Annotated in this window: 49 protein-coding genes (2 of these 49 cut by a window edge); 25 read left to right on the top strand and 24 right to left on the bottom strand. The window is 45.5% G+C overall.

Annotation, left to right across the window (positions count from 1 at the left end; all coding sequences use genetic code 11):
• On the top strand, positions 1 to 456 hold the final stretch of the coding sequence (locus tag V202x_RS18195) for a right-handed parallel beta-helix repeat-containing protein (protein ID WP_197992948.1). The gene continues 750 nt to the left of window position 1, outside the view; only the last 456 of its 1,206 coding nucleotides appear in the window; its start codon lies beyond the left edge, outside the window; its stop codon occupies positions 454 to 456.
• Between the two features lie 271 nt (positions 457 to 727).
• The gene (locus V202x_RS18190) at positions 728 to 1,291 is read left to right on the top strand and encodes a 2OG-Fe(II) oxygenase (RefSeq protein ID WP_145177973.1); all 564 of its coding nucleotides are present in this window, start codon (positions 728 to 730) and stop codon (positions 1,289 to 1,291) included.
• A gap of 97 nt (positions 1,292 to 1,388) precedes the next feature.
• Here V202x_RS18190 and V202x_RS18185 read toward each other — a convergent pair whose 3' ends face one another.
• Positions 1,389 to 1,883, bottom strand: coding sequence for a VOC family protein (locus V202x_RS18185; RefSeq protein ID WP_145177971.1), 495 nt, complete (start codon positions 1,881 to 1,883; stop codon positions 1,389 to 1,391).
• Between the two features lie 97 nt (positions 1,884 to 1,980).
• Entirely contained in the window at positions 1,981 to 2,802 is an 822-nt protein-coding gene (locus V202x_RS18180; protein WP_145177969.1) for a helix-turn-helix domain-containing protein, read from the bottom strand.
• A gap of 487 nt (positions 2,803 to 3,289) precedes the next feature.
• Between V202x_RS18180 and V202x_RS18175 the strand changes: the two genes are divergently transcribed.
• The 4 genes from V202x_RS18175 (at position 3,290) to V202x_RS18160 (ending at position 6,957) form a co-directional block, all read left to right on the top strand.
• A complete protein-coding gene (locus V202x_RS18175) occupies positions 3,290 to 4,357 on the top strand; it encodes an alpha/beta hydrolase (RefSeq protein ID WP_145177967.1) in 1,068 nt (355 codons plus the stop codon).
• A 43-nt stretch (positions 4,358 to 4,400) separates the two neighbouring features.
• Positions 4,401 to 4,790, top strand: a complete 390-nt coding sequence (locus V202x_RS18170; protein ID WP_145177965.1) for a hypothetical protein — start codon at positions 4,401 to 4,403, stop codon at positions 4,788 to 4,790.
• Positions 4,791 to 5,031: 241 nt separating this feature from the next.
• A complete protein-coding gene (locus V202x_RS18165) occupies positions 5,032 to 6,399 on the top strand; it encodes a PQQ-binding-like beta-propeller repeat protein (RefSeq protein WP_145177963.1) in 1,368 nt (455 codons plus the stop codon).
• Positions 6,400 to 6,708: 309 nt separating this feature from the next.
• A complete protein-coding gene (locus V202x_RS18160) occupies positions 6,709 to 6,957 on the top strand; it encodes a hypothetical protein (RefSeq protein WP_145177961.1) in 249 nt (82 codons plus the stop codon).
• A 93-nt stretch (positions 6,958 to 7,050) separates the two neighbouring features.
• On the opposite strand, the gene V202x_RS18155 is transcribed toward V202x_RS18160, so the two are convergent.
• Positions 7,051 to 7,416, bottom strand: a complete 366-nt coding sequence (locus tag V202x_RS18155) for a hypothetical protein (RefSeq protein WP_145177959.1) — start codon at positions 7,414 to 7,416, stop codon at positions 7,051 to 7,053.
• A 313-nt stretch (positions 7,417 to 7,729) separates the two neighbouring features.
• Here V202x_RS18155 and V202x_RS18150 point away from each other — a divergent pair, with 313 nt between their 5' ends.
• Positions 7,730 to 8,191: a BLUF domain-containing protein gene (locus V202x_RS18150; RefSeq protein ID WP_145177957.1), complete on the top strand. Its 462-nt coding sequence runs from the start codon at positions 7,730 to 7,732 to the stop codon at positions 8,189 to 8,191.
• A 240-nt stretch (positions 8,192 to 8,431) separates the two neighbouring features.
• Here the strand turns inward: V202x_RS18150 and V202x_RS18145 are convergent, their stop codons facing one another.
• Positions 8,432 to 8,989: an SMI1/KNR4 family protein gene (locus V202x_RS18145; RefSeq protein WP_145177955.1), complete on the bottom strand. Its 558-nt coding sequence runs from the start codon at positions 8,987 to 8,989 to the stop codon at positions 8,432 to 8,434.
• Positions 8,990 to 9,441: 452 nt separating this feature from the next.
• Here V202x_RS18145 and V202x_RS18140 point away from each other — a divergent pair, with 452 nt between their 5' ends.
• Entirely contained in the window at positions 9,442 to 9,876 is a 435-nt protein-coding gene (locus V202x_RS18140) for a hypothetical protein (RefSeq protein WP_145177953.1), read from the top strand.
• Between the two features lie 59 nt (positions 9,877 to 9,935).
• Here the strand turns inward: V202x_RS18140 and V202x_RS18135 are convergent, their stop codons facing one another.
• The 6 genes from V202x_RS18135 to V202x_RS18110 form a co-directional block, all read right to left on the bottom strand.
• A complete protein-coding gene (locus V202x_RS18135) occupies positions 9,936 to 10,592 on the bottom strand; it encodes a nitroreductase family protein (RefSeq protein WP_145177951.1) in 657 nt (218 codons plus the stop codon).
• A 171-nt stretch (positions 10,593 to 10,763) separates the two neighbouring features.
• Positions 10,764 to 11,537, bottom strand: a complete 774-nt coding sequence (locus tag V202x_RS18130; RefSeq protein ID WP_145177949.1) for a class I SAM-dependent methyltransferase — start codon at positions 11,535 to 11,537, stop codon at positions 10,764 to 10,766.
• A 46-nt stretch (positions 11,538 to 11,583) separates the two neighbouring features.
• A complete protein-coding gene (locus V202x_RS18125) occupies positions 11,584 to 11,796 on the bottom strand; it encodes a hypothetical protein (RefSeq protein WP_145177947.1) in 213 nt (70 codons plus the stop codon).
• Between the two features lie 332 nt (positions 11,797 to 12,128).
• Entirely contained in the window at positions 12,129 to 16,064 is a 3,936-nt protein-coding gene (locus V202x_RS18120) for a beta strand repeat-containing protein (RefSeq protein ID WP_145177945.1), read from the bottom strand.
• Positions 16,065 to 16,428: 364 nt separating this feature from the next.
• Positions 16,429 to 16,608 (bottom strand): hypothetical protein, encoded by a 180-nt coding sequence (locus tag V202x_RS18115; protein WP_145177943.1) that lies wholly within the window; start codon positions 16,606 to 16,608, stop codon positions 16,429 to 16,431.
• Between the two features lie 14 nt (positions 16,609 to 16,622).
• On the bottom strand, positions 16,623 to 17,120 hold the full coding sequence (locus tag V202x_RS18110; RefSeq protein ID WP_145177941.1) for a nuclear transport factor 2 family protein: 498 nt from the start codon (positions 17,118 to 17,120) through the stop codon (positions 16,623 to 16,625).
• A gap of 303 nt (positions 17,121 to 17,423) precedes the next feature.
• Between V202x_RS18110 and V202x_RS18105 the strand changes: the two genes are divergently transcribed.
• Positions 17,424 to 17,870, top strand: a complete 447-nt coding sequence (locus tag V202x_RS18105) for a hypothetical protein (RefSeq protein ID WP_145177939.1) — start codon at positions 17,424 to 17,426, stop codon at positions 17,868 to 17,870.
• 615 nt (positions 17,871 to 18,485) lie between these two features.
• Here V202x_RS18105 and V202x_RS18100 read toward each other — a convergent pair.
• The 4 genes from V202x_RS18100 to V202x_RS18090 form a co-directional block, all read right to left on the bottom strand.
• Complete coding sequence (locus V202x_RS18100) at positions 18,486 to 18,704, bottom strand: hypothetical protein (protein WP_145177937.1); 219 nt, start codon at positions 18,702 to 18,704, stop codon at positions 18,486 to 18,488.
• A gap of 151 nt (positions 18,705 to 18,855) precedes the next feature.
• A complete protein-coding gene (locus V202x_RS18095; protein WP_145177935.1) occupies positions 18,856 to 20,229 on the bottom strand; it encodes a S8 family serine peptidase in 1,374 nt (457 codons plus the stop codon).
• Between the two features lie 338 nt (positions 20,230 to 20,567).
• Complete coding sequence (locus V202x_RS27570; protein WP_197992947.1) at positions 20,568 to 20,705, bottom strand: hypothetical protein; 138 nt, start codon at positions 20,703 to 20,705, stop codon at positions 20,568 to 20,570.
• Positions 20,706 to 21,241: 536 nt separating this feature from the next.
• Positions 21,242 to 21,604, bottom strand: a complete 363-nt coding sequence (locus V202x_RS18090; protein WP_145177933.1) for a hypothetical protein — start codon at positions 21,602 to 21,604, stop codon at positions 21,242 to 21,244.
• A 175-nt stretch (positions 21,605 to 21,779) separates the two neighbouring features.
• Here V202x_RS18090 and V202x_RS18085 point away from each other — a divergent pair, with 175 nt between their 5' ends.
• Positions 21,780 to 22,280 carry an FxsA family protein gene (locus V202x_RS18085; RefSeq protein WP_197992946.1) on the top strand — a complete coding sequence of 167 codons (501 nt, stop codon included), beginning with the start codon at positions 21,780 to 21,782 and terminating at the stop codon, positions 22,278 to 22,280.
• A gap of 175 nt (positions 22,281 to 22,455) precedes the next feature.
• Positions 22,456 to 23,736, top strand: coding sequence for a PQQ-binding-like beta-propeller repeat protein (locus V202x_RS18080; protein WP_145177929.1), 1,281 nt, complete (start codon positions 22,456 to 22,458; stop codon positions 23,734 to 23,736).
• 29 nt (positions 23,737 to 23,765) lie between these two features.
• On the opposite strand, the gene V202x_RS18075 is transcribed toward V202x_RS18080, so the two are convergent.
• The 5 genes from V202x_RS18075 to V202x_RS18055 all read right to left on the bottom strand — a co-directional run bounded on the left by V202x_RS18075 (position 23,766) and on the right by V202x_RS18055 (position 29,166).
• Positions 23,766 to 24,191 carry a 3-hydroxyacyl-ACP dehydratase FabZ family protein gene (locus V202x_RS18075; protein ID WP_145177927.1) on the bottom strand — a complete coding sequence of 142 codons (426 nt, stop codon included), beginning with the start codon at positions 24,189 to 24,191 and terminating at the stop codon, positions 23,766 to 23,768.
• Positions 24,192 to 24,242: 51 nt separating this feature from the next.
• Positions 24,243 to 25,670, bottom strand: a complete 1,428-nt coding sequence (locus tag V202x_RS18070; protein WP_145177925.1) for a phytoene desaturase family protein — start codon at positions 25,668 to 25,670, stop codon at positions 24,243 to 24,245.
• A gap of 250 nt (positions 25,671 to 25,920) precedes the next feature.
• Positions 25,921 to 27,306, bottom strand: a complete 1,386-nt coding sequence (locus tag V202x_RS18065; RefSeq protein ID WP_145177923.1) for a phytoene desaturase family protein — start codon at positions 27,304 to 27,306, stop codon at positions 25,921 to 25,923.
• 21 nt (positions 27,307 to 27,327) lie between these two features.
• Positions 27,328 to 27,591 carry an acyl carrier protein gene (locus V202x_RS18060; protein ID WP_144985184.1) on the bottom strand — a complete coding sequence of 88 codons (264 nt, stop codon included), beginning with the start codon at positions 27,589 to 27,591 and terminating at the stop codon, positions 27,328 to 27,330.
• A 324-nt stretch (positions 27,592 to 27,915) separates the two neighbouring features.
• Positions 27,916 to 29,166: a beta-ketoacyl-[acyl-carrier-protein] synthase family protein gene (locus V202x_RS18055; protein WP_145177921.1), complete on the bottom strand. Its 1,251-nt coding sequence runs from the start codon at positions 29,164 to 29,166 to the stop codon at positions 27,916 to 27,918.
• 474 nt (positions 29,167 to 29,640) lie between these two features.
• Here V202x_RS18055 and V202x_RS18050 point away from each other — a divergent pair, with 474 nt between their 5' ends.
• From V202x_RS18050 to V202x_RS18035, 4 genes are all read left to right on the top strand, one after another.
• Positions 29,641 to 30,210: a sigma-70 family RNA polymerase sigma factor gene (locus tag V202x_RS18050; protein ID WP_145177919.1), complete on the top strand. Its 570-nt coding sequence runs from the start codon at positions 29,641 to 29,643 to the stop codon at positions 30,208 to 30,210.
• Positions 30,207 to 31,853, top strand: a complete 1,647-nt coding sequence (locus V202x_RS18045; protein ID WP_145177917.1) for a LamG-like jellyroll fold domain-containing protein — start codon at positions 30,207 to 30,209, stop codon at positions 31,851 to 31,853. Before V202x_RS18050 ends, V202x_RS18045 begins: the two co-directional genes overlap by 4 nt.
• A gap of 93 nt (positions 31,854 to 31,946) precedes the next feature.
• Positions 31,947 to 35,069, top strand: coding sequence for a DUF1549 and DUF1553 domain-containing protein (locus V202x_RS18040; protein ID WP_145177915.1), 3,123 nt, complete (start codon positions 31,947 to 31,949; stop codon positions 35,067 to 35,069).
• Between the two features lie 67 nt (positions 35,070 to 35,136).
• Positions 35,137 to 36,624 (top strand): DUF1501 domain-containing protein, encoded by a 1,488-nt coding sequence (locus V202x_RS18035; protein WP_145180657.1) that lies wholly within the window; start codon positions 35,137 to 35,139, stop codon positions 36,622 to 36,624.
• Positions 36,625 to 36,652: 28 nt separating this feature from the next.
• Here V202x_RS18035 and V202x_RS18030 read toward each other — a convergent pair whose 3' ends face one another.
• The gene (locus V202x_RS18030; protein WP_145177913.1) at positions 36,653 to 37,414 is read right to left on the bottom strand and encodes an AraC family transcriptional regulator; all 762 of its coding nucleotides are present in this window, start codon (positions 37,412 to 37,414) and stop codon (positions 36,653 to 36,655) included.
• Between the two features lie 201 nt (positions 37,415 to 37,615).
• Between V202x_RS18030 and V202x_RS18025 the strand changes: the two genes are divergently transcribed.
• The 3 genes from V202x_RS18025 (at position 37,616) to V202x_RS18015 (ending at position 44,603) form a co-directional block, all read left to right on the top strand.
• Positions 37,616 to 38,992 (top strand): DUF1501 domain-containing protein, encoded by a 1,377-nt coding sequence (locus V202x_RS18025; protein WP_145177911.1) that lies wholly within the window; start codon positions 37,616 to 37,618, stop codon positions 38,990 to 38,992.
• 152 nt (positions 38,993 to 39,144) lie between these two features.
• Positions 39,145 to 41,658 (top strand): DUF1549 domain-containing protein, encoded by a 2,514-nt coding sequence (locus V202x_RS18020; protein ID WP_145177909.1) that lies wholly within the window; start codon positions 39,145 to 39,147, stop codon positions 41,656 to 41,658.
• A gap of 53 nt (positions 41,659 to 41,711) precedes the next feature.
• Positions 41,712 to 44,603 (top strand): c-type cytochrome domain-containing protein, encoded by a 2,892-nt coding sequence (locus V202x_RS18015; RefSeq protein ID WP_145177908.1) that lies wholly within the window; start codon positions 41,712 to 41,714, stop codon positions 44,601 to 44,603.
• A 68-nt stretch (positions 44,604 to 44,671) separates the two neighbouring features.
• On the opposite strand, the gene V202x_RS18010 is transcribed toward V202x_RS18015, so the two are convergent.
• Both V202x_RS18010 and V202x_RS18005 read right to left on the bottom strand, forming a co-directional pair.
• The gene (locus V202x_RS18010) at positions 44,672 to 45,943 is read right to left on the bottom strand and encodes a hypothetical protein (RefSeq protein ID WP_232098557.1); all 1,272 of its coding nucleotides are present in this window, start codon (positions 45,941 to 45,943) and stop codon (positions 44,672 to 44,674) included.
• A gap of 266 nt (positions 45,944 to 46,209) precedes the next feature.
• Entirely contained in the window at positions 46,210 to 49,125 is a 2,916-nt protein-coding gene (locus V202x_RS18005) for a c-type cytochrome (protein ID WP_145177906.1), read from the bottom strand.
• 350 nt (positions 49,126 to 49,475) lie between these two features.
• On the opposite strand from V202x_RS18005, the gene V202x_RS18000 reads away from it, so the two are divergent.
• The 7 genes from V202x_RS18000 to mog all read left to right on the top strand — a co-directional run bounded on the left by V202x_RS18000 (position 49,476) and on the right by mog (position 56,498).
• Positions 49,476 to 50,612 (top strand): sugar-binding protein, encoded by a 1,137-nt coding sequence (locus V202x_RS18000; RefSeq protein ID WP_232098556.1) that lies wholly within the window; start codon positions 49,476 to 49,478, stop codon positions 50,610 to 50,612.
• Positions 50,605 to 52,137 carry a sugar ABC transporter ATP-binding protein gene (locus tag V202x_RS17995; RefSeq protein WP_145177902.1) on the top strand — a complete coding sequence of 511 codons (1,533 nt, stop codon included), beginning with the start codon at positions 50,605 to 50,607 and terminating at the stop codon, positions 52,135 to 52,137. The genes V202x_RS18000 and V202x_RS17995 overlap by 8 nt, the downstream gene beginning before the upstream one ends.
• A gap of 46 nt (positions 52,138 to 52,183) precedes the next feature.
• Complete coding sequence (locus V202x_RS17990) at positions 52,184 to 53,176, top strand: ABC transporter permease (RefSeq protein ID WP_197992944.1); 993 nt, start codon at positions 52,184 to 52,186, stop codon at positions 53,174 to 53,176.
• Between the two features lie 30 nt (positions 53,177 to 53,206).
• Complete coding sequence (locus tag V202x_RS17985; protein WP_145177900.1) at positions 53,207 to 53,461, top strand: zinc ribbon domain-containing protein; 255 nt, start codon at positions 53,207 to 53,209, stop codon at positions 53,459 to 53,461.
• Between the two features lie 62 nt (positions 53,462 to 53,523).
• Positions 53,524 to 55,188, top strand: a complete 1,665-nt coding sequence (locus tag V202x_RS17980; RefSeq protein WP_145177898.1) for a formylmethanofuran dehydrogenase subunit A — start codon at positions 53,524 to 53,526, stop codon at positions 55,186 to 55,188.
• A gap of 29 nt (positions 55,189 to 55,217) precedes the next feature.
• Positions 55,218 to 55,910 carry a hypothetical protein gene (locus V202x_RS17975; RefSeq protein WP_145177896.1) on the top strand — a complete coding sequence of 231 codons (693 nt, stop codon included), beginning with the start codon at positions 55,218 to 55,220 and terminating at the stop codon, positions 55,908 to 55,910.
• A gap of 45 nt (positions 55,911 to 55,955) precedes the next feature.
• Positions 55,956 to 56,498 carry a molybdopterin adenylyltransferase gene (mog, locus tag V202x_RS17970; protein WP_145177894.1) on the top strand — a complete coding sequence of 181 codons (543 nt, stop codon included), beginning with the start codon at positions 55,956 to 55,958 and terminating at the stop codon, positions 56,496 to 56,498.
• Between the two features lie 73 nt (positions 56,499 to 56,571).
• Here the strand turns inward: mog and V202x_RS17965 are convergent, their stop codons facing one another.
• Together V202x_RS17965 and V202x_RS17960 are read right to left on the bottom strand one after the other, a co-directional pair.
• Complete coding sequence (locus tag V202x_RS17965; protein ID WP_145177892.1) at positions 56,572 to 57,411, bottom strand: TatD family hydrolase; 840 nt, start codon at positions 57,409 to 57,411, stop codon at positions 56,572 to 56,574.
• Between the two features lie 53 nt (positions 57,412 to 57,464).
• A protein-coding gene (locus V202x_RS17960; protein ID WP_145177890.1) for a hypothetical protein crosses the window boundary here: on the bottom strand, positions 57,465 to 57,671 show its 3' portion. Its footprint extends 33 nt past the window's final position; the window shows 207 of its 240 coding nt (coding positions 34–240); its start codon lies beyond the right edge, outside the window; it ends in the stop codon at positions 57,465 to 57,467.

Here is a 57,671-nt window from a genome sequence, read left to right as displayed (position 1 = left end):
GCGAAGAACATTACCGTTGAAGATTGCACGTTTATTGGTTCGATGTCCCCGATCGTGTTTGTTGGCGTGGACGGGGCGACCGTCCGGTACAACACGATTTACCGGCCAAAGCGATGGGTGATGCGCATCCTGCAGGAATCGCAGGGGCCGAAGTTTGTTCCCTGTCGTAACGGTGTGTTTTCGAACAACATCATCGCCTTTCGATCAGACGAGGTTCGTACGATTATCAATATTGGCGATGGTACATCTCCAGAAACGTTTCGGTTTGCAAAGAACCACTGGTATTGCATCAACAATCCACAGCGGAGCAATCGTCTCGGATTGCCGACGAACGAGACAAAGGGAAGTTACGGCAAAAATCCAATGTTTCGCAACCCCGACCGCGGTGACTTCAGGCTCCACGATCAATCACCTGTACGGGATGCCGGAGTTCGCACGGAGGGAAATCGAGAATAGCAGCTCATTAAAATTGAGACACCATTCAAGACAGACAATGTGCTCACAACAGAGTTGATCTAAAACGGCTTTATTAATTGATTATCCGACGACATTAAGCTTCCTGACAAACAGGTTTGGTCGCTCATATTGCGTCGAACCTGTTCGCAATTCAGCGTGTCATATACTAGATACCATTCTCATAAAATCAATTTATACACTGTCATAAATCAGATGCATGAGAAGTCGTCGTTCTCCCTTAAGTAATCAAGACCTTATTGAGTGAAACCACATGTTTAACATTGATCCGGATCAGCCCTACATTCTCGAAGTCCCCGGTGTCTTATCGCCGGAGGAGTGTGTGCAATTAATCCAGCGCATCGAAACACTCAAACCTGAGATTGCGACCATCAACACTCTCAGTGGTACTGAAGTGAACCCAAACGTTCGCAATAATGACCGTGTTATGTTCGATGATCCACAGTTGGCAGAAACGTTATTAGCGCGTGTCGGTGAACGAGCGCCAAAACAAATTCACAACATGTCGCTTGTGGGGGCCAATGAACGCTTTCGCTGTTATCGTTACAAGCCCGGTATGCAATTCCGAACACACGCCGATGGTTCGTTCTATCGGAATGAATACGAGCAAAGTTGTTATTCGTTTCTTGTCTATCTCAACGAAGACTTTACAGGTGGTGCTACCACATTTGTGACTGACCCGGAAATTGCCATTCAACCCCAAACAGGAATGGGGCTGCTTTTTCAACACCCCCTTATGCATGAAGGAAGCCTGGTCACTTCAGGCGTCAAATACGTCGCGCGCACCGATTTGATGTATCAAAAGTCAATGATCTAACTGACTGGCTAACAATTAAAACACTTCGAATCAATGATATTGGTATAGAAGAAAGGACCGATTTTTAGAAGGTCAAATTTGATTTATCATTCACACCTCACGAGGATGTATTCTTGCTGTCGGATTCGCCTTCTTTGAACATTTCATCAAATCGTCTCTGCATTTCTTCGGGTGAGACATCCTCAATGTGCGAACCAAGTAACCATTCGTGGCCGAATGGATCAAGTACTTTGGAGGATCGCTCGCCGTAAAACTGGTCGCGTGGTTCCATGACAATGGTAGCACCCGCTTCTGCAGCCTGCTGCGTCATGGTGTCCACATCTTCGACGTGGAGATGAACTGACGAGCCAGTGGGTACAGAATCCTGTGGTCCAAGGATTCCATATTCCGGGTATTCGTCTGACACCATGATCGTTGCTGTTCCAAACTTAAGTTCGGCGTGTCCTATGCGTCCACCCGGCTCAGTCAATCGAAAATCTTCTACAGCTCCGAAAGCGCGCTGGTAGAATTCAATGGCAGCGTTACAGTCTCGTGCTCTCAGGTAGGGATAAACTTCTTCGATTTGGTTGACAGGTCTTGTGTTGTCAGTCATCGCGTTGGCTCCTCATTAGCGAGTAGTTGGTTTTTTAAACATCTGATGCTAGCATAGCCACCTACACAAAACTTGTATTGGATAAAATTGTCGCCCGTCATTCCAGGATCATATGATTCTTGCGATCCGCTTCGATCGGCTGATATTCCTCGGGCGTCACTCCTGAAAATGCACGAAAATCGCGGATCAAGTGAGACTGATCGTAATATCCACAATCTAGCGCGATGCTGGTCCACTTGAGTGTTTTTCCAGCTACGATCTGGTCCAGAACGGATTGAAAGCGTTGGATACGTCCGAACAACTTCGGAGTCAGTCCCGCGTAATCATGAAACAGTCGAATGAACCGTTTGGCTGGATAGCCCATTGAATCACTCACCTCTCGCACCCCAACCATGGCTGATGAAGCGCTAAACTGTTGAATTGCACTCATGATTGCCGGATAGTCATGAGGGGGTTGAGTCAAACGGTCCAAGAGAAACTGTTCCAACACTGAGAAACGCGATGTCGTTGAGGGTGCCTCCATCAGGCGCTCCCATATCTCAACGGCCTGTCGGCCCCAGAGTTCTTCTAACCCGCAATGTTGATCCATCAGTTCACTCAACGGAACGCCCAAAATGAGGGACGCACCACCGGGCCGAAAATGAACACCAACTGTCGGCGATGACTCCGAGGTATCGAGTGCGAAGTGGTGAGAATAGGCCCCTGAAACAACGGCCTTACTGAAACATCGACCTGTTGTGTCGCAAGCATTATCAAAGATGCGTAGAGCACGATCTTCCTTTAGCTTGAAGACAAGTTCGACCGTACCGGTTGGCAGCAAGCGCTCCTTCTGATGAGATCGAGATTCACCATCAGAGTACCAGAGACAATCCACGAATTGGTCAAGAGGTTTTCTGAGATTTGTGCACAACTCAATCATTCTATTTTACTCTCAAATCATTGCCAGTGTGACAGCAAATCAGGAAGCCATCGTAAACAACACACTTTTGTGATACAAGTAAAAACTCTGGATCGGAATCGATCAAGTTTCACAACCCAAGGGAACAACCATTTGCATCTTTCGTCACTCATTCATCTTCTTTATTCTTGAGTTTCATAATTACCTGCACTGCAAAACTTAAAAAAAGTACCATTGAAATAACAAATACAAATCCACAACACATTAATTTACTGCCTTACAATGCCTCATTCTGTGTTTGATGAGCACTACAGATGGGAACAGCAATGTAAGTAGACCTCGTCATCGATCTACAAACCTTCCTTCAACCATTCTAAAATCTCTAATCGCTTTTGTCGCCTCTCTTTTATTTTTGATTGAGAAATTGAAAACGGATAGGAAATAGAGTAGTCTAATACTCCTGTTCTCAATATTTCCCCAAGTATCTACGCAAAGCGATTGATTTTTTATGTTGTACAATTCCAGGTTCCAGTCAAATCGTGTCCGTTTTCTTATCACAATCGCTGTTGTTAGCTTTGCTTCCAACATCGTGTTTTCTGCCGAGAAATATACGGAAAACCCAGGCGCGGAAGGCAATGGGAACTTCGTCATCGGTCCCGAGTATCAAATCGATCCGGATCTCACTGATCAAGGTAATCCCAAGGGAAAGCAATTCGAATTCTCAATGCCTCTGGCAAAGAGTAAAATTTTTCCGGGCGATGATAAGACGCTCGATCCCAAAAAGCCCGTACGTGAATCGCGCAAGATTTTCGTTTACGTTCCAGCTGCCTATAAAGACAGTACGAAAGCTCCCATTCTCGTGACCCAGGATGGACCAAGTCGTCTGAACCTGGTCCGCAATGCATTGGATAATCTGACCGTCTCTAAGGATCCGGAACGCAAGCTGCCGGCGTTCATCGTCATTGCCGTCCAGAACGGTGGAAACGATGGTAAGGGGAGCGAGCGCGGTCTGGAATATGATACGATGTCAGACCGCTACGCGCGATTCATCAATGACGAAGTGTTACCCGCCGTGCTGAAGAATGAAGAGATCAGAGCCGCCTATCCTAAGATTGCCTTTACAGAAAATCCCTGGGGCAGAGCTACGATGGGTTGCAGTTCCGGCGGTGCGGCTGCACTCACAATGGGTTGGTTTCGTCCTGATTTGTTTCGTCGCTTGATTACGTACTCCGGCACGTTCGTTGATCAACAGGATGATGATGCCCCCGAAGAAGCGAAGTATCCTCTCGGAGCCTGGGAATACCATTCCAGTATGAAGCTGATTGAAAAGAGTGAGAAAAAACCACTGCGAATTTTCACGCACGTCGCTGAAAATGATCTTCGTGCCAAAGATCCGGAAGAGACTTATCATAATTGGGTGATGGCCAACAAACGTACGGCCGCAGCACTCAAGGCCAAAGGTTATGACTACCGGTACATTTTCAGTCGTGGCACTCGACACTGTGACCGCAAGGTATTCGAACAAACACTGGCAGACACACTGGTTTGGGCCTGGCACGGCTATCAACCAGAATGATAGAACTGAACTACATTTTCCATCGATGTGAAGCATTCTCAATATGACCTTTGCTGCATTTATCGCCCCCTTTGCTGATTACCCACTGTTGCAGGAACGAGTCTTAGCTGTCCTTCAGGCATTGCCCGTCGATGTGCAACGTGATTTTTTGGATGATCCTCGATTCGGAACCGCGATCGACAACTACGAGCCTGGGAAAGGCTGGACACTCTTCATGCCCGCACCTGGCCCCATCGGCGAAGGAAGTCGTCTCGTGGTGCTGAGACCCAAGTTGGAGATGGCGTCTGAATCATACGCGAAATACATCATCGCTCACGAGTTCGCCCATGCGTTTCTTCGAAATGGGGGTTGGGGCGAAATCACTGACGTGGAAGAAGCCGCCGATGCACTCGCGGCTTCATGGGGATTTCATAAGCCAGCAACGTTTCATTGAGATTGGTATCGGGATCTGCCTCTTTACGACTTCTTCGCCATACTGAGCCTGCTCCTTCTACAGCTCAGCGTTATGAAAATGCTTAGCCTTGCGAGTCTTGCCAAGCCAAGGGGAAATTCTCAAGTGGCGAACTAGACACAACTCAATAATTTTATTATGAAAGCTATCCGAAAGCGGAAAATACACGAGCAGCGCCAAACTCGACTTTCCACCTGTGCTGGCTAATCGTTTGAGGTAGTTAATGACTGATTCAGTTCGATGGAACAAGATTCTCCGACATCTCTTGCTCTGCTTTTTGGTGCTGCTAGCGTCCGACCAGATTACCTTTGGCGACGATTGGCCGCAGTGGAACGGTCCACGCCGTGATGGATCGGTGCGCGAATCGGAGTTGTTAACGACGATTCCTTCCGATGGATTGAAGCTCATCTGGCGTCAGCCAATCTCGTTTGGATACTCTGGTCCGATCATTGCCGATGTGAAGACATTTATCTTTGATTACAAAAAGGCATCAGGCGATATCACCAACAACGCAGGCAAACGAGATAAATTGACGGGTAAAGAACGGCTACTGTGCTTCAAAGCTACGAACGGCAAGCCGTTGTGGTCTTACGAATACGAACGGGCCTACGCCGTTTCGTATGGAGGGGGACCGAGGGCAACTCCCAGTTACCATGATGGGATGGTTTATGCATTGGGGGCTGAAGGAGATTTGACATGCGTTGATGCAAAGCGTGGAACAAAAGTGTGGCACATCAACTTTAAAGAACAATATGGAGCGAAAACTCCATTGTGGGGTCATTCCGCATCACCACTCGTCTATGGCAATTCTCTGATTTGTATGGTTGGAGGTGAGGGCAGTCTGGTTGTCGCATTTGACTTGAAGAGTGGAAAAGAGGAATGGCGCTCACTTTCAAGTATAGAAACCGGTTACTGTCCACCAACGATTGTGAAACACGACGGTCGTAAGCAATTGATGATCTGGGATCCTGAGCAAATCAGCAGTTTGAACCCAACCAATGGAACGCTCTATTGGCAACATCCGCTGAAGCCAGATTACGGTATGTCGATCCTGCCGCCCATCAGTAATGGAGATCTATTATTCACGAGCGGTGAAGGCAGTAAAGGTGTGATGCTAAAACTGAAACGGAATGCTTCGGGAGTCGAGAAATTATGGGGAGGATCACCGAAGCGAGGAGTCTATCTCGCAACCAGTAATGGAATTTTTTATGAAGGATATTTGTACGGAGCTGACATCCGTAGCGGTGCCGTCATCTGTGCGAGGGGGGACACGGGCGAGCGACTTTGGCAGTCCGCCTTGCCCACAACCGGCTCGACACGAGGTCGTGGCGGTGCACACGGCACAGCATTCCTGATGAAGCTGTCCGGTCACAACTATATCTTATTCAGCGAAACAGGAGACATCATCTCCGCGGAACTCTCACCAGCAGGCTACCGCGAAACGGGACGTTTCCATGCCATTAAGCCGACTTCGAATACCATGGGCCGGACCGTTGTATGGACTTTCCCAGCGATTGCAGGTGGCAAACTCTATTTGCGTAATGACAATGAAGTCGTTTGCTACTCGCTCGCGAATGACAGCGCTAACTAAGTAATCATACCGAGTGCTTCCACACCTCCAGATTTTGAGTCGTGGAGCTAACATCTAACGACTGTCGTTCCAATCAAATTCTGCTCCCTTTGAAGTCTGACTCCTTTCACATCATGCGGATTTCAACAGTTGTATGTGACAAAAGAGTTGTATCAACAGTACATAAAAATGCTGGGGGAAATCCCTTAATTTTTGATGTAAAACGAGTGTTTGTACTAAGCAAAAGCTATTAGTTAAGAGAGTGTACAAACTCAACAAATATTAACAGGTAATTCTATTGAAAGTACAAATCATTAAAGGAAGTTGAGAATGATTTTAAAGAAAACTGGAGAAATTAATGCGTTCACCGATTCAGGTGAAACCGTCTTAATATCTAGTTACAAGAGAGTTCGGCATGAGTTTGATCTTGAAAAAGGATTTATCGAAATTGACGACAAAGTTCAATTTTTAGTAGATCACTACGGTAGACGGGTCAATTGTATCGAAAAAGGGAACTACCAAATTATCGATGGTAGAGAACTGATTGACGCCGCTTCTGATGACCCTGAAGCATTTTGAATAAGACCTAGGTTCCTGTAAAGGAAAGACGGGGTGTCGCTGCTCCGTCTTTTTTGATGCGCTCCGACCGATTCATATGAGTGTAGGGAACAGTTAACTCTGAAATAGTTTTTTCCATTTGATTTGCCGATGCCTGTAGAAAATATGGGCAAACAACCACACAAATAATGTCCCTATTCCGGCATGGATTTCAATTTCGTCTGAATACTCAATCGTTTCATCATCAATCGCATTAAATTTGATGCGATGATTCCATGCTTTTGTTAAGTTGCCATGTTCATGAGAAACAATCAGATTTTTTTCCTTGTTCAACTCTACCAACTTTATAATATGACTTCCAAGAGGCAAGATCCCAAACAAGAATACTTTGAGCTTGTATTCGGTTCCCCGGCCCCACTTTTCCGGAACAGGATGCCCCTGCTCCGGTTTAAATTTCAATATTGGTGAAGCAACATACATCAAAGAGGAAGTTTTTTGAAGTTCCTCCCACATTTGATTTTCGCTCGTTTTGATCACTGTTGATATTTTGGCTCTCATTTTACCCCTTGGAGACGTCTCACGTTCAAGATAACCGAATTTAGAGTCAACCAAACACATATAAGCCTGACCGAAATTAGCTGGACATAGAAAAGTCTTTAATCAAATTCCTGAAAAGAAGATGACTGAAGAGTTTTTTGATATATTTGCCTCCTCATTAAACCGATAAAGATTATTAATTATTCAGAAAATGCGTGCTTTCCTTAGTGATCTTCGTTTTACCGGTTAAACCTTTATGAAACTCTATCAACTGATCTATGTCAGTAAAAGTAGGGCTCCTATGACAAGAGCCGGATTGAACAAAATCTTGAGTGTGGCACATCAAAATAATACAAACCAGGAGATCACCGGGATTTTAGTTTATGATCGCGGCCATTTTTTTCAGGTCCTGGAAGGTGAATATAATGACGTCGAATCAGTATTTGCCAGAATCCAGGTTGACAAACGGCATTGTCGCGTGAACCGAATCATTTCCCACTCGATCCAGCGCCGCTACTTTGAGGGTTGGAAGATGGGATTTTATAATCTGGATGAGACAGAGGAATTCGACTTCTATAAACTGAAGAAGTGTATGAAATCACTCCAGGACGTGAGTACAATCAGCGAGATGCAAAATCTGGCACAGTATGCATTAAAAATCTTTATCGGTCTGAAAGAAAATTCGGTGTCACAACCAGAAGACCTGGTTGGCGGATAAGGGACTGATCTGAAAAAAACATTACCTGTTGTGCTGTTTATGTCCGAAACCGATTTCTAAGCAATCCGCTATCGGGAGACCAAACCTTTTACTGTCTTTAGTGCTTTTGAATGACATTAACCAACCAACTTATTAATAATATAATCGGTTGATGACCGGGTAGAGACTGTTTCCGAGACACTTTTCAGTGATCACTCTAATTGAGACAGAGGACCTCGGTTAAACTTCGTTCTCAATTTATTATGAATACATCTGTTTTGGCCATGGATTAGAGGAAAGCCACTGCAATAGCCATTCTTCAAGAGTGACTCCCATTGGCTGAATAGGATCACTTGCATTGGGATCATCGAGAAACAAATAACCTGATTCAGAAGTGCAATCGACACAGATTGAGATATTACATCCAACCTCACAGTATCGAATGAAGTGGTTAGGAAAAGTTGCTAACTGATTGTCATCATTACTTGTATGATAGAGCTTGTGCCATGATTCCACTGACATTTTGATTTCCCAATGGGGACCAAAGGGAAGATTTAATGGATGCTTTAGTCGGTTGATTCCCCAATCTGGCCCAAATCCACCATCGGCGACCTCAGTGCTTATTTGACGTATAATAGGAGGGAGCTTGAATCCGATCTGAGACTCCACATAGATCACGTCTTCTAATTTAATTGGTGCATTGGGTTTTTGTGGTGGCAATACATTCCCTACTTCATCGGTACGTACACACGATGCGTCACCTTCAATTGCAGGGGAATAACACAGCCTGTCAGTAAGTTGAGTTATTAATTCACTCATATTACTTAATTTTGATAAAGTTAACCGGACACGAATTGTTGTTAGGTGTATTCGATCTTTATTCCAAATCAATCCACAGCTAAGCATTATAGTATCTAACAGACAGTTACAGAATATCAAAGCAAACCAAGTATCTGGCAAAATTCAAGTTCCTCTTATCCTGGAATACTTTTTGACAATAACAATGAAGTACGCATGCTTTTTCGATTCGATATGGGAGCTTACCCTTTTCTGTTCTAAGGTCGTTCCTCCCCTATCTTTTTCGTTTTGTTAATAACCGCAGATATTTTCGATTTTATGTACCTCTATCACACTTCTAATTTAACTATAGCGGCTTCAAATCAATGGCGTCACTTGAAAGGTCAGGCGCAGAATTTTGGATAGAGACGAACTTTGTATGATCAATGAGTGTCATATCTGTAGTAGCGTTTTATCAGGAGTTTGGGCTCATCATGACCACGATACCATTTGATGACGAACATGACAAAGACATCGTTGCTAATCTTGTCGGAACATGGAAATCAAACTGGCAATTGACGAAGCAACATATTGATGTGGAATGCAAACTAACTGAAGAGAATATCATTGGACTCGAACTCTTAATGGGAAAGATGACAATCCGCTACAACGAGACGAGTGCCGTATTCACGATGCCTGAAATTAGATTCATAAAAGATGGCAAAGAACGCGTTCTTGAAGGCTGGTCATTCGAGGAGAATATTAACGTTCTCGGCCAAACGAACTCGCAAATCGCGTGTCTATCAAAAGCATTTTCATTCGATTTTATTAATCTAATTACTTTCGAAAATGCAGATACCTTCTGGTTATACGTGGGGCATTCGCCAATTTCAGATCTACATGTACGTGAGTACTTTAGCAGAATATAGCTTGAGCAACATCATGAAACGGAAGATCGTAAGCGGCAGCTCCCAGACTCTTCTCCATTTCAAATGGTCACTTCGCGAATCCACTCTTCACACCGGTGATTTCGCTGGCTCCCCGCTTTGCGTTCCCGTGAATCATCTCTCATTTCCGGGTATTCGATAAAAACCGCCGCCAGTAGACGTTCCTCGTTCGGAATGCCCAAATAACGAAACATCTCTGATTTTCGATATTTCCCACCACTGGACCAGTAGGTTCCCATGTCATGAGCGGTGAGAATCAGCAACAGGTTCTGGACCATGGCAGAAGCAGCAGCCAGATGCTCTTCATCACGTGCAAGCTGATCTTCCCGGGCAAGTTTCGAAGCGTTTTGTGTTTCGAGATCATAGAATTCTGGCAACCATGTCACGAGTACTAACGCGCTGCATGCGGCAGTGAGTCGGGGCTCTTTGGTAGTAACGTTTAACTCATCACGAAGGTAGGCCGCCGCTTTCTTGACATCCTCGTGCCATAAAATATGAGCACGCCACGGTTCAGCAATGCCCTCCACTTTCCGCGGATAATGAAACGGCGCCCAACCAGAGGTCTTAATCGCCTGAAGCACGATTTCCCGATTGCGTTCGGCAATGTCTGCAGGAACGGGACGAAATGCCTCGACGTCACACAGAACTTTCTCTGTCTTCCGAGTTCGGATTACGTTTTCAATTGTCTTATAGTCCATATTCGATCCATAGAGCCTGATCAACAGGCAAGGCTAAGCTTGCAGTTTAATTAATAATTTCACGATTCAGAGAATTCACCTCTGTCATCCATCCTACAAATAATATGGAGCGAAAACGTGCCCTTCAAGAGACAACCTATTGCTTTTATTCACATTCAACATTGATCGAAATCAAGGTCTGGACATTTCACTAGCTTTGCCAATAAAAAAGCAATATCCGAAGCTGTCTCCGAAATCCTTCCATATATCGATTTCTCTCTGCAGGCTGTCGGCAAATAATTGAGCTGTTGCATCTGCTAAACGGTTCGACCAAAAATCGTTAACGTGGTCCTGTAGTGGGCCGTAGTAGTTTTGCCAGTCTACTGCTGGGAGAACGAAGTGATCAACGAGATCAAATCCCGAAGTGCACATTCTCTTTAGATTCTCATCCACTGTCGTCATTAAGGGATATTCAGCATCCCAGAACTCCTTCGCATTGTGTGGTGGTTCTGTTGTCAGCCACACGGCTTCTGTTACCGCGATATACCCAGCTGGCTTCAAAAGAGGCTTCCACAATCGCAAGCCATGCTCAAAACCAACATTGTAGATTGCACTTTCAGACCAGATTAAATCAAAAGAGTGGTTTTCAAAAGGTGGATTTGTCATATCAGCTTTAACGGTCGTGATCCGATCTGCCAGTCCCTCACGAGCGGCTACCGCATTCAACTTGTCGAGAAATGGCTGGTGAATGTCCACTGCTGACAAGTGACAGGGGAGACTTCGAGCCAACGGAATCGATGCGACCCCCGCACCGCATCCGAACTCCACAATTCGAGGGAGGTCCGGCAGATCATGTAGCAGTGAAAGCGATTTTAGAGTCGATGCCTCACTACCTGGTCCCTTACGTCTCACTCCTTCGTAAAACGAGAAAACCATATCCATCGGTGGTTCAGTTTGTTCTGCCAAAGTTCGGTTTCTTCCTTCCTGCCATTCTCCCTGTCAGGAATTATTCTTATAAGGTCGTTTTTTCACTGCTTTTTTTCTTTGAAGCTCCGCTCCATGGGTACCACTCGAAAGTTTCTCCAGAGAATCGTAGCCGCAGGTTTCGCGCCTTGATCCCCATTGCTTGGGATGCAAATTCCTTCGGGTGTTGTGAGTGGAAATGGTTCAAACGATCAACGTGGGCAACATCCATTGCCAGATTATGATTCTCGTCTGGATCCATCACCAAATCATATAACTGTTCCTCTCCTGGCCCCTGATATACGTATATAACGCCACTTCTGATTTATCAAGCTAAATTTTCCTGATGCCAGTGGATCTTACAGCAAACGGAAAACCGTGAGAATTACTCACTTCAGAGATAGACAGAAAACTTAATAAGCCCTCCAGAAACAAGGTTCCAGAGGGCTTTTTTCCTGAGTCAAGTAGTGAATGATCGATGAATGTCACAGTTATGAGATGATTCGTGACGTCAGAATGGTCATCCACCCCAACTGTATCATGTTTGTTACAGTTGGGGCTGTCTTGACACAAATAGAATAAAGTTCTCCATGATTAAATATTGTTGATATTTACATCGCTGATTCCGGATACAGCGGTGTAAGATCCCATCGAGGTATCCAAAAGATTGCCGGCAAGACCGATCGAACCGGCGGCAGTGAGAGTTCCTGTTCCAGCAACAATATCGAGGTCTGTGTCATCATTATCCAGGATCGAACCGTTTGCTGAATCAATGGTGACCGTGCCTGTCGTAGTGAGACCAGCTAACAAGACGTCGTCATCGACATCAAGATCAATATTTCCACTACCTGCGTCGAAGAGTACGCCAGCGTTCATCGTCAGGATACCCAGGTTGCTCGCGCTCAGGTAATTAACAAAGATCTCGACATTACCTGAAGATGATCCAATCTCACTACTGCTACCAAAGAAGGCATCACCGTTAGAGGTGACGGAAATATCACCTGCATTACTTGTTATCGCGAGATTGGGGGCAACATACAGACCTTGATTATAAGTGGCTCCGGATCCGGCATTCCCTGTGATAATGATGTTGGCCGCATCAGCACCAGCGCCGGTAGAAGTGACACTCGTCGTTGCGCCACCGAGGACAATCCCCTCGTTGCTGCTTCCGGCTACGGTACCCGCTCCCTGGCCAATTAAGGTGATATCACCATCCACACTCGTTACGTTCAGATCATAGGTGCGAATGCCGCGATTGATGGAAACGCCGTTTCCACCTGTTCCATTTGCTGTGATGGTGGCGGCATTCACACCCGTTCCCGTCGAGGTAATACTCGAGGTATCTAGATACAGGCCGACGTTATTATTGCCTGTTCCGTCTCCGCCACCCTGTCCGGTGAGCGATATGTTCCCATCGACACTCAAGACAGACGCACTAATCAGCAGGATTCCGTGCTGTTCGATACTTGCAGTTCCTGCCGTCCCGTTCAAGGAAATCGTCCCTGCCGAAGCACCACTGGCAGTCGAGCTGACGGCGGTGTTACCATAGAGATAGATGCCTGTTTTGTTTTCACCAATGGCGGTTAAGGAAACATTTCCTACCCCCGTTGTCTGAATCGTAGCATTATTGGCTTCAATTCCGATGAAGGTTCCTGCTGTGGTACCAGCACTATTGGCTTGCAAGGTAATTCCCCCGTCAACCGTTGTGACACTACTGCCGGAGTTCAACAGGATATTCGAACTGGTATTCGCGGAAACCAAACCAGCAGAGGAAATAGTCCCCCCGTTGACCGTCAAGTTTCCGGTATTATCTGAATTCAGGTAAGTAGTTGTTACTTGAATGGCACCCGACGTAGATTGGAGATCACTGCTGGTATCGAGCAGAATGTTCCCTTGCGTTGTGACGGAAATATCACCTGCGTTACTTGTTATCGCGAGATTGGGGGCAACATACAGACCTTGATTATAAGTGGCTCCGGATCCGGCATTCCCTGTGATAATGATGTTGGCCGCATCAGCACCAGCGCCGGTAGAAGTGACACTCGTCGTTGCGCCACCGAGGACAATCCCCTCGTTGCTGCTTCCGGCTACGGTACCCGCTCCCTGGCCAATTAAGGTGATATCACCATCCACACTCGTTACGTTCAGATCATAGGTGCGAATGCCGCGATTGATGGAAACGCCGTTTCCACCTGTTCCATTTGCTGTGATGGTGGCGGCATTCACACCCGTTCCCGTCGAGGTAATACTCGAGGTATCTAGATACAGGCCGACGTTATTATTGCCTGTTCCGTCTCCGCCACCCTGTCCGGTGAGCGATATGTTCCCATCGACACTCGAGACAGACGCACTAATCAGCAGGATTCCGTGCTGTTCGATACTTGCAGTTCCTGCGGTTCCTTCAATTGTAATCGTCCCTGCGAAAGCACCACTGGCAGTTGAGCTGACCGTAGTACCGGAATGGAGATAGATGCCTGTTTGATTCCCGCCAGTGGCAAGTAAGCTGATATCGCCTGTGCCGGTGGACTGAATCGTGGCATTATTAGCTTCGATCCCGATAAAGGTTCCCGTTGTAGTTCCAGAGAAATTACCATCAAGGAAAATAACTCCATCGACAGTGATCAAGCTACTATTATTATTCAGGATGAGATTACGTGTTGCTGAAAGCAAAATATTTGCGGAACCACTGTTTGATATCTGGCTGTCAACAGTAATTGTGCGTCCGAAGGCGGAAAAACCATAGCTTCCGGTTAGACTCAGATTTGTCGCTTGTAAATTTACATCATCATTTGCATCTCCGGCCAAACCGATATTTTCGTCTAACAGGCTGTCGAGTCCTTGAACTGTGATCACGTCTGCGCCACTTCCTAAATTAGTGGTAACGATGAGAAAAGATGTATCTAAAAATCTTACGGACGCGCCCATGGTCGAATCGATGGTAGAAAGTCCATCGGTGCTCGTTCCATAATCAGATAGAGTCACTGTCTCATCGGAGCCCATAAAATCAAATCTAAGGGTACTTGACGTTAGATTATCTATGATGGATTCCGTATTCGTGTAACCGATAACCTGACCATTGATTGTTATACTCCCTGAAGAGTTCGTATTCAGAGTATGTGTGACATCGATTGTGCCAACATAGCTGCCTTGATCCAGGACGATGGAGCCGCCATCTCCTTCTGCATCAAAATTAATATCTCCCAGAGTGGAAGCCAGACCGTTACTGATGTCAACCACCAGGGTATCGTCGCCGATATTCCCTCGCACGCGAAATGAGGCTTCAATGGAAGCATCAATAATGATTTCGTCATCACCGATGCCCGCGTCGATTAAGATTTCTCCTTCGGTATCTGATGACAGATCGATGGTATAACTATCAGTGCCAACCAGCATGGTTCTGGCTGCATCGCTGTAAGCATTAACTGTCACAGACACGATACCGCTACCAGCATCGGTAAGCGTGATCTGGTCGTGCCCCCCAGTCCCTGTGACGTAAGCCAGATCGGGAGTGCCGTCGCTGTCAGTATCGCGGAGGCCGATGTCAGAATCGCTCGCGATTAACTCATAATTATTTTTTGTAGTAACTGAAGTTCCTCCCTGTCGATTAAGGTCAAATCGCGTGACCATAAAGGGGTCTTCTCTTGTGGCAGACCCCAATTCGATTACATCACCGGCATCCAAAGAGTCAGTGGTGTGAATGGCACTGAAGGTATGAAAGGCTTCGTGGGTTGCCGTATAAGCAATTCTCTGAGAGAGGTTTGCATTGAAAGCTGCTGTACCTGATGTACCAGTGGTGTCATCAAAAATGGTATCAATAAAGGTGTGGGCCGCTTCATCATACTGATTGCCCTGAGAGTAAACACCTAAAGTGTTGGTAAACAAATCACTGGCCGCCGCGATGCCATAAAGACCTAGCGTATCTCCCACTGAGCCAAGGTTGCCAGGAGTTCCATTTCCAAATACGGTTGACCAGATTTCCGTCACGAAAACATAGGCGTCGAATTCACCAGAAGCATCAAGATCATTGAGTCCTAATGTCGTTTGGACATCAGTGAAGTTAGTTGCTGAAGCAATTACGACATCGATATCAAACGGTTCTAGTGCGCGTTCGATGAGAGGGACCACGGCATTTGCTAATGCCGTTAAGTCTGCTGTGTTAACCGTGGCATTTCCGTCAAAATCATAGTTAAGTGACTTGAAAACTAAATCATCTGTCAAGCCTAGATAGTTGGACCCAGTTCCTAGTCCGTCTAAATTCGGTCCTGTCCCATTACCTGTTCCCGTACCGTCAATCTCTAAATAATCTTCAACTGTAGTATGCAGTTCTCCGCCTGTAAAACCCGCTCCAAAATCAAGGAAGAGTGTACTTGTCAGCATCTGACGTACTTCGAGCTGTTCGATAACAGCGGGCGGATTAAGGTAAGCCTTTTTTTGCATACGCCGCCGCATGGCTCGCCGAGCCCGGTAGTTGTAGCGTGGACGAAAATGAAGACGGGAAGAGAAAGCATTAAGCCAGTTGATAATGAGCACGATTATTCTCCCATGAAAAACAAAAATATGCAATTTTGTTTATATATGCTGACCTGTCAAGTAAAACTGAACATCAGAAACCATACTATTGAAGTATATAAGGTTTTTATGAACACTTTTAACATTGTTTTCAGGACAGGCATATATCATTATTTGGAGGTAGAATATCTTATAAGTCAATTTTGTCTACTAAACTATACTGTATAATTGTAATATTAAGAAATTTAATATTACTCGTATTAAACTGGGTCTTTGAGGATAAATATGAAGAGTTAATATACGGTTATTGGGATACAACAGCCTGATTGAAGCAGATGAGAATGAGGCAATGGCGGGGAGATTGTTTCCCAAACAGAAAACGGTGTCAGCGACGAATGGCACTGCCGCGTTTGTCGCTGAAACCTTTTTCCTCAGTGAGAAACCAGCCGGATTCCCGAGAGGGACTTGCCAGATGCACTTTCACAGTCTCACCCGAGAGTAGCAGCAGATGGACAACGAGCCCGCTTCCGCACAGAAGTAGCACACGCCCCCCTAACGTCGACACGTCAGCGATATCAGCTATGCGGGATCTCCCAGCCTCTGGAACACATCCAGCAATCGCTGAAACAGGGGTGTCAACTCTGGGTCCGTACTAAGCAGGTTCAACTCAGGATCTTCCGGAAGCGGGTCTGCGGCGACCCAGCGGCGCGAGAACAGCCAACGTCCGTCGACTTTGAGAACCTCGTCGTCATAGCGTCCCAAAAAGGCGAGTTTGTAGCCCTGCCTCGTCGCAAAGGTGACCACGGTAGTCGATTGTCCCGTGGCGCGCTGCCCGTTTGAATCGATTTCGAAGAGCAACGATGTATTGAGATGCCGCGATCCTAGCTCTTTGTGAACTTGGCCATATGCTGCAATCTTGTCTCGACCGCGCAAGGCGACGTCACCGAATCCGAACGATGCGTCTTCGGTGAAACAGTCGGTCCAACCCTCGATGTCGTGGCGATCTATAGTAAGCGTGTAACGCGCACATAGCTCGTGAATCTTCTGTTTCTCGATCCAGATCTCCAATTCAGTCATTGCAGAACCTTTCGTTTTCTCGACTTATCGAATGTTGCCCAACTTGAACAAGGCTAAGCGGGCAGATCTATAATCACTTGCTTTCAATTCTCAATAGGGATCCTTAACAAACTCAAATTATCTCCTCGTAGTTAAGACATCAAGTTATTTTCTAATAATAGAGTATCCTGTAAATGAATATTCGACAGACAATTCGACTTCGGAATTTGCCTGATCAACCTATTCATTAGATATAATGGCCCCTGGTGCGGTATCATATTTCGTCTGGATCTCAATTATGACTACTTCTCAATTGGTTTCACGATGACATCATCCATTCGACAAGAAATGAAATCTGTTATCAAATGGGGTCTGATCGTCTTCATCGTTATCAATGCCTTTTCATGGAACCCTGGTTGGGGTGGTCGAAATGACCGCAAGCCTGGTCGCGAAATCGAAAGGTATTTTGGCTGGCCAGCCTGTTTTTATTGCGACCTTTGGCGGTCAGATCATCCGCATGAGATTGTATTACCTGCCTACTTCCCAATAATTCCATTTAGCCGAGAGATGTACTTCGTTTATTTCAGCAGTTCTGTCATTGCATTCTTTTTGAACGCAATTTTTGTTGCTTGTCTAGCCGGGATGTGCTTTTTATTTGTTCTATCCGAAGAGAAGAAGCTGAATGCGTGGACGAAGTGGCTCGGAATCGGGCTGGCTTTGATTGCCGTGACGATTTTTCTCTTTCGTGATGAGATCAGTACCTATTTGTGATGTTGTCCGGTAAATTCCCCTTTACTAGACAGCTTTATGCCTTCCGTTTGGTCGCACGATAAAAAATGGTTATGATCGAATTGGAAAACCTTAGTCATAGATTTTGCTGAGTGAGGCCTAGATGAATGACAACCGCAAAAAACATCTGACACTAATTTGGCTGCTTATCATCGTAAATTTGTTGATTTCCGCCTCATTGCTCATTAATGCTTCGCGAACTGATCAACAACAGCGGTTGGACCAGTTAGAGACCAGGTATGATGAACTTGAGAGAGAGTACAAGAAACTTTCTGAAAACCGCGCTGAGTGATTCGATAGGTCCTCCTAATTTGCGAGTTCAATGTCGTCTGTTCTTGCCTCTTTCCTTTGTAAGATTAAAAATTATGAGTGTTTCCCGGTTAGTAACACTTCGCTCAAGGCAATTCCAAAGGATCTGCCCCAACACGCTGCCATTTTCAATTGGAACGAACACCAATCTTCACCAGCTATAATTGGGGCTATTATTTTAAACACTCCTGGCGATCCAATTATGTTTTATAGCGTTAACATAATTCGATCTTTAACTAATATTAGATACAGCCCCTTTGGATCCCGTTCGCCCCTCGTTTTCTTATTTTAAATCGCTTGCATGTCCTCATCGGGCTCAACATCTAGAACACCTTTAACAGACTTCAGTTTGTCTCGGTTTTCTTTCGAAACTTCTCCTGTAATAATCCCACTCGTACACAATACATTGTCGACCTTCATCCCCTCCGAGCGAAGTTTGTCGGCCACTGATTGAATTGAGGAAACATCTGAGTCTGCGACAGTAATTATGACTTTTTCCACTGACATAAAACGCTCCATTTTTAAGTTAGAAAAGATAGCCGCTGTTCCGTAACCAAGATTTTAACAGAATCAGCGGCTAGCAAGTCCAGAGAGCTTTCGTCAAATCACATTTTTTAGGTGAAAAGCAATGATTAACAAAAATTACAATATCGCGCAATTATACTGGTGCCTGAACTAAGCCTGATCCAACGTCAGCCGTTGGCAGGTTCAGAGGGCTAGCTTGTGAAACCAAAAGTTGCCATAGCTGTGCACCACAGGCTTGATATGCTTCAGAATAGAGTGCAGCAATGCCTGAGACGTGAGGCGTAGCCATGCTAGTACCAGAAATAGCATGGTACCTAGGTGGCCAAGATCTGCCGAAATCAGATGGCTGAATATTCGATGGAAACGGATCAGGAACGGATGAATAAATATTAACTCCTGGTGCCGCTATATCAACACTTGAACCAGAAGATGCTCCCGATTTACATGAAAAAGAGGCAAGTCCTAGTCGATTATTGACTGCCGCCACAGCCATAATCGAACTGCTGTTTGCCGGTTGTCCCACTGTACCAGGGAAAGATCCATCACTGTTTCCTATCATCCTGTGGTTGCCAGCAGCGGCAATGATCAGGCTCCCGTTTAGCAGGGCTCGCCGACCAATTGCTTCATAAGCAGTTGAAGGTGTTGGCACACGATTTCCCAATGACATCGAAATCACCTGACACCCATTGTTAATAGCCCACTCCATTCCAGCAAAGATACCAGCAGAACGACCACTCCCCGCATTACTAAGGACTTTGCCGACAAAGATTTCTGCATCTCCAGCAACTCCGTATCGCCGCCCATTTAAATCCTTACGTCCGCATGCTGTTCCGATACAGTGTGTACCATGCCCATTGTTATCCTGGACAGTTTCACCAGAAATAAAGGACTTCTGGGTGATACTCCGTCCTCGAAAATCAGGATGCACCGGATCCACATCCATCCCGGTATCTAAGACAGCCACTTTGATACCTTTACCAGTGTACCGAGAAGCTAGAACCTGAGTCGCTTTCAGCCCCCATGTTGATTGCATATCGTCTTCGAAAGCAATGGCCACTTCAATTTTCTCTACATCTTCATCTGCAAAGCCAACCGCATGATCGTAGAACGCGTTAACCCCGTCCCGGTACCCATTTAAGTAACGTAAATATGATTCATTGAGATCATCGTCTTCTGAAAGTGCATAATATATTCGTTCTGGTTCTACATCCATAATCGCTCCATCACTACCCGCTACGCTCATTGCATTGTCAAGCGCATCGTCCTCAAGTGTTACAACCGCAACTCCAAGCATCGGAAACATTGCCCCTCCAGCATTTTCAATTTCGTCTATATCAAGTGCAGATTTGGAATAGTCCGCTGCGTTTGGTAGCATTTTTGAGACACCGCACTTAGTGCTCAATAGAGACATCCCTTCAGATTCAGACTCGTCACGAAACGTTACAATATGTCGGCCAGTAGTTTCTTGAGCACCATCTGGAATCGAAAAAGTTGGTTTGTCAGTCATGATATAGTTCTCCTGAAAATAAGCGATTAATTGACGATAGACGTGTAAGAAGGCTCTAAGAGAGCGCACTGTAATGTTACGATTCGAATTGGATAACGCAGCCTATTAACAACGCTCTACCCAACCGGGCAGTAAAGCGCAAAATGTGAAGACTGGTATTTAGCATCTGTGTGCATAAGTTTTGCGAAGAATGCTTTTGATGTTAAATTGCTTTGTAGTTCATTTAATTTATCGCGGATGTCATCGCAAATGGTCGAGAAGTTCTCGACGGTTGACCAGACCTGTTTTGCCCAAGGACCATTAGGCGACGCGGATGGTACCTCAGAAATATCTTCATTCTAAAATATGAACGCACGTGCGAGGTCATGACGTGCATCTGCCGCAGCAGTCTTAGCTCCAAGGGCAGCATAATGTCCCAAGCCGTCCATTTTATCCTCGAGTTGGGAAAGCACGGAGGGTGCTTGATGCGCGGACACTTTATCGTATTGCCATGCCATGATGTCGTATCTTTCTGTTTTAGAGAAGATAACCTTGTTCTACATGGAAACCGCGAATTAAATATCTAACTGATCACAAAACAAGAAGTTATTGATAATATTGATGAGAAAATGGAGCCTGGCTTTTTTGTATCTGTCGCTGTTCATGCCATATTCAAGCGAGTTTCACAAAATTTCTTTTCGTGCGTTTTGTGTCGTTCGTGGTGAAGATTTTCAAGAGATCAGCTCGTCGCAATAAACTGCTCTGCTACCGTTCTATTCAGGTCATATCTCCCAGCCATTACTCCCCTGCTCTAATAACACCTGCTTTATTTTCATCTCTGCGTTATCGAGTGATATCAGATAGAATCGTTTCGAACGGGTTTTGTATCACCTCTGTAGGGAGAGAGTCTGCTCTCTTCACACTACGGGTTTTATTTGACGCTTTTGGAAAAGAAGTCTACGGTGTGGTGTTTCGTTTTTCGTAATTTGGATCTGCTTTCTGGTTGGGGGAAGGTTTGTTGGTTGAGATTTGACTATCTTTGTAAATGGCGCAGGTTGGTCAAGTTTGACTTATGCGCCTTAATGTCTCGGAGTTGGTACTTTCGTGACCAGTGGATCGCTGAATTATGCTCTGCCAGAGTCAAATTGAGTACAAAAAGTAGTGAAAATTGGAAACCGGTTTCTAGCTTGCCAACGAAATTCTTGCTCAAACGAGCGGGTTTTATAGTGATAACATCAGCAGGAGAATATAAATTCAGCATCCAGAAATTTTTCACTCGCGCGCGCGACGCAGAAGTGAGTAATTTCGTCAGAGGCGCGGCGGTGTCAAGTTGAAAATAAGTACTGAAAATGGGGAAGGAGATTTCACCTGATATGACTTCAAACTGAAAGGCCATTTGAGATTAGCCCCTGTCCTGATATCACGATGAGCGCGGCTGGTTGTGAAATTTTTGAGAATTCGTTCAATGAAATCCTTTCTGGGATCAGAAGAGTGGGGATGTTCAGCAACATCTGTTTGGTATAGAATAGCCATGAGTGTCTTTTGTAATCTTAAACGATTGGTAGTTGATTGTGCTGTTACGGCTGTTTCTTTTATTCACGATCATTCCTTTGGCAGAACTCTGGCTGCTATTGTGGTTCAGTTCGCTGACCAGTCCTACCGTTACGTTTGGATTGGTAGTCGTGACGGGAATTCTGGGTGCCTGGCTGGCGCGGAAGCAGGGTTCGCAGGCGTGGAAGAAAATCCAACAGAATATGGTACAAGGACAACCTCCAACGGGAGTGCTACTGGATGGGTTGATGATTTTGATTGCTGGCGCGTTTTTAATCACTCCCGGGATTATGACTGATCTGGTGGGATTCAGTCTTTTGATTCCCGCATTTCGAGAATTACTGAAAGTCAGAGTGGGTGAATGGGTGAAACACCGGGCGATGATGCAGGTTCAGGCTCAATCCAGTTTTCAGTCTGGTAGCGGAGGATTTCAGGACTTTACACAGCCGGGGCCTTCCGTAAAAGAAGAGGATATAATTGACGTCGAATTCGTTCGTAAAGAATCTTCAGAATCAGATTGAAGGCGCTTTTCAATTGCATCGGGTGTGGCGGCTCTTATAATCAGAATAGCAGGGGAAACGCCCCTTGCTACTTAACTTCCTTTAGTTATTACCCTTTGATTCTGCGTTTATTGTTACCGCAGATCGACTCCTGTTTTCCTTCCTGCTTCATTATTCTTCAACTCAGGAATCAGCAATGGCTGCGATAAAAATACGATCTCTGTTCTCCGCTTTCACCTGCGTTGCCACCTTGATTTCAACAGCCATGGTTGCCTCTGCCGAAGAACCATACTGGAATCAGTTTCGCGGGCCTCACGCAGATGGAACTTCGAAGGCGACTGGACTGCCTGTGAAGTGGAGTGAGAAAGAAAATATCGTCTGGAAAACACCCATTCATGGTCGCGCCTGGTCATCACCGGTCGTTTGGAAAGATCAAGTCTGGGTAACAACAGCGACAAAAGATGGTAAAGAATTGGGCGTTGTCTGCGTTGATATGAACAGTGGCAAGATTCTCCACGACAAAAAAATCTTTGATGTCGAGAAGCCACAATACATTGACCCCAGCAATTCACATGCTTCAAGCACACCAGTGATTGAAGAGGGTCGGATCTATGTGCATTACGGTGCTTATGGAACCGCGTGTCTGGATACCAAAACAGGGGATGTTCTCTGGTCACGTCGGGATTATCCCTGCAATCACTGGCGGGGTGCGGGATCATCGCCGATCATTTACAAGAATCTGCTTATCTTGCAATTTGATGGTTATGACTATCAGTATGTCGTTGCACTCGACAAGAAAACGGGGAAGGAAGTCTGGAAAAAAGATCGCGACATCGATTACAAAACCAAGAACGGCGACTTCAAAAAAGCGTTCGCGACGCCTCGGGTTATTGAGCATGAAGGGCGCGTGCAGTTAATCAGTCCGGCGGCAAAAGCAACGGTCTCCTACAACCCACTCACGGGAGACGAGTATTGGAAGTTTTATTACCCACAACATTCGGCTGCGAATCGTCCGCTGTATGACGGCGAAAAGATTTACATTGGTACCGGGTTTGGTAAAGCGCATTTATACGCCGTCAGTCCGAGTGGTAAAGGTGATGTGACCGAATCGCATGTGAAATGGATCGAGCAAAAAGGAATCCCTTCAAAACCTTCCCAGCTCTTAATCGACGGGATGCTGTTTATGGTGGATGATAAAGGGATCGCTTCTTGTCTGGATGCGAAGACCGGAAAACTGATCTGGAAAGAACGGATGGCACGGAGTGCCTTTTCAGCTTCACCCATTTATGCCGATGGTAAAATTTATATGGCCGACAAGACAGGCTTAACGCGCGTCATCAAACCTTCGAAGAAATATGAAGAACTGGCGGCGAACAAATTGGATGATGGCTGCATCTCTTCACTGGCAGTGGCCGGGAAGTCGATTATTCTGCGAACACCGACTCACTTGTATCGGATTGAAAATAAAAAACCGTAGTCTGCCTGAAGGGTGGCCGCGTATCCGATTTATTTATCGGTCGCGGTGACAGCGAACTCCAGTCGGGCGGCGGTCTCATCGCCGACCATAATCTTACCTGTAAAAAAGTAGGCTGCCCCTAAACGTTCCTTTAAGTTCACATGGATGTCCAACGTTTCCCCTGGCTTCACCATGCGTCGAAACTTGGTGTTATTCAAGCGGGTTGCCACGGGAACTTTATCGCCGGTTTCAACACCCAATTTTGCGATAAACACAGCAGATGCCTGCATAGCCGCTTCACAAAGAAAAACACCTGGCAGAATCGGGTTGTCAGGATAATGACCTTGAAAGAAATCAGAATCGGGAGAAACTAATTTCCGGGCATGAATTCCGTTTTCTTCCAGCGAGACGATTTCATCCAGCCATAAAAAAGGTTCGCGGTGAGGAATGCAGGCTTTGATATCATCCAGATTCACGAGATCGTTCCGTTTCTTTTATCTTGAAATTGGTTTAGCACTGAAAGTGAATCAGATACGAGCGGCCGCAGGCGTCAAAAATTTATCAACATCATTGCTGACGATCACGCCGTAATTGACTGCTCCCAACCACCCCGACATGATAATGCCGACGGAGCCGGCGTGATACAAGCCTTCAATCTGCTCGGGCAGTTCTTTGCTGATTTTCAGCCCTTCGAATTTTGTACCGAAGGAAGCACCCTGAAGATGCTGTGTATAGCGTTGGAAGGTACGCGGGGTGGATGCTTCGAGATGGTCCACCCGATCCCGAATGTTGGGCACGTATTGTTCGAGACAATCAAGAGTGGTTTCAATCAGATGCGCTTTATCGGTTTCGTATTGCTCTTCAGGCAGGTCGGCCCAGTCTCGGAAGTTAGCATTCGTAGAAGAGACGATAAGAGAACGATCGCTTCCTGGCCGTGTCTCCGGATAATAGAACGAGAATGTCCGGCTGCTGACATCTTTACTGAGCATGGCTTTAATATCAAAACCATTGTGTTCTGAATGGAAGAGAAGATCACCACAGAAATCAAGTTCATCTCCCGGCTTCAAAGCGATGTAAACCTGAGTGCTGCTGTTGTTGAGCCGAACGGCTTTGGCTTCCTCAACGAATTCCTGATCGAAGTGTTCTTCGCCGACGAGATTCAGAATCGTACCTTTGATATTGGAGTTCGACATGATGGCTTTACAACCAATACGCCGTCCGTTAACGACAACACCGGTCACTCTGCGATCGGGCGTAACTTCGATTTTCTCGACCTGAGTCCGAATTCGCACGTCGACACCGTTGTGTTCCATCTCGGCTTTAATCAGTTTGACAAGTCGGTCAGTCCCACCACGAAAGGTGTAAACACCTTTCTGCATGAAATTGGAAAACACAATTCCATAGGTAATGGCGGGGTCTTCCAGTGTCGATCCGTTGGCGTAGGAAATGGGTTCCATCAGCAGACGCACAACGTCGTCTCGACCGGGGAAGAATTCCTCGAATAGTTCGCGAGTGGTTTTGCCCTGGTCATCAAAGAAGTTCATCTTACGGGCCGTATCGAAAAAGTTTTTGACTGTTTCCGATTCGATGCCGAATTTTTCGATCAGCAATCGCGTAAAGTCTTCGCGAGTAAAAGTGGTCTCCAAAGAAAACTGCGGGTTTTCAAACCGAACCCCTCTCAAGGGAACGATCGAATCAGCGATTTCCTGTGTCCAATATTTACGGCAACTCTTGAGCATTCCATAGGGGAAGCCGTGCAGGGAGATATCAAAAATATGACCGTTCTGGCGTTTGAACCAGGTCGCCATCCCACCGAGTTGGTAATGATGCTCCAAAAGTAGTACGGAATATCCTTGTCGAGCCAGAATGTTGGCAGACGTCATCCCCGCCAAACCACTGCCGATGACAATGACATCATATTCGTCTTTTGCGTCTTTCAAAAAATCTTTGGGCATAATTACTCAGCGTCGTATCCAGTTCAGCAGATTAGAAAAGAAGGGATAGCGAGACCTCACATATCCTGCATGTACTCTATCACAATGCTTCTCTTGTTTATCGAAATTTCAAGACTTTGTCTACTAAACCGGAGCAATTCAGGATGCTGTGACAAAAGTGTGACAATTCAACAAGTAGTAGCGGAAAAATGTGTCTCTTTTCTCAGATGATGATTCAAGAGTACAGCATCTTTCTCGACCGCCAAAACGTTCATTTCGGGTTGAGTAAATGGAGATTCGCGATGCTGATTCCAGAGAGCATGGAACCAATAATTCCCAGAAACCCCTGATCAGTACCACACAGGAATAAATTATTGAACGGCGTTGTGCCGTCCAGTATTTTCTGAGGTGCCCCATAAACACAACCATTAATGTGACCGGTGAATTTTTTGATGGTCCGCGGAGTGAAGGTATCGATGTCGGTCACATTAGGGCGGAAATCAGGGATGAACCTCAGTGATGACTTCAGAATCTGGTCATACCAATGTTCTTTCTCCGCGATGTATTTTTCCTCAGGCAGACTCATCCAATAATCGGGATTTGCCAGAGCTGTGATCCGGATCGATCCCTCTTCCAATGGCTGATTGTATTCAAAGTTATTGGGAGAGCAGATGATGCCACTGCGGATGTCGACCGGTTCTTTTGACTGCTCATAGTAGAAGTCTTCTGAGTCATTATAGAACACGATCGTTTCGTCGTGTCCCAGTTCGGCTGGTTGCCGATCGAGAACGGAAATTGTTTCAACAAACGAAATTTCACCGGGAGTAAATCGATCATCTTGAGGCACGTCTGAGCCGCACATTTCTAATGTTTCCGCGGAACCGGCTGAAGAAAGCACATTGTTTGCTTCGAGGACCTGACCATCATCGAGCATGACACCTGAAATATGATTTCCATCCGTCAGAAGTTGCTTCACACCGGCCCGTAGTTTGAGTTCGCCTCCCAAAGATTTAAACTTTTTTACCAGGTTTTTGAGAATCAGTCGAATCCCTTTATAAGGACGGGCAAATCCTTCCTGATAAATACTGCGAAACATAATGACGAACTGGTTGAAATCCATATCGTGTTCGGAAGGGCTCCCATAAAACATGAGCGGGCAAAGCAGCATATTGATCAGGAGTGGATCAGAAATGTGAGCCGCCATGCGTTCACGGGCAGAGATCCAGGTTTGTCCCAGATCACCGATATTGTGTGTGTCGATCTCCGTAACCAGATTACGAAAGCCATCAATCTGCTGCGGAAACTGTTCGGCGATTTGTGCTTCAAAATAATCGAATTGATTGTTAAAGCGTAGTGTATGTCCTGGGAAAACAACCGAGGAACCGCATTGTGGGCTTAAGTCGAAATCTTCCCATTGAAAACGAAGCTGCCTGAGAATTTTATTGAGTGGTCCTCGCTTACCACCAGGAGGGGAGTAGTTGGTGACGGCGTGCAGACCCACATCGTGATTTCGACCTCGCAGGCGATAAAATGAGTTCAGCCCACCAATCGTGGTGTGCCTTTCAAGAATGCACACCTGCTTCCCATAATAGGCCAGCCGGATTCCAGCAGCCAACCCGGAGAGGCCAGCACCAATGATGATTGAATCATAACTCATGGCGGAGGGAATTTACTGGAATCAGACGGTGCTTTCCGCATCCTTCAGGATTGGAGTCAGGTAAGTCACTGTGCTATCCATTGTTACCAACTCACCATAATCTTCTTCGGGAATCTGGACACGATAAAGTTTACGCAACTCCATCACGATATCCAGAAAATCCATGCTGTCTAATTCCATTTGATCACGAAAAGGAACACTATCATCAAGCTCCGAAAGATCCTCATCGGGAGCAATTCGCGCTAAGATATCCAAGATTACCGATCTGATTTGTTCCGGCGCCATGCAGAAACTCCAAACTTTCTAAAAATCCTGTAACATCGATTTCAATCAGCTCATCCCATGTTGTTCGCTGCAAAAACCGGTGAGGGGCAGTCTCTTATACCAGACAAACAAAATCCCCGTCAGAAGCCGAGAATTAAAAACCCGCCCCTTATAGAGGAATACTATAGCGCGATCTATGCGATTTAAACCAACTGAACCCTGAAGAAAGTCGAGATTTTCAGAAAATCTTTCAGACAGCGTCATAGATTTCGACCAGGAAATCACTTGATGAACAGAAAACGAGCTAAGATCAATGTTTTCAATAAGATCTGGCACGTGATCAAGTCAGTCAGTGTACTTTTTGATAATCAGGACCGAATTGATTCCCAGCATGCCAAAAGAGTTGTTCAGAATGCATTCGACTCGCTCCATCTGACGTGGCTGATTGGGAACAAGTTGGGGTAATTCACATTCCGGATCAACTTCATCCAGATTCAATGTTGCGTGGGCAATCCCGTCATCAAATGCAGGAAGATTCCCCAACATTTCTAGAGCACCAGCGGCTCCCATCGCATGGCCGATAAAGCTTTTCGTATTGTTGATGGCAAGATCAGGGCAGTCAGCAAATACGTTCGCCAGTGCTTTGGCCTCTTCTATATCTCCCTGAGTCGTCGCCGTGGCATGACTGCTGACAATATCAATATCAGAAGGTTGCAAGCCAGCACGATTGAGAGCCAGATGGATACATTCTGCCTGTCGAGAAGAATTAGGAAGTACAAAATCACTGGCATCGGAATTCATAGCATAACCTACGATTTCCCCGTAAATTGTAGCACCGCGAGCCAGTGCATCAGGAAGACGCTCTAACGTACACACTGCTCCCCCTTCTGCAACCACAATCCCGTTTCGGTTCACATCAAAGGGGCGGCAGGCTTTGACTGGGTCATCGTGAGTGGCAAGCGCCCCCTGACTCTGAAAGCTGGCAAAAATGCCGAATGTGTGAATGCTCTCCGAAACACCACCGCATAACGCCAGGTCAACTTCGTTCAAGCGCAGCATCTGCACGCCTTGAATAAAGCCTGCATTCCCGGCAGCACAAGCGGCCCCCAAGGTCAGGTGTGGCCCCGTGATTCCTAAATTCAGTGTCACCTCACCTGCGGGATTATTAGCAACTGTTCTGGGATTGTGATGATGAGACCAGACCTTAGTATCGTAATCAAACTGAGAAATTTCGTAGACTTCGTTTTCCGTCTCGACATTTCCGTGTTCAGTAATTCCGAGATAGACGCCTACACGATCTCGGGCCACATTTTCCCAATCGAGTTTGGATTGATTCACCGCCTCATTCGCACAGTAAATGGCAATCGATCCTGCGCGTGTTCCCCGACGGACTTCTTTTCGCTTTTGATATCTTAATTCATCAAAATCGCAGACACCGGCGAGAACGTCTCCCATATAGCGAATGTTGTAATCAACAACACCGGAACGGCCTTCCAACAAACTTTGCCGAAATTCTCCTAAATTGTTGCCATTCGGAGCCGTCAAGCCAATTCCTGTAATGACGATTCGGCTTTGAGCATCCATTGATTCCTGCATGGATTTATACCACTCTGATCGATTTAGTAATGCGGTGAAGATTCGAAGACCGCTCGACCGGTCTAGACGAGCTGGGGAATTGTTAAATAATAACTCAAGGAGATTACCCGTTCTACAATAAACTCGCAAGTGGCGCAGCAAGTCAGATTTGTGAATCCAGATAGAATAGCCGACAGTCTCGAGAAACGATCTGTATAGTCATTTAAGTGAATATCAAACTAAGATAATTAGCTCCCCTTTCGTCGAAAAGCGGATAAAATAGTAACGATACATTTGAACGATCAATCCAGAAATTTATCGCTTGATTTTAGTCTGATCCTTGCTGCCTGAGAGAAAAAGTTGATTTTGAGACCTAAACCATAACCTTCATTAATTCAGGAACTTACATCAGGTTTTGAATGCCGTTTCAAAGGATTTATCTAGTTTAAGTTGCTAACCCCCGTCCAATTTTGAAATCTGCGTACGATTATTATTATGAACCGCTCATCAGAAATACATCAAAACACAGAAACAGGCTCAGGCTCGATTCCGAATGAGCAGTTTGTTTCATTACTGGCCAGGCACCATAGTCTGATTCGTGGTTTCATCGGGACCTTACTGCCCCACCAAACTGATGCCGAGGATGTGTTTCAGCAAACATGTCTCGTTTTGTGGCGAAAATGGTCCACCTTTGATTCAGAACAGAGTTTTTCCGCATGGGCTTGTGGAATTGCTTTTTATGAAGTGAAAAATTTTCAGCGGGTCCAAAGTCGCGATCGACATCATTTTTCTGAGGAAGTCCTTTCGCTCATTGCGGAACAACAAACAAGTTCACTCTCTGAAACAGATCAACAAAAGCAGGCACTCAATGACTGCATCAAAAAACTCGATCGTGAAAATCAGCAACTCATTCTGGATTGTTACCACGGACAACGCACGATAAAAGATGTTGCCGAACAATTAGGTCGCTCTAGTGATGCCCTTTATAAGAAATTATCTCGCTTGCGACTTCGACTCATGGACTGTATGCAGCAGTCACTTCATTCACCGGAGGCCGGCACATGAAGCAAAATGATTCCTACAAAGATCGTTTAATCCAGCTCATTGATGCACTCCTGCAAGGAAACATCAGCCAGGATGCACATTCTGAACTGGAACAACTGCTTTTAGAAGATCCAAAACAACGTCAGTCTTATTTAGATTACATGCGAGTTCATTCAGGTCTGTCAGTCTGGGCGACCGAGACGAAGGAATCTGACGATTGGATTCCACATCCGACACATACTGTGCCGCAAACCAGATTGGGAACGCCCCGTTTTCTGCTATTACTGGCCTCTTCACTTGTCGCAGCCACACTTTTGTTGTCTCTGGCTTACTATGCCGGCTGGAATACGCGTCCCAATAGTGACCCATTAATGGCAGATTCCCCCAAAACCGCATCCGAAGTTGAAACGAACTCACCCAAAACAGATCATATTGCGCTTTTAACGCAAGCAGTTGGCGTCGAATGGGACACTCCCCGCAATCTACAAACCGGCGCTGGCCTCTCTGCAGGCTGGTTGAAGCTGAAAAAAGGAACGATTCAGGTCGAGTTGATCAGCGGTGCCTCTGTCCTGATTGAAGGTCCTGCTGCATTTGAGTTAATTTCCCCATTGAAAACGTTCTGCAAATATGGAAAAGTCCGAGCTTCCGTTCCCGAACAGGCTCAAGGGTTTACAATTGAAACATCAAAATTGAATGTCGTTGATCTGGGTACGGAATTCACTCTGTCTCTTGAACCATCAGGGGATGGGCAGGTTCAGGTTATCGATGGTATGGTGGAATTACATCCGTCCAATCAAAGAAAAACTCCTTCCAAAATTCAAAGCTTAAAAACAGGGGAAGGTGTCCAGTTTGACCAAGAGGGGATTACGAACCGTTTAAATGAAGACATGTTACCGTTAATCAATCTGGAAGAGTTGTCGCATCTGGCAGAACAACAGCAGCAACAACAATTTTCCCGTTGGCAAAATCAGAATCAGAGCCTGAAAACAGATCCGTCACTGATTGCTTATTACGACTTTGAAGAGACTTCAAACTGGTTAAGAACGCTCAGCAATAAAATTCAAAACAATAAATCTTCAGTCGACGGAGCAATTGTGGGCTGTCAATGGACTTCGGGGCGCTGGCCTCAAAAACGCGCCCTGGAATTCAAGCGCACCAGTGACCGTGTTCGCCTACATGTTCCCGGAGAGTATCAATCTCTCACATTCATGGCATGGGTTCGAATTGAAGGCTTTGATCGTTGGCTAAGTTCGCTCATGCTGACCGATGGTTACAATCCCGGTAATCCGCACTGGCAATTAAGCGATCAAGGCGAGATCATCCTGGGAATCAAGGAAGGGGGGGGGAAGAATTATTTCTCACCCGTAGTTTTAAAACCAACCGATCTAGGCCGCTGGATTTTTCTGGTGACCGTTTATGATCATCAGAAAAAAGAAGTAATTCACTATCTGGATGGCTTACCCGTAAGTCATCATCGACTTGAAAACCCGATTCCTCTGGTGATCGGTCCTGCGGAAATCGGAAATTGGCGACCGAAAGAACACACTGGCGAACATAGCATTCGAAGTTTAAATGGCCGTCTGGATGAATTTGCGTTATTCGGACGTGCTTTATCTGCTAAGAATATTTTAAAGCTATATCACTCTGGAAAACCGAATTCCTGATTGATTTCTCCACCGGTTTATTGTGACATAGAAACTAAAGACAATCACTCCCTGAACTCTCACCTGATTTTAATTCAAGACGACGAGGCATTGATGCGAAACATTTTCATCGCGCTCATACTATTGTTCGGAATCGTTTGGCCCGCTTTTCTTTCCGCAGCTGAAAAGAAAGAAACACTGTCTCCCGACCATGCCCGACGCATGCAACAGGGCCTTGAACTCTTCAAAAAAGAAGTACGACCGTTACTGGTCGCCAAGTGTCTGAAATGTCATGGCGGGAAATCAGTTAAGGGCGACTTCAATCTAGCGACCCGTAAACATCTTCTAGAAAGCGGAATGATCGAAAAGAGTGCCAAAGAGAGTTACTTGATGGCACTGGTCGAACACCGCGAAGAACCATATATGCCTTTAAAGGAAAAAAAACTGTCAGAGAAAGAAATTGCCAGTCTGTCAAAATGGATTGATCTGGGTGCTCCCTATGACAAACCGCTGGCAACTTCCAGTAAATCTGGCTCTGAAAAGTTGGTCATTACCGACGATGACCGGAATTTCTGGTCGTTTCAACCGTTGAGTACTCCCGCAATTCCAAAAACGAAACAGAGCAACCGCAGTCGAAATGAAATAGACCAATTCATTCTAGCTAAACAGAAAGAACAGGGACTGACGCTTAACGAGGAAGTCAGCAAACGTGTTTATATCCGTCGTGCTTTTTTTGATCTGATTGGTCTCCCCCCTACTCCGGCTGAAGTCGAAGAGTTTCTGGCGGACAATTCCCCCAAAGCACATGAAAACCTCATCGACCGGCTGCTTGACAGTCCCCATTATGGCGAACGCTGGGCTCGCCATTGGCTGGATATCGCCCGCTTTGCAGAGAGCCATGGCTTTGAACATGATTATGACCGGAACTTTGCGTATCACTATCGAGACTTTGTGATCAAAGCCTTGAATCAGGATATGCCCTACGATCAGTTTGTTAAATGGCAGTTGGCCGGTGATGAGATGGCTCCTGACAATCCACTCGCATTAATGGCGACCGGATTTTTAGGTGCAGGAGTCTTTCCGACTCAGATCACAGCCAATGAAGTCGAACGCACCCGCTATGACGCTTTGGACGATATGCTCAACACAACCAGTCAGGCAATGCTTGGCTTGAGTGTCGGATGTGCCCGCTGTCACGATCATAAATTCGACCCGATCACCAGCGACGATTACTATCAATTGCTTTCCACATTCACCACCACAGTTCGCACCGAAATCGAACTGGATCTCGATCCCAAAACATATCAGACACAGAAACAAAAATTTGATATTGCTCATGCTCCATTAGTGCAAGCCTTAAAGGAGTATGAATCAAAGCAGATCAATGCAGGTTTTGAAAACTGGTTGAAACAGGGAAAGATTGATGCGGCACAATTTGATGAATGGATTTTACCAGAAGTAGTGAGCCACACATCAAAAGGCAAAGCTCGTTTTGAGAAACTGGACGACGGTTCGATTCTCGTCAGTGGTCCCAATATCAATCAGGATCATTTTACATTTACACTCCGTACGAATGTGAGACCTGTCCGATCCATTCGACTCGAAGCATTAACACATCGATCGTTACCACGACAGGGGCCTGGGCGTGCTGTAAACGGAAATTTCTCATTGACGGCATTCAAAGTCAAAGCCAAGACGGTCTCAGATAAAAAAGCAAAAGCGAAAAATATCAAACTGACCAATGCGCGTGCCACTCACGAACAGAACAAAACGACGCTCTCAGCGAAGAGCGCCATTGACGGACAATATGGATCTGGCTGGGCCGTCGATTTGGGAGGCATCGGAAAAGATCAGGCGATTGTGTTCGACCTGGAAGAGCCAATTGATTGGGAAGGCGAGACAGAACTCACTGTGACAATGTCTTTCACGAATAATGTGAACCACAGCATCGGGCACCCTCGATTCTCACTCACCAGTTCCTCTTCACCAGAAGTTAAAACGGGAACCAGTAGCTCTGAACATCTGATGAAAGCCGTTAAACTTGTTAAAGCGGGAAAACTGGACCAGTTGACTCCAAAACAAAAGGGGATTCTGAAACGCTGGTTTAGTGAGCAAGACGCACAATGGGCCACACTCGCCGACAAAGTGAAACAGCATCTGAAAACAGAACCACAACCGGCACTGACAAAAGTGATGATCTGTAGTGAGGGTCCAAAGATTAAACCCGTTCGCCATCATTCACAAGGTAAAGACTTCTTTGAGGAAACATACTATCTCACACGTGGCGATACCGCACAAAAAGGAGCAGTCGCGAAGCAGAGCTTCCTGCAAGTTCTGATGCGATCTCCTGACCAGGAAAAAGAGTGGATTGTTGCCCCTCCCAAAACCGCCAGCACTTCGTATCGTCGAACGTCTCTGGCTAACTGGATCACTGATACAAATCAGGGGGCAGGTGCTTTATTGGCTCGTGTGATGGTGAATCGAATCTGGCAACACCACTTTGGTAGTGGAATTGTTTCTTCCCCCAACGATTTTGGTCTCCAGGGAGACCGGCCCACACATCCTGAATTACTTGAATATCTGGCCAACCAACTCATACATCACCATTGGCGTCTGAAGCCTTTGCACAAAAAAATCATGCTCAGTGCAACATATCGACAGTCGACCAGTTTCGATCCAGAAAAGTCAAAAGTTGATCCGGAAAATCAACTGTATTGGCGTCGTTCTCCTCAGAGACTGGAGGGTGAAGCGATACGCGATTCCATTCTCTGTATCGGAAATCGACTCGACAAAACCATGTATGGACCGGGGACTCTACAACAAAACAATCAACGCCGTAGTATCTATTTCAAGATCAAACGCAGCAAGTTAATTCCCATGATGCAACTGTTTGATGCTCCTGAAGCACTGGTCAGCATTGGACAGCGTCCCAGCACTACGATCGCACCACAGGCACTTTTATTCATGAATGCAAAGTTCATTCGCGAAAGTGCGCAATCGTTTGCCAAACGAATCCACGCAGCCAATCCGGCTTCCCTCGAAAAAGCAGTCGAGAGCGCCTATCAAATCGCGCTGGGAAGAGAACCATCAAAAAATGAAGCAGCAGTTTCGCTGGACTTCATTCAACAACATAAAAAATCATATGAGTCAGAAAAAAAACCGCAGGCGACGCTTCTGGCACTGACCGATTTCACACATGCGTTACTAAGCACAAATGAATTTATCTATCCGAATTGATCGATAGCATTTAAATAAAATCAGGACGGAACAGATTCCACAACACTTTTTTCTCTGAGGAAATATGATGTTACAATCAACATCGGAATTACCGACGATCTCATTGAATCGACTTCTGGCAAGACGTCAATTGCTCAAGCGGGCCGGTAATGGCTTAGGAACATTGGGACTGCTTAGCTTATTACAACAGGAGGGGGTTCTGGAAGCAGCCGGCGCTGCTCCTGCTATTAAGTCGACGAATCCGCTGGCTCCCAAAAAGTCGCATTTCCCTACAAAAGCAAAATCCGTAATCTGGTTATTCATCAACGGGGGACCGAGTCACGTTGATACCTGGGACTATAAACCCGAGCTTGAAAAACGAGATGGCGTCGCTTTAGAGGGCTTTGATAACAAAACCGGGTTCTTTCAGAACGCTGTGGGGCCTTTAATGAAAAGCCCCTTCAAATTTAAACAGTATGGAGAGTCAGGAAAATGGGTCTCCGATCTCTTTCCCCATCTGTCTCAGCACGTTGACAAGATGGCGTTCATTCACTCAGGTCATACAGAATCGAACAACCATAGTCCGGCTCTATTTATGATGAATTGCGGCGTTCCTAAAATGGGATATCCCTGCGTCGGTTCCTGGGTGACTTATGGATTGGGTTCCGAAAGTAACAGCCTCCCCTCGTTTGTGGTCATGTCAGACCCCTTAGGAAGAGGTCTTCCCAAAGGACAAAGTTTGAACTGGGGGGCCGGTTTTTTGCCGAGCGTATTTCAGGGTACATATCTGAAACCAAGCGGTGAACCAATTGATAACCTGAAGCCACCAACGGCACTCACTGAAAAAGGACGACAGCGCTCTCAACTCGACTTACTAAAATCTTTAAACCGTCAACATCTTCAACAGAATGAAGGCGATCAGGAACTGGCAGCGAGGATAGAAAGTTTTGAGCTTGCTTATCGAATGCAGAGTGCAGCGCCGGAAGCATTGGATATCTCTCGCGAACCCAAATATCTTCAGGAGCAATACGGCATCGGTAACAAAAAATGTGAGCACTTTGCCAAACAATGTCTAATCGCACGACGTATGGTTGAACGTGGTACCCGTTTTGTGCAGATCTATTCGGGTGGCATGGAAAACCAGCGTAGCTGGGATGGTCACTCCGATATTAAAGGCAACCACAGTGGTTTCGCTGGGGAAACGGACCAGCCCATCGCCGCATTGCTGGCTGATTTGGCTTCACGTGGTTTACTTGACGAAACACTCGTGGTCTGGGGGGGTGAATTCGGTCGTCTGCCGATCGCCCAAAAAGGAGCCACTCCCGGACGAGACCATAACCCACATGCGTTTACAACATGGTTAGCAGGAGGTGGCATCAAAGCAGGAACCAGCTACGGAGCCACCGACGAAATTGGATTTAAAGCCGCAGAAGATAAAGTGCACGTGAATGATCTGCATGCCACGATTCTGCGATTATTGGGAATGGACCACGAAAAACTTACGTATCTATATAGTGGAAGACGTTTCCGACTCACTGATGTCGGAGGCCATGTCATCGATAAAATTATTGCGTAAAGAGGAACTCAACAAAATCGTAATGCACTTAAGAAATGGTTTCGGACTGTTTAAACTTTTTCCGATACTCCGACGGTGAAATCCCCATTAGATTCACAAACTGTTTAGTAAAATAACTCTGATCATAAAATCCGGACTCCAACGCAATTTCAGAAATTCGTTTTTCAGTTCGGGTTAACGACTGACAGGCGGCATTGATTCTGACACGTAAAATATATTTCTGTGGCGTAATCTGATATAGCTTTTTGAATTTGCGATCAAATTGACTGACAGACAAAAAGATGAGATCTGCCAGATCCGAAATTTGAATCCGTTCGCGATAATGTTCGAGCACATAAGCGATAACTTTGTCTAACTCCTGATAAGACTGAAATTCGGAGCCAGCCACTTTGATATCTCGTAACACACCAGCAACCCCAATGACTTTACCACCATCACCAAATAAGGGGATTTTACTACAAAGATACCACTTTAGATTTCCATGCCGATCGGGGACTAACCAAACCTGATTAGGAAGTGGTTTGGCAGACTGCATCACTCGCTGATCTTCAGCGACATACTGTTGAGCGAGGTCCTTCGGATGAATATCAAAATCAGTCTTTCCGATGATATCTTCTTCTTTGGAAATCGCACGAACATCCATCCAAGTTTGACTGATATTTATAAATCGTCCCTGTGCGTCTTTCGCAAAAAAGTGCGCATCAGGAATATAATTAAATAACTCTTCCAAATGGAGTTTGTTATCAAGTCGTTTCAAGAACTGATCACGAAATGTCTGAGGATTCACCATGCGTAAATAATACAAATTTATGCGTGTTTTCTACAAGACACCGTTGATCTTAGCATCTACGATATGCAAAAATAAACGAATAAGGAATTTCTTGCGCATATAATGAAAGTACAAGCATTCTTTATTAGGTGATGACAAATAAATACAAGACCAATTTTAAACGATTAAGTTTGTTTCAGATCCATTCTATTGGGGCGCATTATGCTGAAGTTTACTGGTCAGGGAGCGGCACATACCTGTAGTGGAGTTACTCGCAGAGACTTTCTCCAAGTCGGAACATTGGGCGCTATGGGGCTGTCGTTACCTCAATACCTGGAAGCGAAAGATCAAGGTCTGGTCGATAAAAAAAATGACAACCGTTCGGCGATCATGATCTTCAATCTCGGTGCTCCCAGTCAGTTGGATACATTCGACATGAAACCGGATGCACCCGCTGAAATTCGCGGCCCCTTCAAACCTATCCATACCGCTTCACCTGAAATTGACATCTCAGAAATTTTACCTCTGCATGCTAAAGTAGCTGATAAATTTTCGCTCGTTCGTTCCTGCTATCACACCGCTGCTGCGGTACATGATGCCGGATGGCAAATGATGCAGACCGGTCGAATTTTTACAGGTGGGATTAACACCCCCCACATCGGATCCGTCGTTGATTATCTCCGTGGTCGTAAAACAGATCTACCAGCAAACGTTGTGTTACCTGAAACCATGGGCCGGGGTGGTGGGAATCTTCCCAACGGTCAAGCCGGCGGTTTCCTGGGAAAAGCGCATGACCCGTTTGCACTGATGGCTGATCCATCCAAGCCGGATTTCAAAGTTCCTGACTTGCTGCCCCCGAAAGAAATCGGAACAGCCCGACTGGAACGTCGTAAAAAGATTCGTGAAGTAGTCGATAACACAATTGACTATTTTGAATCAACAGAAGACGCCAAACTCTTGAACGGTAATTTCCATTCTGCTTATCGCTTGATGACAAGCAAACAGGCTCGTGAAGCCTTTGATCTCGCGAAGGAGCCGAAGAAAGTGCGAGAACGTTACGGAATGAATCGATTTGGTCAATGCTGTTTATTGGCACGCCGTCTGGTGGAATCGGGAGTTCGCTTTGTCACCATCAATACATTCCTGACCGTCTTCAATGAAATTACATGGGATATCCATGGTTCTAAGCCCTTCACTTCAATTGAAGGAATGAAGAATATTGTGGCTCCCATGTATGACCAGGGCTATAGTGCCCTGATTGAAGATCTCTATGATCGAGGGATGCTGGATGAAACACTGGTATGCAATGTTGCCGAGTTCGGTAGAACTCCCAAAGTGAATCCCGCAGGAGGTCGAGATCACTGGCCACAGTGTTTTACCTGCTATTTTGCCGGTGGCGGCGTTCAAGGCGGTCGTGTCGTCGGTAGTAGTGACCCGATTGGCGGTGTACCTGCAGATCGACCTGTTTCGCCTGGTGATTTGGCAGCGACCGTTTATCACAGCCTCGGTTTCGACCTGCATACGATTTTACCAGGTCCCTCAGGCCGTCCTTTCCCAATCGTTGATGTGGGTAAACATGAAATTCGTGAGTTGTTTTAAAAATTGAATTCAGTTTCGATCAAAAACTGATGTTAAAGATAAGTTGCGATTTAAAGCAAATCGTATGATGGGCCCCCAGCTCATTGATAAAGATCTCTCCTTGTACGTCATAAAATCCTTCAAGACAATGCAAACATAAAGAGAAGTGTTCGATGTCTCCTGCAAAACCAATCAAATCATTGATTCTATTTTTGACCTTCACAGGATTGTTGATTTCCAGTATCAACACCAGTTCTCTTCTCGCGTCTGAATCGGAAGAAAGTGTGGTACTGCTACCGAAGAAGGTTCAACTCTCCGGTAAAGAAGCACGGCATCGTATCTCATTTCAGAAGATCTCTGGCGGTAATATCGTGGGACCAGTTTCGACAGAGTATAAGCTCTCATCGAGTGATCCTTCTGTTGTTAAAATTATAGATGACACGCTGATACCTGTGAGTAATGGCAGGGCGACAATTACAGCAACCACGGGAACACTTCAGTCAAAAAGCTCTGTCGTCGTCACAAACTATAGCAAACCACACCAATGGAGCTTTCGTAACGATGTACAGCCAATCTTAACCAAAGCCAGTTGTAATACCGGCGCCTGCCATGGAGCGCTTGCTGGAAAAGGTGGATTTCGCCTATCCTTGAAAGCGTTTGATGATCAAGGTGATTTTCATACGATCGCAAAACAGTCACGCGGACGCCGTATTGAATTGTCTGATCCCGCCCGCAGTCTGATATTGATCAAACCAACGGGAGCGGTTCCTCACAAAGGGGGCGTTCGTTTCGAAACCGATTCGCCAGAATACCGTATTCTCTCTAGTTGGATCGCGCAGGGAGCCACTCCTCCAAGCGCAAAAGATCCGATCATTGAACGGATCGAAGTACTCCCTTCCCGATCTATTCTCGTTAAAGGACAAACACAACATCTGCTGGTGCAGGCTCACTACTCTGATCAGTCAGTTCGTGATGTAACCCAATGGACCACATTCTCTTCAGTGAATGAAAGTGTCGCTCAGGTAGATGCAAAAGGATCTGTCAAGGTCACAGGTTTCGGTGAAGGAGCTATCGTCTGCATCTTTTCCAGTAAAATTGCAATTTCAAAAATCACGTCACCCTATCCACAAAAGATTGATCCTGCTGTCTATGCAAAATCACCACAATATAATTTCATTGATGAACTGGTTATTAAACAATTAAAACGCTTAAACCTGCCTCCCTCGCCCCAGTCAAACGATGCGGACTTCATTCGCAGAATCTACATCGACACAATTGGCACACTTCCTACTCCCCAGGAAACAGAAACATTTCTTTCTGATCAATCTCCTGACAAGCGAAACAAACTCATTGAGCAGCTCTTAAACCGTCCTGAATTTATCGACTATTGGACTTACAAATGGTCGGATCTCTTATTGGTCAATGGAGCACTCATTCGTCCCCAAGCCGTCAAAAAATACCATGAGTGGATCAAGGGGCATGTAAAAAGTAATACCCCCTGGGATCAGATGGTGCGCGAACTGATTACCGCGCAAGGTAGCAGTATTGAAAATGGCGCTACCAATTTTTATGCCATTCACCAGGATCCTGAATCAATGACAGAGAACGTGAGTCAGGCATTTCTGGGTCTGTCAATTGCCTGTGCCAAGTGTCATAATCATCCCTTGGAAAAATGGACGAATAATCAATATTACGCGATGGCGAATTTCTTTTCTCGTGTCCGTGCGAAAGGTTGGGGAGGCAGTAAAGGTTCAGGCGATGGTATTCGAACTCTCTTCGTAGCCACCGAAGGAGATTTGGTTCAGCCGTTAACGGGTAAGCCACAACCCCCTACTCCACTGGATGGAGAACCTATTGACATCAATGCCCCGGAAGATCGTCGCATTTATCTGGCAAACTGGTTGACTTCGAAACAGAACCATTTTTTTAGTCGTTCCATTACCAATCGTGTCTGGGCTAACTTCTTTGGTGTGGGGCTGGTCGAATCGGTTGATGACATGCGGGAATCGAATCCTGCCAGCAACGAAGAATTACTAAACGCGGCCTCTAATTATCTTGTCAAAAATAACTTCGACTTAAAAGCATTGATGAAGATCATTCTTCAATCTGCTGCCTACCAGAGGAGCAGCCAACCGCTACCTGAAAATAAAGATGAAAAGCGGTTTTATTCCCGATACTACCCCAGACGCATGATGGCTGAAGTTCTCTTAGACTCGATTTCACAAGTCACTGAAGTCCCCGACGAATTCACCAAATTCTACGAACCGAACCCTCAAAAGACCGACTTCTATCCCAAAGGTACCAGAGCGATTCAGCTATACGACTCTTCTGTGATCTCTTACTTCCTGAAAACGTTTGGCCGTAACGAGCGAATGATCACATGTGAATGTGAACGAACCGAAGAACCCACGATGGTTCAAGTACTTCATATTTCCAATGGGGATACCATCAACAATAAACTCAAAGCCAAAGAAAGCCGCGTTACGAAATTAATGGCGGCTAAGAAAGCAGACAAGGAACTCGTAGCAGATATTTACATGCTATGTCTCTCGCGTAAACCGACAACTGAAGAAGAAACCAAACTCGCAAAATTGCTCTCTGAAACACCAAAAGCAGAAAAACGCCAAGCTGTCGAAGATCTCTTCTGGGGTATCTTAAGTAGCCGCGAGTTTCTGTTTAATCATTAAATTGATAGCACTAGCTAATTTAAATACTTTATATAGCTGACTTGAGGTCATCGATGTCACACATTTTGACAAAAACAATTCTGGCTTTTTCAATCGCTCTTGTATTCGCTTCTGCGAACTCTTTACAGGCAGAAGAAGCACAAATTGATTATCAAAAACAGATCGCCCCGTTGTTTCGAAAGTATTGCGAAAGTTGTCATAGTGTTGATGACCCCGAAGGAAAATTCGCAATCGACACATACAAGGGGCTGCTTAAAGGCGGCACACATGGACCTGCGATTCTTCCCGGCGACAGTAACAGCAGTCGCCTGATGCGGATGATCAAAGGCGAAGCCAAGCCAGTAATGCCCCCTGAAGACAGTGGTGAGAAACTCACTTCACAAGAGATTCAACTTCTGGAAGAGTGGATCGGCCAGGGAGCTAAAGGACCATCCGGAAAAGAACCAACGCGCACTCAATTATTAATTCCCCAAATTGCTCCTGCGAAATCGCTTAAAAGACCGATTACCTCTCTTGCTTCTTCCCAAAGTGGCATGCTCGCTATCGCCCGTTTTGCAGAATTAGAAATTTTATCACTCAGCTCTGGTAAAACGGTTCATAAGTTGAAAGATCTTCCCGGTAAAGTAAATTCAGTACGATATAGCCCTGACGGAAAGTGGTTGATCACTTCTTCGGGAACAACAGGCCTGTTTGGGAAATCCATCATCTGGGACGTTTCGACTGGTAAAAAGTTAAAAGAATTTTCGGGTCATAGAGATGTATTGTATGCTTCCCAGATCAGCCCGAATAAAAAATGGCTCGCTACCGGCAGCTATGATCGAAACATTATTCTTTGGGATGTCGAATCCGGGAAAAAAATACGGGAGTTAACAGGGCACAATGGGGCCATTTTTGATCTGGCATTCAGTCCTGACAGCACAACACTCGCCAGTGCCTCCGCTGACTCTACAGTAAAAGTCTGGCAGGTTTCAACGGGTAACCGTCTGGATACTCTCAGCCAGCCTCTCAAAGAACAATTTGCCGTCTCATTCAGTCCAGATGGAAGATTTATTCTTGCAGCAGGTGCAGATAACCGTATTCGAAAATGGAAATTTGTTTCGCGAAACTCAGCAAAAATCAATCCATTGATTACAGCGCGCTTCGCACATGAAAGTCCGGTAATCCAATTTGTTTATTCCCCTGACAACAAACTCCTGGCCTCTATTTCCGATGACCGCTCATTGAAAATCTGGGATGCTGAGCAGTTAGTTCTGTTAGATGTAGTAGACGATTTACCTGCAATTCCTACTTCGGTTACTTTTTCGCCAGATTCGAAAATCGCTCTGGTCGGATTTAGCAATGGTCTTGTAGAACAGTATCCACTTCTATCAAACTCAATCTCTCCCAAGAAAAAACAAAATCATACAGTCACCAGAACGAAACCAAATCTACATAACAAAAAAATGATCAAAGCGGTCAAATTAAAAGAGCAGGAGCCCAATAACCACCCGAAAGAAGCGACTGTTCTGACATCACCTTCCGTTGTCGCCAGTGGTATGATTCATTCCTCTCAACAAGATCATTCCGATCTGGACTTATATCGATTTGAATCCAAGGCAGGTGAAGAATGGCTCATTGAAACCAATGCGGCACGCAAAAAATCCAAGCTTGACTCAAAAATCGAAGTGCTCGATGCGGAGGGAAAACAGATCCCCAGAGTTTTACTGCGGGCTGTCCGGGATTCATATTTCACATTCCGAGGCAAAGATTCCAATATCTTAAATGACTTCCGGATCCATAATTGGCAGGAAATGGAATTGAACGAATACCTGTATGCCAACGGCGAAGTGGTAAAACTCTGGCTGTATCCACGTGGTCCAGATTCAGGATTTAACGTCTACCCCGGCAGTGGTGGGAAACGTTACACTTATTTTGGGACCAGCCCCATTACTCACGCACTGCATGAACCCTGTTATATTGTAGAGCCTCATCCTGTAGGAACGGAGTTACCTCCCAACGGTCTTCCGGTGTTCACAATCTATTATGAAAATAATGATGATGGTAGACGAGAACTGGGCGACGATTCCCGACTGATATTTAAGGCCCCAAAGGACGGTACTTACTACGTACGTGTTTCTGATGTTCGGGGATTCCAGGGAAAAGACTTTCATTATGAGTTGACCGTTCGCCCCAGAAAACCGGACTTCAAGGTGACACTGAAAGGAGCAAATCCAAAAATCAACGCAGGTAGCGGGAAAGAAATTGAAGTCGTCGCACAGCGTATGGATGGGTTCGATGGCCCGATTCAAGTTGACATTTCAGATGTACCTCCCGGATTTCATGTTACCAGCCCGATTATTATCCAGGCAGGACATGATCGTGCATATGGTGTCATTTCTGCAGACCCAGTAACAGATCTCCCTGGGCCTCTTGTAGCTCCCAGACCGACAGATAAAAAATATCACCCAATCAAAGTCACGGCCTCTGCAATGATTGCTGGTAAAAAGCAAACACATCCGGTAAATTCATTGGGTACCATTCAGTTATTGAAAAGCCCGAGATTAATTATTCGAATCGCAGCAATGGATACAAATACAAAAAGTGGCGCGGGATTAAATTTTATAGAGATTCCAGAAAAACCTTTGGAGCTCACAATTCATCCTGGTGAAACGATCGCGGCTAAGGTCCTGCTTTTACGAGACGGATATAAAGGTGTCGTTGGGTTTGGTCGCGAGTATGCGGGACGAAATCTACCCCATGGAGTTTATGTCGATAACATCGGCTTGAATGGGCTGTTACTGCTGGATGATCAAAACGAACGAACGTTTTATCTGACTGCGGCGAAATGGGTTCCGGAAACAACGCGGCTGTTCCACATTCAAGCGGCACAAGAAGGCAGGCAAACATCCATCCCTGTACTGCTGCATGTAAGGCACAAAGAGAACTTGGCATCTAAAACTCAGTAGTTCAGACTCGCAAATATTCTGAGTGAGTCAAAGTAAAATCGCTAAGAAAAGAGCAGATTGATATTCCCCTATTCTACTGAAGAGCGGGTATCATAAGAGGTCAATTCAGGCACGGGTGCGTGTGGATAGTCGACTGGTTGATACTGAATCGACAATTCGGGAGTCATCAATTTTTTGCCGTTGAGAACTCGTGACGTAAGTGCTCGATCAAGAATCCCCCCGGTTAAAAATGTTCGCTCAACAGGATAGCTCGGACGTCCTGTATGGATCATCCCTTCAATTGCTTTCAATAGATAAGCAAAATGTGGATGAGAGGGTTCCGGTCGCTCTTCAAATTGCGTGGCAATGGGTTTCTGTCCCTTAAGCTTCAGCGCCACCGACGTTCGGTTCACCGACTGCAGCATAAACTGGACTCCTAAAAATCCATCGTTGTACTTGAAAAGAAACAGGGCAGCATCTGAGTCTTCACGAACATTCACATTGCCTCTTTTCGGTACTGCCGCGAGTGCTGTATTGAATACATCTTTGGGAACAATGCCAGAATCAAGGGTATTCCACATCTCATCCCCCTGCAAACATTGCGCCCATTTAACGCCTTTTTCGGCACCACGACGTCGCTCAACCAAACACTGATAACTTTCAAGTGCATGAATACCATAGATGTCAAGACCAGAGTACCCGATCCCTACCGCTGCCTCGATTTCAGATCCCATCGGGACTTTGAGTTCAGGCTTTCGATACGTCAGAGGTAGAGACGACCCAGCCATAAAAGGAACATTCATCTTCTGTGCACGATTGTAAATCCATTTTGCATCTGACCAAACTGGCCCAAGGTGCTTGTCATTAAACACAGGAACAACGCGGCCGTACTTTTTAAAAGTATCAGTAATCTCTTTAAAGAAACGGCGACGAGGATAGAGCTGCTGCTCTTTTTCATTGAAGGGATAGTCACCATGCTCTCCAATACTGATCACACCATCGACAGGTATACGATCGCTACCAACAGTGACGGCGTTTTCGATCGAATCGAATATCGGCACATTGTACCTGGCAGCCATCTTGCGAGACATATCCTTATCGGTAAACTGATCGACGTACAGCGATGCCAGTTTTAGTGCCGGGCCAGCTCCGCCATCTTGTTTCCAACCCTCCAGAATTTTTCCAATCAGAACATCAGCGTGAGTCCCCTGTTCATAGATCGAGACGATGGCAGCAACCGATTTCGTCTTGACCGGCTTTGCTGAATTGGCAATCGCCTGATGAGCAACTGAACCACAGGCGATGGCCGCCGTATTAGCAAGCCAGTCTCGGCGAGTAATAAGATTCGAAGTTTTCAGCATAGTATTGTGATTTCAATTCGTCTTAAGCCAATAGTCCTGGGATGAGTTTTCCATATATGCCTGTTAGTCAATGAAGAAGTCCCTGGTAGGCAAACGTGAGATACTCTTGATCCATGCAGAGTAAGTGAAGAATCGTTGTCTATAGATCATACACATGGATTAGATTTTCGAAGGCGATAAATATGAATTCACCTCTGGCACCCCAGATTAATCCCAGCAACGAATACAAAAGTATTCAATGAGGTAGAATCTTCTACGTCAAGAAGCTATTTCTTTTTTTGAAACAGTTCATGATCGGTTTTGCCACCTGATCGCAGATACGCTAATAAGTCCAATGCTTCTTCTTTAGTCAATGTATCGATGAGTCCTGTTGGCATCATCGAAGATTTGGAAGGTAGCATTTCATCAATGGTATCACGGTTTACTACGGTCAAATTACTGGGGTTCGTCATATCTGTGAGTACCATCAAGTTCTTGCCACTCAAGTTAATCACGCGCCCATTGACAACACGTCCATCATCCAAAATAAACATGGTCGATGCATATTGATCTGAAATGACTTTAGATGGTTCAATGATTGATTCCAATAAATTCTGAGCATTAAAACGCCCCCCTGCTCCAGTAAGATCAGGGCCGATAGTTCCTCCTTCTCCTGCGAAGCGGTGGCATTTGAAACAGGACGTCGCGGCAAACATTTCTCGTCCACGCTCAAAATTGCGCTGTATCTTATCATTATTGGCAGCGTCTAATAACTCGCTCACAGTCCACTTTTTGACAAATGGACGCGGGGGTCCTTTCACAACAGGTGCTGATTTTTCCAGATTCACTTCCAGGATCGGCTTGAGCATTTCTTTCTCCTGGTCACTGAGCGTTTTGATTGCTTCTGCTCGAATATTAACCAGGAACTTATTAAATGACATCCCCCCTTTGTGGGCTGTCGATTTTACATACCAATTAAAATATTTCTTTCGCAAGTCATCATTCCAACCAGCAGCAAGGCTGCTGAGCACTTTGGCATAATGAATCTGTTCTTCTTGCGTCAATGCTTTGTTTTGAAGTTCCAAAGTTCGCTCAATGACCTTGGGGGCATTTAAATAAACCAAAACCCGGCTCAACTCTCGATTCATAAATGAGTTCTGAGCTGGATAAGCTTTATTAATTTGAGCGAGAACGTTTTTACGTTCTGATTCCGTTGGTTCACCCAAGCGAACAAACACTAATTGGTAAAGACGTAACAAATCCATTTTCTGGTTTGCAGTGAGTGCGTTCCAGTCTAAGCTTTTCAATCGATTCAGTAACGGCGTTTTGAAGCTTGGCTTTCCATTCCGAGCTAAAGCAATACCTGCTGTAATCAACTTCGCTGGGTCTTTTTCCAGAAGTACACAATTTTGCCATTGCTCAACTGGCTGATGCTCCAGGGCAATTCGCGCTGCATAGCGAATATGCCGGTCTTGATGCCCTAAATAAGGCCATACGGAATAGACAATGTTTTCTCCCTGCTGACCATGGAATTCTTCCAGATCACGTCGCAATTCTCGCAAACCTGCCAGAGCATCTGGTGTAGGCTCAACAGGAGCTGTCGACTCGTTTCCGGTATAAGTAATACGGTACAGACCAGATTGAGTCCTTCTACCACCGATCGTGAAATAAAACGCACCATCGACCGGATTGACAACTAAATCTGTCACTGGCAATGGTGTGGCTGAGGCAAATTTTTCATATGTCGCAACATAAGAGGCCCCTTGTGGTTTCATATGTACTGCGTAAATGATGCCGTAGCTCCAGTCAGAAATAAACAAGGCATCTTGATACTTTGCCGGAAATTTTGCACCTGTTCCAAAAACGATACCGGTGGGTGAACCCTGACCGATATTCACAACAGCAGGTAGACTATCGGGATAGTAATCAGGCCATTTACCAGTTCCGGAGCGCCAACCAAATTCACTACCGCTGGTCGCATGATTGACACGTGTGGGACGATACCAGGGAGACCCGACATCCCATTCCATATCAGCATCGTAAGTAAATAGTTCTCCTTCTGGATTGAAGGCGATATCATACTCATTCCGAAACCCAATGCTGACAACTTCAAATTCTTTTCCATCAGGGTCGGTACGACAAATCCAACCACCAGGAGCCAGTTTGCCGGCAGCATGACCACGGGCGTCCCATAATCGTGGTAAAAGCAGATCTTCATCCCAATTGCGTGGGACTAAGGATTTTTCAGGTTTGGGTAGATCGGTATGATTTCCCGCAGCGATATAAAGTGACTTCTTATCAGGCGAAAGAATGATGGCATGCGGTCCATGTTCCCCTGCTCCTTTGATTTCTCTCAAGAACTTCACTTCGTCAAACTGATCATCGCCATTCGTGTCCTTCAAACGATACAAGCCAGAAGGACGCTCTTTCCCTCCATTCACCACTGCGTACAAACTATCAAAAGCATATAACAAACCATGCGCCATTCCCATATCGACGGGTAATTTTTCTACCTGAGTGTCGTTCGTGTTGGATCCGATTTTTGCAGGTGTAATTCGATAGAGAGCGCCATATTGATCTGAGGCAATCAATCGCCCCTTGGGATCAATGGTCATACTAACCCAGGACCCCTGCTCATCAGTTGGTACGGAATACAAAAGTTCTATTTTGAAGTCTTTCAATAGTTTAATCTGATCAACGGGAGTCGCTGAAGCAGAACGCGGGGCTTCTGAGTTCTCCAAAGAAATGGATTCTATTTCGATCAAAGCTTTACGGCTGGCGGGATCAATGCGTAAACCCGTCAGATCAGAATCCGCCTTAAAGACTAATACCAGATCTTGCCACTTTTTCGGTGCCATCCGAGTATCGAATTTTTGAGAGCGCTTGTCAGCATATGAGTTATTTTTTTGCGTTTTCCAGTATAGTTCTCCTCTCAGTCGCTGAGGAGAGCGAAGTCGAATTCTGATTTTCTTCCAGCCGCCGGATGCCTTTAAATCACGACCAAAATGAGGATCTTTACCGGTACTCTTCACCTGCAGAGAATTATCTTTCAGAGAGAGACTGCAATCGCGATAGGCTATCCAACCATGATCCTTGTCAGTAAAAGTCCATGTTTGGGATTTATGAGCATCGTCCGCCAGTAAGGGGTGTGAGATCAATACTGCACTAACAATCACAGACAAAGTTTTGAAAGCTTGAATCACGTTGTTGCCCCTGCTCTGATGTCAAATGGATAAGGTAATACTAAATAGGAAGGAATTTACGGTATCTGTCCAATCAAACTGAAAAAACGAAAAGCCTTTTCACTCCAGTCCGTAAAATTAGAAAAGTCATAAGTGATGCTAAACCAGCTCACAGAAATTATCTGTTTTCCATGATAACAGGTGCATGACCCATTGAAAACTGGACGGTATTCATTTTTATTTTTTTGATTTTCAGCAACTAAGGTCGATATTTCTACGAAATCATTGCATCATATAAGTGAAGAAATCCTGTTTTTTTCTAGTCCATAAACTGATCTTCCGCACAACACACAAACAAGGAGCCTCGCTTGATGAGCTGTCGCGAATTGATTCGGAATTGCATTCTTTTCACAACAATATTAAGTATTTCAATTGCTATAGTCGGCTGCAATCAGGGAAAGGAAGATGGAAAGAAGACTGTTTCTTTCGTGACAAACGGGATTGCATCTTTTTGGGTGATTGCTCAAAAGGGAGCAGAAAAAGCAGGAGAAGATCTTGATGTCAATGTGGAAGTAAGGATGCCCCCCCAAGGAGTAGCAGACCAGAAACGGATGGTACAGGAACTCCTGGCACAAGGCATCGACGGAATTGCCATCAGTCCCATTGATCCTGACAACCAAAGTGAACTTTTACAGGAAGTTGCTGATAACTCGATTCTGATCACTCAGGATTCGGATGCGCCCAACAGCCCACGCCTATGTTATGTTGGAATGGATAATTACAAGGCCGGACGCATGTGTGGAGAACTGGTTAAGGAAGCGTTGCCCGAAGGAGGTGAGGTTATGCTTTTCGTCGGACGTTTAGGTCAGGCAAACGCACGTCATCGTCGACAGGGAGTGATTGATGAATTGATGGATCGTTCCTACGATAACACGCGGTATGACGAACCGGACAAAGTCGTCAAAAATGACAAATATACAATATTGGACACGCGACTGGATGACTTTGATTTTCCTCAGGCCAAAGCGAATGCTCAAGACGCTATCGCCAAGTATTCTAACTTGAAGTGTATGGTCGGACTGTTTGCCTACAACCCACCACTGTGCCTGGAAGCAATTAAAGATGCTGGAAAACTGAATCAGATTAAAGTGGTTTCGTTCGATGAAGATGAAATCAGTCTACAAGGGATTGTTGATGGAACAGTAGTCGGAACGGTTGTTCAAAATCCTTACCGTTATGGTTATGAATCAGTCCGCATTCTGAATGCACTTGCGAATGGTGACCAATCGGTCATTCCAGAAAGTAAAGCGATTCTCATTCCCGCCCGAACGATCAGAAAAGACAATGTAAAAGAGTTCTGGGCTGAGTTAAAATCGATCTTAGGCGATTCAAATCAAACTGGAGAAAAGCTACCCAAAACAACCAAGACTAATTCCAGCACCAAGAAAAATACTGAGAAAAAAAACGAATCGACAGAAAAGCAGAAAGAAACCAAGGCGGATGAGTAATAGTAGTCCCGCCTCACCGGCAGCTTTGCTGGAAGTACGTAACATCGCAAAGCAATTCCCTGGTGTTAAAGCACTGAATCAAGTTAGCCTGACTTTAAATCATGGTGAAGTACTGGCAGTCATTGGTGAGAACGGTGCTGGCAAAAGTACCTTGATGAAAATCCTGGCGGGAGTGCAAACACCTGACTCTGGTTCTCTCATCATAGATGGGAAAACCGTTTCGATTTCGACTGTGGAAGAAGCACTCGATTTCGGAATCGCACTCATCCATCAGGAATTAAACCTTTCAGAAAATCTGGATATCGCAGCTAATATTTTTCTAGGTCGCGAACCAAACTCCTGGGGCATCATCAATCGATCACAAACTGATATCGAGTCAGAAAAGTTGCTGAAACGAGTTGGATTGAATCTCGCTCCACAGACACTTGTGGGGCTTCTCACAGTCGGACAGCAACAAATGGTCGAAATCGCAAAAGCGCTTTCAATCAATGCTCGGATCCTCATTATGGATGAACCCACATCCTCTCTGTCGCTTCATGAGTCGGAAGCCCTGTTTGCTGTCATTCGCGAATTGAAGGCACAAGGGGTCAGCATTATTTATATTTCACACCGATTAGGTGAAGTGAATGAACTTGCAGATCGCGTGGTTGTTCTGCGAGATGGTGAAAATGCCGGTGATCTGGACCGTGCTTCGATCTCACATGATCAAATGGTACAAATGATGGTCGGTCGCAATGTCTCACAGTTTTTCCCTCATCGTTCTCGCCAGACAGGTGATGTCGTACTTGAGGTAAAAAATATTCGCACACCTGCAAATCCCGCGCATAAAATCAACTTTTCACTCAAAAAAAATGAGATTGTGGGAATTTCGGGTCTGGTCGGAGCTGGTCGAACTGAATTAATGCAGGTCTTGTTTGGAATAGACGCCCCCCGCGAAGGAACCATTATCGTCAATGGGCAGGAAGTAAATATCCATTCTCCCAAAGATGCCATTCGAGCCGGTTTGGCATTAGTTCCCGAAGATCGAAAACTGCAGGGATTAATTCTGGAAATGGCGGTGCGAGAGAATATGAGTCTGGCGAGTGTCTCTCGAGATCAGAAAACTCTTGGTATCATTAACTTTGCTCAGGAACGTAATCTCACGGAAGAGATGATCTCCGCGATGAAGATCAAGACACCGAATGATCGACAAATCATTCAGTTCTTATCCGGGGGAAACCAGCAAAAAGTCGTGTTAGGAAAATGGCTCGCAATGAGTCCTGCCGTGTTGCTGTTGGATGAACCAACACGCGGTGTCGATGTGGGAGCCAAAGAAGAAATCTATCATCTGATGGTCGAGCTGGCGTCAAAAGGAATGGCCATCTTGTTTGTGAGCAGTGACCTGGAAGAGATTCTGGGTATTTCTGATCGTGTGCTGGTAATGCATGAAGGACAACTAACGGGAGAACTCTCTCGCAAAGAAATGAGTGAAGAGTCGATTATGCAACTTGCCACCGGCCAAATCAGGGAACCCGTCAAAACTTGATCTTGTTTTATTATCAAATACAAAACTTATCTTAAGAATTTGAATCATGAAGAAAGTATTGGGCATTCTAATCTTATTGATTGTTGTGTGTATTATCACTGCAATTTCTAATGAGAATTTTTTCTCTGCTTACAATATGCAAAACGTGATTCGATTAACGTCTTTATTCGGGATCATCAGTATCGGTGTAGCTTTTGTGATCATTTCAGGAGGCATTGATCTTTCTATTGGTTCAGTCATCTGTCTGGTAGGAAGTTTATTACCCTTTGTTCTCGTGGAAAAAGGGTTTTCCATCACGTCAGCGTTATTGTTAGTAAGTACCGTTTCGATTGCCATTGGTTTATTTCATGGTTTACTGATTACGAAACTAAAGCTCCAACCATTTGTTGTGACTCTCTGTGGGCTTCTCATATACAGAGGGATTGCCAGAGGCATCACACAAGATGAAACGCAAGGATTTGGCACAGCTTATGCCGGATTACGATACTTGGCTATCGGGAAGATCGATCTTCCGTTCATTGAAGGATTCAAACTTCCCGTGCCTTTTCTGATTATGCTTGGCCTGGCACTGATTGCTGCGTTCTTTTTGAATAAAACGATTTTTGGCCGCTATCTGAAAGCAATTGGAAATAACGAAGTCGCCGCTCGCTATTCGGGGATCAAAACGGATCGTGTGGTCATTATGGCTTATGTCATCTGTTCTTTTCTGGCAGGAGTGGGTGGGGTATTATTTGCCCTCGATATCAATTCAGTACAACCTGAGGGAATCGGTAATTTTTATGAATTATACGCCATTGCAGCAGCCGTTTTAGGAGGCTGTAGTATTCGGGGAGGGGAAGGATCGATTTTAGGCGTCATCATTGGTGCCGCATTGATGCGAGTGCTCCGTAATTCGATTACAATGTTAGGTATTCCTTCCCAACTGGAATTTGCTATCATTGGAGTCGTAATATTAATAGGAGTGATCACCGATGAGCTTGTAAAGAACTATGCCCAAAAACGCAGGGCACTCCAGCAAGCCAAACAGACCTCCGGATAGTTTCTCTCAGTAATTTATGGAAAACCTGATATGATCACTTATGAATATTTTTGCGAAACCAACGGCAAAACGATTGAAGTCAGTCACAAAATGCAAGAATCCATCAAAACTTGGGGAGAGCTTTGCGAAAAAGCTGAGATCGCCTTAGAAGACACTTCAGCATCGGCCTCCGTCGAACGATTAATTTCGGGAGGACTCTTATTTAAAGGTGAAAGTTCCAGCAAAAAGTCGGACCTTCCCATTGCTGACGCTGGTTGTGGTCGCTCAAACTGCTGTCGCCACTGAATTAAGTCTTATCCTGAACACTTAGCGACTCGTTCACACTTCTATTGTTTTAAAGGTCTACTGTGTCTGTTTTCTGTATCAAAAATGGAACGATCTATGATCCTGCAAACGACGTCAACGGGGAAGTGCGCGACCTGTGGATTCAAGATGGAAAGATTATTTCGAGACCAAAAGATGCAGATTCTTATTCAGGAAAGACTCTGGATGCCACAGGTTATGTAGTAATGCCCGGTGGTATTGACATGCACTGCCATATCGCCGGTCCCAAAGTGAACGCGGGCCGTAAAATGACGCCCGAGATGAAACGCAAGGCCCCACCCATCTACCGAAGTGAACATACGCGTTCTGGAACAGGTGGTGTTGTTCCCAGTACGTTTGCCACAGGATATCTGTTCGCGAGCATCGGTTATACGACGGCCATGGATGCAGCAATTCCCGGCCTACACGCACGACATGCTCATGAAGAACTGCAGGACACACCGATTCTCGACAAAGGTTTTTATTTACTGTTCGGGAACAATCATTTCGTAATGAAACATTTGCGAAACCAGGATCAAAATGCACTCGACGCGTATTGTGCCTGGCTCTTGGAATCAGCAAAAGGTTATACAATCAAAATTGTGAATCCTGGAGGAGTTGAAGACTGGAAACAGATCAGCCGTAAGTCGATTAAAGAACTGGATTCAAAAGTACATAATTTTGGAGTGACGCCACGACAAATTGTACGTGGGCTGGCTGGAACCGCAGACCGCTTGAAGCTACCTCATTCTGTACATATTCACTGTAATAATCTGGGAATTCCCGGAAACTGGGAAACCACCTTAAAGACAATGGAATCGCTGGAAGGACATCGGGGGCATCTCGCACATGTTCAATTTCACTCGTATGATGGCGATCCTAATGATCCCACAAGTTTTTCGTCTGCTACACAAAAACTTGTAGACTATGTCCATTCTCATGAAAACATTACGGTCGACGTTGGACACATCAATCCCGGCACAACACTTTCGATGACAGGTGATACCCCATTCAGTCAGTTTCTGCATAATATTAACAAGAATAAATGGTATACTGCAGATTGTGAACTGGAAAGCAGTTGTGGAGTCATTCCAATTGAATATCGACTGCAGAAGAGCTTGATTCATGCGGTGCAATGGGCCATTGCTTTGGAATGGTATCTGCTGATGGAAGATCCCTGGCGCGTGATTATGACCAGTGATCACCCCAACGGTGGCGCCTTTTATCATTATCCAGAAATAATTTATTTGCTGATGGATAAAAACTTTCGTCAGGAATTTCTCTCTCAAATGCCTGAAGAAATTCGCAAGAGAAGTGTCCTTGCAGATCTGCAGCGAGAATACTCGTTATATGAAATCGCTATTATCACCCGTGCGGCTCCAGCTCGCGTGTTGGGAATGAAAGACAAGGGACACCTCGGCGTGGGGGCACACGCTGATATTACCATCTATGCACCACAACAAAATCGTCAGGAAATGTTTGAACGTCCTCGCTGGGTTTTTAAGGATGGCTTGCCTGTTGTCGAAGATGGAGAAATCCGGGCGCATGAGTTCGGCAGAACCTATTATGCCGCCCCTGAATTTGATCGAGAATTTTTACCACATATCGAAGACTGGTTTAACGATCACTATACCATTCGTTTTCGCAATTACCACATTGAAAAAAATGATATTCCTCAAGCGGAGGAAGTTACTTGTAAACTGCCTTGACTGCCCCGAGTATAGAAAGGAAGATGAATATGAGTTGGGATCAAATTGTTCACAAACACTACCCTGGTGCACTCACTTGTTCACAGGCTGTGGACGAAAATATCAAGTTTCTAGAAGATGAGCTAGGTGGCGACAGAACAAAAACGTTATTAGCAAAATCCCGTTGCGCAGACGACCTTGTTTCGACCAGAAAAACCTTTAGTGAATACTTGAGCGATCCTTTTCAACTGGGAGGTCTGGCAGGGTTTCCATTCACGGGCAGAACAGGCATGACTGCGTATTCTCATCATATTCCCGATGGAGGAACCGCCTTTATCTTATATGGTCCCCACATCGGAGTTACCGCTGACGGAGATATTGGAAAAGTCCTACGCCCCGGTCAGTCCAGATGCACCACCGCCTGTGGTGCGCTGGTAGGTGCTGTTGGCGTATTGGAAACCGGTAATTCCTTAGAAAGCTCCAATGACGACTTTCAGTTACCCCAAATCGTCAAAATGCTGACGCCTTCCCGAGATCGAATTTTAGATGCTGACTCTCCTATCAAGGAAGCCACCCAGGTCAGTTATGAAATCATTCAGGATCAAGTCGATCAAATTATTGATGCAACGATTAAGGAGTTCTCCTGTAAACGAATATTGTTACTGGGAAGCATTCGTATCAATACAGATGCGGGTTTTGAAGACTACATGACCATCGAGAGCAGGAAACACATCGACCTATAATCGAAATCTGCTCATGAATCTCCTTATTATTGAGAAAGAAAGTCCGTGTCAAATTTAGCTGTTGCTAAAATAGGAATCGTAACGGTTTCAGACCGTGCCAGTCGGGGTGAGTATGAAGATCAAGGAGGCCCTGCAATTCAGGGCTATCTTTCGGAAATTCTGACCAGCGAATGGAAACCCGTCACACGAATCATTCCCGATGAGCTTTCTACGATCACGGAAACTCTGAAAGAACTCTGTGACCAGAAACAATGTTGTCTGGTCGTCACAACAGGTGGGACTGGACCTGCCAAACGAGATATCACTCCCGAAGCAACATTGGCGGTGGCAGAGAAAGAAATGCCGGGATTCGGTGAATTAATGCGTAAGGTTTCTCTGGAAAAAGTCGCAACTGCCATTCTTTCCCGGCAAACAGCCGTCATTCGCGGAGGGACATTGATCGTCAATCTACCAGGGCAACCCAAGGCGATTCAGGAGTGTCTGGACGCGGTTTTTCCTGCAATACCGTACTGTATCGACTTGCTTGAAGGCCCATTTTTGAAAACCAATGAAGAACGACTTGTGGCATTCCGTCCCAAAAAGAAATAAACACAGCAAAACAGGAGCAATAATTTGTATTACTGCTCCTGTTCGTTCTTTTGTAAGTGAGTTTAGTTTTTAATCAAACTGGTACATTTTCCTCAATAGCTTCCAGTCGAATTGGCTTGATATCAAATTTGGGATTCTGTCCCAGGAAACGTGCTGGATTATTATGGAAGATTTCAATCGCATCCTGCACTGAGTATCCTCTGGCACGGAATTGCACAACACATTGCTGCAGAGTGAAGGGATCACTCGGTCCCCAGTCAGCAGATGAGTTGACTAAAATCCGCTCGTGTCCATACATTTCAAGCATATCAACGGCTCGTTTGGGAGAGCACTTTGTGATGGGGTACAGAGTAAACCCAACCCAATATCCTGCCTCCAAAGGTTCGCGAATTGTATGCTCTTCAACATGATCAATCCAAACCCGTTCCGGGTTCACGTTCATGTGCGATAAAACTTCTAGGGTGCGTTTTGTACCACGCACTTTATCTTGCAGGTGAGGGGTATGAATCAGAATCAGTTGATCATACTTAATGGCCTGCTCGACCTGGGCTTCGAAGATCTCTTCTTCATTTTTGGTCGTTTTATGAAAGCCGATTTCTCCGACACCCAGCACAGTCGGTTTTTTGTAAAACTCTGGCATGTGCTTTATCACTTCGTGACTCAGTTTGGGATTTTCTGCTTCTTTGGGATTTACGGCAACCCAACAGTAATGCTTTATCCCATACTCGGCTGCACGTGTCGGTTCAAATTCGCTGATCTGATGAAAGTAATCAATAAATGTTTCTGGATATAAGCGGTCAAAACCAGCCCAGAACGCAGGCTCGGCAACTGCGACAACGCCTGACATCGCCATACGTTCGTAATCTTGTGCTGTACGTGCAATGGCATGATAGTGTGGTTGAATAATTTGCATGATCGTCTCACTGAATTATCAAGTATAAGCTGTCGGGAAAGGGGTTTTAAATTTTAGTCCAGATCAGAAAAGAGCAATAATAAGCGCTCTGACCGATTGGGAATATGACTCTCCTCGCTCAAAGTACCAATTGCTTGATTTAATAATTCCAGCCGGGAATCATTAAAATCACCTGTCCCTCCCTCGTGATCATGGGCACGGTCAATGCGATCCAAAGCCGCAGCAAGTTCCAGGAGAGCACAGCGGGCTTCGAGATACTC

The organism is Gimesia aquarii (assembly GCF_007748175.1).
GTDB lineage: Bacteria > Planctomycetota > Planctomycetia > Planctomycetales > Planctomycetaceae > Gimesia > Gimesia aquarii_A.
Note: the sequence above shows the minus strand (reverse complement) of the source record. Positions and strands in the feature narration are given on the sequence as shown.

Coding starts and splice junctions, on each gene's coding strand:
- V202x_RS18190 (WP_145177973.1), top strand. CDS start 728: ATGTTTAACATTGATCCGGATCAGCCCTACATTCTCGAAGTCCCCGGT.
- V202x_RS18185 (WP_145177971.1), bottom strand. CDS start 1,883: ATGACTGACAACACAAGACCTGTCAACCAAATCGAAGAAGTTTATCCC.
- V202x_RS18180 (WP_145177969.1), bottom strand. CDS start 2,802: ATGATTGAGTTGTGCACAAATCTCAGAAAACCTCTTGACCAATTCGTG.
- V202x_RS18175 (WP_145177967.1), top strand. CDS start 3,290: ATGTTGTACAATTCCAGGTTCCAGTCAAATCGTGTCCGTTTTCTTATC.
- V202x_RS18170 (WP_145177965.1), top strand. CDS start 4,401: ATGACCTTTGCTGCATTTATCGCCCCCTTTGCTGATTACCCACTGTTG.
- V202x_RS18165 (WP_145177963.1), top strand. CDS start 5,032: ATGACTGATTCAGTTCGATGGAACAAGATTCTCCGACATCTCTTGCTC.
- V202x_RS18160 (WP_145177961.1), top strand. CDS start 6,709: ATGATTTTAAAGAAAACTGGAGAAATTAATGCGTTCACCGATTCAGGT.
- V202x_RS18155 (WP_145177959.1), bottom strand. CDS start 7,416: ATGTATGTTGCTTCACCAATATTGAAATTTAAACCGGAGCAGGGGCAT.
- V202x_RS18150 (WP_145177957.1), top strand. CDS start 7,730: ATGAAACTCTATCAACTGATCTATGTCAGTAAAAGTAGGGCTCCTATG.
- V202x_RS18145 (WP_145177955.1), bottom strand. CDS start 8,989: ATGAGTGAATTAATAACTCAACTTACTGACAGGCTGTGTTATTCCCCT.
- V202x_RS18140 (WP_145177953.1), top strand. CDS start 9,442: ATGACCACGATACCATTTGATGACGAACATGACAAAGACATCGTTGCT.
- V202x_RS18135 (WP_145177951.1), bottom strand. CDS start 10,592: ATGGACTATAAGACAATTGAAAACGTAATCCGAACTCGGAAGACAGAG.
- V202x_RS18125 (WP_145177947.1), bottom strand. CDS start 11,796: ATGGATCCAGACGAGAATCATAATCTGGCAATGGATGTTGCCCACGTT.
- V202x_RS18110 (WP_145177941.1), bottom strand. CDS start 17,120: ATGACTGAATTGGAGATCTGGATCGAGAAACAGAAGATTCACGAGCTA.
- V202x_RS18105 (WP_145177939.1), top strand. CDS start 17,424: ATGACATCATCCATTCGACAAGAAATGAAATCTGTTATCAAATGGGGT.
- V202x_RS18100 (WP_145177937.1), bottom strand. CDS start 18,704: ATGTCAGTGGAAAAAGTCATAATTACTGTCGCAGACTCAGATGTTTCC.
- V202x_RS18095 (WP_145177935.1), bottom strand. CDS start 20,229: ATGACTGACAAACCAACTTTTTCGATTCCAGATGGTGCTCAAGAAACT.
- V202x_RS18090 (WP_145177933.1), bottom strand. CDS start 21,604: ATGGCCTTTCAGTTTGAAGTCATATCAGGTGAAATCTCCTTCCCCATT.
- V202x_RS18080 (WP_145177929.1), top strand. CDS start 22,456: ATGGCTGCGATAAAAATACGATCTCTGTTCTCCGCTTTCACCTGCGTT.
- V202x_RS18070 (WP_145177925.1), bottom strand. CDS start 25,670: ATGCCCAAAGATTTTTTGAAAGACGCAAAAGACGAATATGATGTCATT.
- V202x_RS18065 (WP_145177923.1), bottom strand. CDS start 27,306: ATGAGTTATGATTCAATCATCATTGGTGCTGGCCTCTCCGGGTTGGCT.
- V202x_RS18060 (WP_144985184.1), bottom strand. CDS start 27,591: ATGGCGCCGGAACAAATCAGATCGGTAATCTTGGATATCTTAGCGCGA.
- V202x_RS18055 (WP_145177921.1), bottom strand. CDS start 29,166: ATGCAGGAATCAATGGATGCTCAAAGCCGAATCGTCATTACAGGAATT.
- V202x_RS18050 (WP_145177919.1), top strand. CDS start 29,641: ATGAACCGCTCATCAGAAATACATCAAAACACAGAAACAGGCTCAGGC.
- V202x_RS18045 (WP_145177917.1), top strand. CDS start 30,207: ATGAAGCAAAATGATTCCTACAAAGATCGTTTAATCCAGCTCATTGAT.
- V202x_RS18040 (WP_145177915.1), top strand. CDS start 31,947: ATGCGAAACATTTTCATCGCGCTCATACTATTGTTCGGAATCGTTTGG.
- V202x_RS18035 (WP_145180657.1), top strand. CDS start 35,137: ATGTTACAATCAACATCGGAATTACCGACGATCTCATTGAATCGACTT.
- V202x_RS18030 (WP_145177913.1), bottom strand. CDS start 37,414: ATGGTGAATCCTCAGACATTTCGTGATCAGTTCTTGAAACGACTTGAT.
- V202x_RS18025 (WP_145177911.1), top strand. CDS start 37,616: ATGCTGAAGTTTACTGGTCAGGGAGCGGCACATACCTGTAGTGGAGTT.
- V202x_RS18020 (WP_145177909.1), top strand. CDS start 39,145: ATGTCTCCTGCAAAACCAATCAAATCATTGATTCTATTTTTGACCTTC.
- V202x_RS18015 (WP_145177908.1), top strand. CDS start 41,712: ATGTCACACATTTTGACAAAAACAATTCTGGCTTTTTCAATCGCTCTT.
- V202x_RS18010 (WP_232098557.1), bottom strand. CDS start 45,943: ATGCTGAAAACTTCGAATCTTATTACTCGCCGAGACTGGCTTGCTAAT.
- V202x_RS18000 (WP_232098556.1), top strand. CDS start 49,476: ATGAGCTGTCGCGAATTGATTCGGAATTGCATTCTTTTCACAACAATA.
- V202x_RS17995 (WP_145177902.1), top strand. CDS start 50,605: ATGAGTAATAGTAGTCCCGCCTCACCGGCAGCTTTGCTGGAAGTACGT.
- V202x_RS17990 (WP_197992944.1), top strand. CDS start 52,184: ATGAAGAAAGTATTGGGCATTCTAATCTTATTGATTGTTGTGTGTATT.
- V202x_RS17985 (WP_145177900.1), top strand. CDS start 53,207: ATGATCACTTATGAATATTTTTGCGAAACCAACGGCAAAACGATTGAA.
- V202x_RS17975 (WP_145177896.1), top strand. CDS start 55,218: ATGAGTTGGGATCAAATTGTTCACAAACACTACCCTGGTGCACTCACT.
- V202x_RS17965 (WP_145177892.1), bottom strand. CDS start 57,411: ATGCAAATTATTCAACCACACTATCATGCCATTGCACGTACAGCACAA.